Source organism: Streptococcus sp. oral taxon 431 (assembly GCF_023110115.1).
Classification (GTDB): Bacteria; Bacillota; Bacilli; order Lactobacillales; family Streptococcaceae; genus Streptococcus.
Genome location: NZ_JALDVP010000009.1, coordinates 1 through 48,325, shown reverse-complemented (window position 1 = coordinate 48,325; position 48,325 = coordinate 1). Strand labels below are relative to the sequence as shown.

The window sequence follows — 48,325 nt, the reverse complement described above, 5'->3', positions numbered from 1 at the left end:
ATGTCAGTCATGTGATTGATGATTGCTTTGGGGATGATTAATTAGTAAGATATACGAAAAAGTGTTCACTTCTACAATATTTGAATATCCGCCTGGATTAGTTTATAGAATGTTAAATTTTATGCTCTCAATATTTAAGCCATAAAAACTATATCGTTTCACGTTAGTCTTAGAGCCTATACAAGAATAAAAATTTTCAATTTCTAGTAGTTGATATTTTGTTTTTTGTATTTCCCCTATTTCAATCAAACTCATTCAGTTTTTTTGACATAAAAAAGCAGATAGAATTTAGTGAGCGCTTGATATTACGCTGTTTTTAATTCAACTGAAATCCAGACTTTTCCAACCAGGTCTTAAAAAAACTCTAGCTATCAGGTAGTTGATAGTTAGAGTTTTTTCTATTCATATGATTTAATGAGATGAAATAAGGCTTCTGCTTCTGATGACAGTGTAGCTGATTTGAGATAAGCATAATAAACTGTAAATGTGATCTGGTCCTCCGGTATTAGAGGGATTTTTATTAAATCATCATCTTCATCAGAAAGTGCGATATCAGCCAGTAAACTAAGGCCAATCCCTTTCTTTAAAAGTTCTTTAATGATGACAATGTCGTCACTCTTAAAGAATATTTCTGCCTTGTTTTGATACTTTTGATTAAGTAGTTCAAAAGCTTTCAGGTGAACAAAGTGTTCGTCTAAAAGTATAAAGGATTGATCTACTAAATCTTCAAAAGTGAGGGAAGGAGCAGTAGCAAGAGGGTGGTTCTTAGATAAAACGACATACAGTTCTTTATGAAAGAGTTCATGTGTCTCTATTGAAGGATGATTGAGTGGTTCAATCAAGCCGAGTAGGCTTGCATCAAGGTCTCCCTTGAGGAGAAGATTTAATAACTCTACGGAGCCACCGCGGATAGGGCGTACCTTTTTTAAAAAATCGAATTTATCTTTTTCGTTTAAGGCAGCAAAGAGATACTGAATGATAATAGGAGGAAATCCTACAGTAGAGTATTGGGCCAAGGAACGATTGATTTCTTTGCGAGTAGAAATGACCTCAGGTAAGATCTTTTCTGTATGCTTTAGAAGGATTTGCCCTTGAGGAGTTAGTTTGAAGGAACGATGCGAGGGATCGTGGTGAATCAATTTGCAATTAAAAGATTCCTCTAAGCGCTTGATGGCATAAGAAATAGATGGTTGGCTGACTTTGTGTTGTTTTGCTACTTCCGTATAGGATTGAAGCTGGCAGAGGTCATAAAAATATTGTAGATCCTTTAAATTCATATGGGCTCACTTTCATTAGTTGGAGAAGGAAAATAAGTGGAAATCACCAGATAAATAATTTTTATCCGTATCCTACAATTTGACTATACGAGTATTCGCCGGTTAAAATGTAAGTGAGTCAGGGATATCAAAGGTTATCTAAGATACTTTCAAAAATGACCAACATCTTTTCTCGTTTATCAATAGGGAGCTGTTTAATCTTCATGTTGATTCTTTTGAGTGAAAGATTGTCGGTCTTATCAGAGGTTGATTCAAGGCTATCAAAATTGAAAAATTCCTCTGGGGTCATCTTTAGGGCGACAATCACTTTTTCAAGACTGTGAATGGTCAGATTCACATTTTGGTTTTCAAGTTGATTGATATACTTAAGCCCGAGACCCGCTTGTTCCGAAAGTTCTTCCTGGCTCATTTTTTTCTGTGTTCGAAAATATTTCACTTTTTGGGAAATATATTGTTGTAAATAGTTTTTATTCGTCATATAAATAGAATACAAGTTTTGCATGACAAAAAAACATCTTAAAAAATACAAAGTATTGTATAACAAACTTATATAATATTTATTTTAATTCGGATTGCCAATTTGTATGATTAGTTTCTTTCACTCGAAACTTTTAGTAAAGAGTGATCATCGAGAGTTTCATGAGTTCAGGACTTTATAAAATTTAACAACTTGAAATATCATCAATAAAAGTGTTTTAAGTAAAAAAGAGCTTATTAGAAAATTGTTCTCGTAGACTCATTATAACATATACGTACATAATCGTATTTTTTAAACGACAAAGTTTTCCAAACAATTCATTTAAGTAGTATAATAGAAGTAAAAAGGAGGTTGCACTATGACTGCACATGATATTTTAAACAATCCTTTCCTTAATAAGGGAACTGCCTTTACCTTAGAGGAGCGAAAGGAACTAGGCCTTATTGGTTTACTTCCACCGTATGTTCAAACGATTGAAGAACAAGCGGCGCAAACTTATGCACAAATGCAAACAAAAGCCAATGATTTGGAAAAGCGTCTTTTCCTAATGGAAATTTTTAACACCAACCGAACTCTTTTCTATTACCTCTTTTCTCAACATTTGGAGGAATTCAATCCAATTGTATACGATCCAACCATTGCAGATACCATTGAAGGCTATAGTGACCTCTTTGTAGATCCCCAATATGCTGGATATCTTGATATTAATCATCCTGAAAATATTGAAGCCACTTTGAAAAATGCTGCTGGGGAACGCGAGATTCGTCTCATTGTTGTAACAGATGCTGAAGGAATTCTTGGAATCGGTGACTGGGGAACAAATGGTGTCGATATTTCTGTTGGGAAATTGATGGTCTACACGGGTGCTGCTGGAATCGATCCTTCTATGGTTCTTCCTTTAGTTATTGATGCAGGGACTAACCGTGAAGAACTTCGTAACAACCCTAATTACTTAGGGAATCGTCACGAACGGGTTCGCGGAGATCGTTACTACGACTTCATTGATCAATTTGTTCAAACAGCAGAACGTCTCTTTCCTAAACTCTACCTTCACTGGGAAGATTTCGGTCGCTCGAATGCTGCCAATATTCTTGAAAAATATCGGAAACAAATTCCAACTTTTAATGATGATATTCAAGGTACAGGAATCGTTACCTTAGGTGGTATCTTTGGTTCACTGGATATTAGTGGTGAAAAATTAACAGATCAAGTTTATCTCTGCTATGGTGGTGGTACTGCGGGCGCAGGAATTGCCGCTCGTGTTCTTCGTGAAATGGTGAGTGAAGGTCTTTCTGAAGAAGAAGCCTATAAACGTTTCTTTATGGTTGATAAACAAGGTCTTCTCTTTGATGACATGGATGACCTAACCCCTCAACAAAAACCATTTGCTAAGAAACGTGCTGACTTTAGTAATGCAGACAAATTGACTGACCTGCTTGAAGTAGTGAAGACTGTGAAGCCAACCATTCTTGTAGGAACTTCGACTCAACCTAATACCTTCACTAAAGAAATAGTAGAGGCTATGTGTGAAAATACAGAACGTCCAATGATTTTCCCTTTGTCAAATCCAACCAAACTGGCTGAAGCTAGTGCCAAAGATTTGATTGAATGGTCAGATGGCAAAGCTTTTGTCGCAACAGGAATTCCTGCTGATACAGTTTCTTATAAAGGTGTCGACTATGTGATTGGTCAAGCCAATAATGCCTTGATTTACCCAGGTCTTGGTCTAGGTATGCTGGCTTCTGAAGCAAGTCTTTTGACTGATGAAATGATTGGAGCAGCGGCTCATTCATTGAGTGGTATTGTCAATCCAGGCCAACCAGGAGCTCCTGTCTTGCCACCATTCAAGTATGTAGCAGATGTTTCTATTAAAGTAGCAGAAGCAGTCGCTAAAAAAGCACAAGAGCAAGGTCTTGCGCATGCTAAGGAAACAGATATGGCTAAAGCAGTTCGTGATTTGAAGTGGTATCCAGAGTATAAATAATTCACTGCTGCTGCCTATCCTTCACTAGCGACAGATTTGTATGGGCTGTGGACTTAAGTAATTTAGAAAGGATGCCTATGTCACTCTTTTTAACCTCGATTACGAGTATCATTCCGATTATCGCTATTATTGTTTTGGGGTATATTCTTCAGGTGAAGGGATGGTTTGGAGATGCCTTTGGACCTAACCTATCTCGTTTGATCATGAATGTAGCCTTGCCAGCGTCAATCTTTGTGTCGGTAATGAAATACCTGACACTAGATAAACTAATCAGTCTTTCTGGAGGTCTCCTTTATACATTTGTGGCCTTTATCTTGGGTTATATCGTAGCTTATATTGCAGTTGTGGTTTTCAAGGTTCGTCCAGGACGGCGAGGAACCATGATGAATACCTTTGTGAATGCTAATACTATTTTTATTGGTTTACCTTTAAACGTTGCTCTTTTTGGGGATCAGGCTCTTCCTTATTTCTTAATTTACTATATCACCAACACGATTTCCACCTGGACATTGGGCGTGTATTTGATGACGAGCGACAGTAAATCGGGTCAAAGTAAGGAGACAAGTAAATTTGACTGGAAGAAATTGCTACCAGCTCCGCTTGTAGGTTTTCTTGTAGCTCTGCTATTTTTGATTCTCCGAATCTCTATTCCAGATTTCGCAACGAATACCTTAACCTATGTTGGAAATATCGTTACTCCCCTATCTCTGATTTATATTGGTATCGTTCTTGCAAAGGCAGGCTTGAATACTATTACTTTTGATAAAGATACAATTGTCACTTTAGTTGGACGCTTTATCCTAGCTCCTCTAATCATGCTTCTTGTATTGAAGTTCTTTGCACCAAATATGGAGACAGTAGAATTTAAGACCTTTATGATTCAGTCCGCGACACCAGCTCTAGCTGTTCTCCCGATCCTTGCTAATCAGGGCAAAGGAGATGTGGAATTCTCTACGAATGTGGTGACTCTAAGTACGGTTCTATTTATCGTTGTTATTCCAATATTACAAACTTTGTTAGGATAAGAAGAAAGAGGATAGGATTGAAGAAAGCTCGTAAAGCATTACAGTTTAGTAAACGTTCTTCGAAAGAATGACTATACTTACAAAGAGCACCTTTCGGGGTGTTCTTTTTTAATCCTCAATAAGAGAGTTCACCCCCAAAATTCTCACCACTAGTCTTTGTCTTATACAATTTCTTCCTAGTATCAGTTTAGTATGATATAATTAAATACGAATAATTTAAAGGAGTTATAAATGAAAATAGGAAAAGGTATCAATTGGATTTTGATTCTGTTAAGTTGCTTAATTGCTATAGTACTGATAAGTTTTATGTTCTTCTTTAATCATAAGAAGCAAGATGCAGAAGCAGTAAGTACTCCAACAGAACAAGTTTCTACTACTAGTACGACATCAACTAGTACAACAAGTGCAACAACGACCACTAGTTTAACAACTACTCAAGATAGTATTACGACTACGGAGGAAAAACCTTCGATACAAGAAGAGCAAACGAATGCTAAATCACAAAAAATAGATGAGCAAGCTATTCTCAATGGAGATTTCTCGACTCTAGTTGGAACTTGGAGAAATGGACTCGGGCAAGAGTTTACATTCGATAAAAATGGACTAGTAAACAGTGGGAATATTGAAAAAGTGCGCATGGGTAGCCATGGAACGATTGAATTCAGCATTAGAGATGGTATCTCAGGCTATGGAATGAGTATTTACCCTGCTGGACTTATTATGGATGGGTTAGATACTGATTTAACTCAAAATAGGCTGATTGCTGGTCAAGCTGCTCCAACTAGTTCAGAACAAGTTTTTTATAAAGTAGACTAAATGATAAGAGGTTGGGACAAAAGATCCCGACCTCACTTTTTATTAGCAATCAAACTTTGACGCGGTAGCTGATTGAACTTTTTGTTCGTCTTTTAGACTCCAAAAAGCTCCTAATCATCCTCGCGGGGCTGGGACTACGAAATCGAGACTTTGTCTATCGATTTCTGTCCCACCGCCTTTCTTCTTTATTTGTGAGTCATGATCATTTTATGAAGATGAAGGAAGTAGGGTTTAAAGTTGGATTTTTCCACTAGACATTCATCTACTTTTTTTATATAATAAAACTAAACCAAAATGGTTGAGTTTCAGAAATAGAGTCAACCGATGATGAAAACATCAAACTAGGAGGTAAATCATGTACCAACCAGAAAAACTTAAGGCTCGGAGAAAAGAGCTAAAGCTAACACAAAAAGAGATTGCAGAGCAGCTTGGTATTAGTTTTCAGGCCTATTCAGCTTGGGAACGTGGAGTTAAAGAGCCTTCTGAAGAAAAGGTTCGTCAGCTAGAGAAAATCTTAAAAGTACCAAAAGGCTATTTTACTCAAATCGAAATTGTCCGCCTCTATAATAGCCTTTCCAATAAAGGAAAAGAGAAGGTGGTAGTCTATGCTCGCAACTTGGCTCAAGAAGAACAAGCCAAGAAGGTGACGCTTATTTCGGAAAAACTCTACGAGTATCATGTCTATGAACGCATGTCGGCTGGTATTGGTGCTTCAGTTTATGATGATCGTAACTTTGATACGGTTTACTTTAATGAGGAACTGGCTCACGATTTTGCTTCATGGGTGTCTGGAGATTCCATGGAACCCAAATATCAAAATGGTTCAGTGGCTCTGATTCGAGAGACCGGATTTGATTATGACGGAGCGGTCTATGCAGTGGTTTGCAATAACCAGACCTATATCAAACGGGTCTATCGAGAAGAAGATGGTCTGCGTTTGGTCTCCATCAATCCTAAATATAAGGATATTCACATTTCTTACGAAGAAGATCCGCGGATTGTGGGAATTATCGTAGGTAACTTTGTGCCAATGGAGGGATAGTCTATGGGCTACTTTGATTATTCCAGAGAGCCCCAAAGTGATATTGCCTTTGTCGATATGAAGTCCTTTTATGCTAGCGTTGAGTGTGTAGAAAGAGGACTCCATCCCCTCAAAACCTCCCTTTGTGTCATGAGTCGGGCGGATAATTCTGTTGGGCTTATTCTTGCCTCCTCGCCTATGTTTAAAAAGGTTTTTGGGAAAGCAAATGTAGGCCGTGCCTATGACCTCCCCTTTGATATCAAAACGCGTAAATTTTCCTACTATAATGCCAAAAAACAAGGCTTACGGACAGACCCGGACTATGTGAAATTTATCGAAGATTGGGCTCGGGTGACTGTCATTGTCCCTCCTCGGATGGATAAGTATATCGCGGTCAATATGGAAATTCAGCGCATTTTCCAGAATTATGGCAGTCCAGATGATATTTATCCTTATTCAATTGATGAAGGCTTTATTGATCTAACCAGTTCGCTCAATTATTTTGTCCCAGATCAGCAGATTTCTCGCAAAGATAAGCTAGATATGCTTTCGGCTCGGATCCAGAGAGATATCTGGCGGCAGACGGGGATTTACTCGACGGTCGGCATGTCTAACGCTAATCCTCTGCTTGCTAAGTTGGCCTTGGATAATGAAGCCAAGCACACACCGACCATGCGAGCCAATTGGTCTTACCAGGATGTGGAAGACAAGGTCTGGTCCATTCCAAAGATGACCGACTTTTGGGGGATTGGGCATCGGATGGAGAAACGCTTGAATAGCCTGGAAATCTATTCGATTAAGGAATTAGCCAATAGCAATCCTGATGTCCTGAAGAAGGAACTTGGCCAAGCTGGACTACGCTTGTGGTTTCATGCCAATGGGATTGACGAGAGTAATGTTCACAAGCCCTATAAAGCCAAATCTCACGGCTTGGGCAATTCGCAAATTTTACCGAGAGACTATGTCAAACAGCGAGATATCGAAATTATCCTTCGAGAGATGGCTGAGCAGGTGGCTATCAGGCTTCGACGGGCCAGAAAGAAGACGACAGTGGTGTCTATTCATCTTGGATTTTCTAAGCAGGAACAAAAACGCTCCATCCATACCCAGATGAAGGTGGAGCCGACCAACAGTACGAGTCTTTTGGTCAGTTATGTACTGAAATTATTCCATAGCAAATATACTTCTGGGGCTGTCAGGAGTGTTGCCGTTAGTTATTCAGGATTTGTGGATGAATCCTTTGCGATGATTTCCCTTTTTGATGATGTTGATAAAGTAGAAAAAGAAGAAAGGCTCCAGACTGCCATTGATTCTATTCGAGAGCAATTCGGCTTTACTTCCCTTTTGAAGGCGACTTCCTTAGAGGATGCATCGAGAAGTATTGCCAGAAGTAAGCTGATCGGAGGACACTCTGCTGGAGGATTAGATGGACTAAAATGATTGATCGCTCTTATTTGCCCTTCCAATCCGCGAGGGATTATCAGGATCCAGGCATGCAGAAGTGGATGGGCTTTTTTCTATCGGAGCATACCAGTTCACTCAGTGCAGAAAAAAATCGTGTTGATTTATCGACAGATTTGAATCCAGTCGAGAAGTTGTTGCTACTTTCTCAGCTCTACGTTGGACGACTAAAAGGCTCTTTTATGGTCAAGGAGAAAAATCATAAAAGCACCATATTGGGTGAAGTAAGAGAATTATCTCCTCAAGAAATCTCTATTAGAACGGATGAAGGTTATCGATTAATAAGGGTTGATGATATTCTCACAATCCAACTGTGTCAGGAGGAAGTTGATGACTAGAAAAGAGTTATATGAAAACAGATTGCAGATGGATTACTTCTCAGATGATTACATCCGCTTTGAAGAAGATTTCCAAAAATACTCTGCCATGAATGTACCTCTGACTTTCTTGATTGATGATATTCTACGAACCATGGCCATTAACCAAAAGGACTACTTTGTCTTGAATAAGGAAAATGCCACGGACGGAAGGGAACATCGGTTTTATTTTAGAGTGAAGATGGAAAAAGATTGTCCACGTACTCGAACCTATACCTATCTCGGACTGAAACAAAAGTGCCCGTAGATTGCATAGGAAATACCGAAACATTAGTAAACATGGTATAATGAAGAAAATTCATGAAGTATTACCTGGGAACAGGAGAAAAACTTCTAGGAGGTAGCTTATGCTAGGAGCAGTTATTGGAGATATTATTGGTTCCCGATTTGAGGCGGATAATCATAAGAGTAAAGAGTTTGATTTGTTCACCCAGGATTCTTGTCCGACCGACGATAGTATCATGACGTTGGCGGTTGCTAAAGCCTTATTGGCTAGTAGGGAAGACTGGAGTCAACTCTCGAAAAATGCAGTGAAATACATGCAAGAGATAGGGAGACAATATCCAAATTGTGGCTATGGCGGTCATTTTTTCTACTGGATCTTTTCAGAGGATCCTCAACACTATTGTAGTTATGGCAATGGCTCTGCCATGAGAATCAGCCCTGTTGGTTTTGCGGCAGATAGCATAGAGCAGGCAAAGGCTTTGTCCCAAGCAGTGACAGAAGTCAGCCACGACCATCCTGAGGGGCTAAAAGGTGCAGAAGCAGTTGCAGTAGCTATCTTCTTGGCTAGAACTGGTTCTAACCGCCATGAAATCAGAGACTACATCGATAAAAATTATTATCCCATGGACTTTACCTTGGACCAAATCCGTGAGGACTATAGCTTTGATGTGACTTGTCAAGGGTCAGTTCCTCAGGCCTTCCAAGCCTTTTTCGAGTCACAAGATTTTGAAGATGCTATCAGAAATGCTATTTCCATCGGAGGAGATAGCGACACCATCGCTGCCATCTGTGGAGGTCTTGCGCAAGCCTACTATGGAATTCCTGCTCCAATCAGAAATCAAGCTATGGCCTATTTGGATGATCATTTAGTAGAGATAGTGGATACTTTTGAAAGTACTTATCCCATCCACCCTAATAAATAATTGGCTACGAGGGGTGAGAAAAGATAAACTATGATATCTAGTGTTAGATAGGGTATGGATATCAGTTGATTAGCTATATTTCTAAGCCGTTCAAGAGCTATTTCTTGAATGGTTTTTTTGTTTGCTGTTTAAAAACAATTGAGCTATACCAATTTTTATTCTTGACAAGTGAAAGAAACAAGTATATACTGTTTTCACTGATTCTAAAAACAGAAAATCAGACTATACCAATTTCGATAAGGAGAAAGCGCAGCCTGCCTGTGTCGTATATACTATGTGTGGAATTGTTGGTGTTGTTGGAAACACAAATGCAACTGATATTTTGATTCAAGGGCTTGAAAAGCTCGAATACCGTGGCTATGATTCTGCGGGGATTTTTGTTCTAGGTGGTGCTGAAAGCTATTTGGTGAAAGCAGTTGGCCGTATCGCAGAATTGTCTGCTAAGACAGCTGACGTTGAGGGGACAACTGGTATTGGACATACTCGTTGGGCCACTCACGGTAAACCAACAGAAGACAACGCTCACCCACATCGCTCTGAGACAGGACGTTTTGTCTTGGTCCACAATGGGGTGATCGAAAACTATCTTGAAATTAAGGAAGAATACCTTGCAGGGCACAACTTCAAGGGACAAACAGATACAGAAATCGCCGTTCACTTGATTGGAAAATTTGCGGAAGAAGACGGCTTGTCAGTACTTGAAGCCTTCAAAAAAGCTCTTCACATCATTCGTGGTTCTTATGCTTTTGCCTTGATTGACTCTGAAAATCCAGATGTCATCTATGTAGCCAAGAATAAATCACCACTCTTGATTGGTCTTGGAGAAGGCTATAACATGGTCTGCTCAGATGCTATGGCTATGATTCGTGAAACCAACCAATACATGGAAATCCATGATCAAGAGTTAGTAATCGTGAAAGCTGATAGCGTTGAAGTTCAAGACTATGATGGCAATCGTCGTGAGCGTGCTAGCTACACTGCTGAACTTGATTTGTCTGATATCGGTAAGGGAACTTACCCTTACTACATGCTCAAGGAAATCGATGAGCAACCAACGGTGATGCGTAAGTTGATCCAAGCTTACACAGATGAGGCTGGTCAAGTAGTGGTAGACCCAGCTATCATCAAGGCTGTTCAAGAGGCAGACCGCATCTACATTCTTGCAGCTGGAACATCTTACCACGCAGGGTTTGCTTCTAAGAAGATGTTGGAAGAATTGACAGATACACCAGTTGAACTCGGTATCTCTTCTGAGTGGGGTTACGGTATGCCACTTCTTAGCCAGAAACCCCTTTTCATCTTTATCAGCCAATCTGGTGAAACAGCTGATAGCCGTCAGGTTTTGGTTAAGGCCAATGAAATGGGAATCCCAAGCTTGACAGTGACAAACGTGCCTGGTTCAACTCTGTCACGTGAAGCCAACCATACTATGTTGCTTCATGCAGGTCCTGAAATTGCCGTAGCATCAACTAAGGCTTATACTGCGCAAATCGCAGCCCTTGCCTTCCTTGCAAAAGCAGTTGGTGAAGCAAATGGCAACGAAAAAGCTCAAGACTTTGACTTGGTTCACGAGTTGTCTATCGTGGCTCAGTCTATCGAGTCAACACTTTCAGAGAAAGAATTGATTGATGCTAAGGTTCGTGACCTTCTTGAAACAACACGGAATGCCTTTTACATTGGACGTGGTCAAGACTACTATGTGGCTATGGAAGCTAGTCTCAAACTCAAAGAGATTTCTTACATCCAATGTGAAGGCTTTGCGGCTGGAGAACTCAAACATGGAACGATTGCTTTGATTGAAGATGGAACACCAGTTTTAGCTCTCTTGTCAGACCCAGTCCTTGCCAACCACACTCGTGGAAATATCCAAGAAGTGGCAGCGCGTGGCGCTAAGGTCCTCACCATCGCAGAAGAAAATGTTGCTAAAGATACAGACGACATCGTTCTTACGACCGTACACCCTTACCTCTCACCAATCTCAATGGTCGTACCAACGCAACTAGTCGCTTACTTTGCAACCCTTCACCGTGGCCTTGATGTGGATAAACCACGGAACCTTGCTAAGTCTGTAACGGTGGAATAAGGAAGTCCTGTTACTGAATTCCAACATTTCTTGTCAACCTATAAAAATCTTGTTATACTATAGAAAAGTAGTTAATAGTGAAGTATAAGGAGATTGGGGCGGAAATGAAAAAGGGGAAAATTTCATCTATCATAGGACTCTTGTTTGCAAGTTCGTTTTTGATTCGGACTGTAGTGATTCATCAAATGAGAGCTTCAAAGAAACAAGAGAGTGAAAAGATTGCTGCAGTTCAGGAATTTATCAAATCCCAAGAACAGGCTGAGGCAGAAAAGCAAAAGGATACTTTTAAGGATATCCTTGGAAACGGATCAGGAACTTCTGAACCAAGACCTAGCTACGACAAAACCATATTTGTTAATAATCAATACAATATTGGTGTTCGAGACGGAGCCTATTATCTACTGACACTCAGTAGCAACAAAGAACTCTTGCTAGAAGGGGTCGATGACGCCTATGCCTTGGCTGTTAAGAATGAAGATAAAAACAAACAAGAAGTTGCTATGGTGGTTCATAAAGATGGAGCTTGGCATATTATAAATGGTGAAGGGGAAATTACAACAACCCTTGACCGACAATATATAACAGCTCATACCAAGCTTGTGATTAAGAATAATACTGTTGATTTTGAATAATGTGATTGGTTCATGATTCTTTAGAGAAAACATAGATTATTAAAAACCTCCTAGATATTTTCTAGGAGGTTTTTAAATTTATAAATCTTGCATAGAAATCTTATTGAGTTCGTTGACAACTTGCAGGATAGATAGTCGACTGATATTAATGACGAGCATGTCTTCGAGGCCTTTGATATCAAAATTAGTGACAATAGCATCGTAGTCACTATCCATGATTTCTTCGATGTTAAGGGTTTCTTTATCCCAAGTTTCATACTGGATATTATTTGAAGTATGGAATTCGTAGAGAGAAATCAAGAATTCTGGGTGGGCAAAGTCATACTCACTCAGAACTAATACCTTGACTTTCTTTTTATGTTCAAATAATTGATCTGTAAGCCCTTCAGCGTGAGTGAACAGCGTGTAGATCAGGTGAGAAAGGGCAGGAGTTTTCTCATTTTGTCCCATAATGTTTTTGTATCGCATCATTTCAAAGACGGTTGCTTCATAAAATTTAGGGAAGAATTTTTTAATTTTTCCAAGCGTATAATCCTTGTTTTGTGAAATGATCGATTCGGAGTTGATTTCTCTTCGCTCAAGCAAGGCAGTGTTGTGCAGGTTCCAAATCAAGGTATCCGTATTTGAAAATTGAACACCAAATCTTCGAGTTAAGTTGTCTAGGATGTCTCGCGCAGCATGATAAGAACGATCGACTTGTTCGTAAGACTGACGAGCCTCTAGGAAATCTTCGACTGTAAAGAAAAGACCAGGTTCAGCAAAGGGACTGAAAATCTGATTAAGGTTTTCAGGGGTGACTTCAACATTGAGCCCTTGGGCCAAGTTTTGTAACTGATGCTGAAAATTAGAGAGTTGGTCGTAGATAGGGCTCAACCAGGAAGTGGTTTGTTTTGGGAAACGAACAAAATAACCTCTCTTCATTCGGTGCAAATCGACTGTAGCCTGAGTTCTGATTTGGTAGAGGTTTTGATATTTTGCAGGGAATTTTGCCAAATTGATAAAGAAGGAAACAAAGCTATCAATGTCTGCTTCTTTGATTTCTGTGAAGGGCCATTCTAAAAAGCTATATGCTTCATGGAAATATTGGGAGAAGAAAAATCGAATATCTTTTTCATCACCAATAATAGAGATAGGGGTTACCTTGAGCTTGAAGCGGTAGGTTCCGTCAAGAATCTTATTGATATCTGCAACCTTCTTACGCAAAGAAGGAAGGGAAATATCCAAAGATTCGGCAAGATGTTCATAGGTAAAGGGGCTGTTCAAGAGGAAGAAAGCTTTTAAAATTTGGAAATAATCGGATGTCTGTAAGAAATATTGGTAGATTCGCTCAATACCATTATTTTGTACATTCACCATCATAATCCCTGCAGTTGAATGTCTGATATCAAAGTCTGGGAAGACTTCGCGTAAATCCTTGATATCACTCTTGATGATACGAGCATTGTAGCCAATGGTCTTAGATAAATCATCTAGGTAAATCCAGTCAGGATTTTCAAACAAATATTCTAAAATCTTTAATTGCCTTTGCTCTTTTTGGCTGAGTAATTCTCTCATTATAAATAAACTCCCGAAGTAATGTTAGAATAATTAGAAAAGAAGATAACCGAAGATTATCATAATTCTAGCATAAAAGAAAGTCACCCCTTAAGAGAGATTCGAAATCTATCGAAGAGGGGTGATGCTTGATAAGAAGTTCCTACGAGTCTTCAATCTACTTACGATATAAACGATCGTATTGGTAGTAGGGATCAAAGGTTACGTTAATTCCCAATTTACGGAGAACGTTCTTGTCTTCATCTGTTAAGATAATCGTAGAATGAGCTTCGCTACCTTTGAGATTTCCGAGTTCTTTCATAGCGCGGTCTGCATCAGGATTCTGCATAGCTGTGATTGCCAGAGCGATAAGAATCTCATTAGAATGAAGACGTGGATTGCGACTACCTAAGTGATTGATTTTCAAACCTTGGATTGGTTTCACCACTTCTGGTTCAATTAACTTGGTTTCAGCATCGATATTCGCTGACTTCTTGATAGCATTGATCACGGCAGCAGCTGTCGGACCAAAGAATTCTGAATTCTTACCAGTGACGATTTCACCAGAAGGTAACTCAAGTGCTAGAGCAGGTCCATCTGTTTCTTCAGCTTTTTGTCGAGCAGCAACAGCAACCTTACGGTCAGCTGGCGTAATGCCGAGATCATTCATGAGAAGTTCGATTTTCTTGACAGCAGACTCAGCAACTTTTTCAGCCTTGAAGTCGAGAACTGTTTGGTAGTAGCGACGGATAATCTCTTGTTTCGATGCTTCAATTGCAGCATCGTTATCAGTGATTGCAAAACCAACCATATTTACACCCATGTCAGTTGGAGATGCATAAGGAGATTCGCCCAAGATACGTTCGAGCATACGCTTGAGAACAGGGAAAATCTCGATATCACGATTATAGTTGACGGTAGTTTCTCCGTAAGTTTGGAGATGGAACGGGTCAATCATATTGACATCATCAAGGTCTGCTGTGGCAGCCTCATAAGCCAAGTTAACTGGATGATGGAGAGGTAGATTCCAAACTGGGAAGGTTTCAAACTTAGCATAACCGGATTTGATACCATTCAGTTGGTCGTGGTACATGTTAGACATACAAGTTGCCAACTTACCTGATCCAGGTCCAGGAGCAGTCACGACAATTAAATTGCGACTCGTTTTGATATAGTCATTTTTCCCCATACCTTCAGGAGAGATGATATGGTCCATATCTGTCGGATAACCCTTGATTGGGTAGTGGAGATAAGAGTCAATCCCATTTTTTGCTAATTGATTACGGAAGGTATCTGCAGCTGGTTGACCGGCGTATTGAGTGATAACGACAGAGCCAACAAAGATACCAAGTTCGTTAAATTTGTCAATCAAACGAAGCACTTCTTGGTCGTAAGAAATACCCAAGTCACCACGAGCTTTTGAGTGCTCGATATTGCTAGCGTTAATGGCAATAACAACCTCGACTTGTTCTTTCAACTCTTGCAAAAGTTTGATTTTGTTATCTGGCTCATATCCAGGAAGTACACGGGCAGCGTGGAAATCTTCCAACATCTTGCCTCCAAACTCCAAGTATAGCTTGCCATCAAACTGGTTAATACGCTCCAAAATATGGTCGCGTTGTAAATTTAGATATTTTTCAGAACTAAAAGCTTGTTTTTTCATTTTTTTACCTCTATTTTCTATTATATAAAAAAAATAGAAGATAAGAAACTAGAGAGTAATAAAAGTAAGAAAAAAGATAACGCAAACGCTTGCACAAATGATAAAAAAAGTCTATGATGGAGTAAAGTGAATTTAAAAGAGGTGAAAATATGCAAGAAAAATGGTGGCATAATGCAGTTGTCTATCAAGTCTACCCTAAAAGCTTCAAGGATAGTAATGGAGATGGGATTGGTGATCTACCTGGAATTACTAGCAAGTTAGATTATCTAGTTAAGCTTGGAATTACAGCAATTTGGCTTTCGCCAGTTTATGATAGCCCTATGGATGACAATGGCTATGACATTGCCAATTATCAAGACATCGCTTCTATCTTTGGAACTATGGAAGATATGGACCAGCTCATTGCTGAAGCCAGAAAACGAGATATTCGAATCATTATGGACTTGGTTGTCAATCATACATCCGATGAGCATGCTTGGTTTATTGAAGCGCGTGAAAATCCTCAAAGCCCCGAACGTGGCTACTATATTTGGCGAGATAAACCCAATGATTTAACCTCTACTTTTAGTGGTTCTGCATGGGAATACGATGAAAAGTCTGGTCAATATTATCTGCACTTTTTCAGTAAGAAACAACCAGACCTTAACTGGGAAAACGAAGAGCTCCGTCATAAAATCTATGAGATGATGAATTTCTGGATCGATAAAGGGATTGGTGGATTCCGTATGGACGTTATTGACATGATTGGGAAGATACCTGACCAGAAGGTTGTCAACAATGGTCCCATGCTTCATCCCTACCTTAAGGAAATGAATCAGGCTACTTTCGGCGGCAAAGACCTTTTGACAGTAGGGGAGACTTGGGGAGCAAATCCAGAAGAGGCCAAGAAATATTCGAATCCTGAAGGTCAAGAGTTGTCTATGGTCTTCCAGTTTGAACATATCTGTCTTCAGTATCAGGAAGGACAACCGAAGTGGCACTACCAAAAAGAGCTAAATGTAGGGAAATTAAAAGAGATTTTCAACAAGTGGCAGACAGAATTAGGAGTTGAGGATGGCTGGAATTCCCTTTTCTGGAATAACCATGACCTTCCGCGCATCGTCTCTATCTGGGGAAATGACCGAGAATACCGTGAAAAATCCGCCAAAGCCTTTGCAATCTTGCTTCATCTCATGAGAGGAACACCTTATATTTACCAAGGTGAGGAGATTGGGATGACCAACTATCCATTTGAAACACTGGATCAAGTAGAAGATATTGAATCTATCAATTATGCCAAAGAAGCGCTAGAACAAGGTGTACCGCTAGAGCAAATTATGGATAGCATTCGTGTGATTGGACGCGATAATGCGCGTACCCCAATGCAGTGGGATACTACAGACTACGCTGGCTTTTCAAGTGCGAAACCATGGTTAGGAGTCAATCCAAACTATGCAAAGATTAATGTAGAAGAGGCTTTAGCAAACCCAGATTCCATCTTCTATACTTATCAAAAATTAGTTCAGATTCGCAAAGAAAACAGCTGGCTGGTTCAAGCTGACTTTGAATTATTAGAAACGGCTGAGAAAGTCTTTGCTTACATCCGTAAAGATGGCGACCGTCGATTCCTAGTTGTGGCTAACTTGTCCAACCAAAAGCAAGAGTTTGCAGTTGAAGAATCAATCAAATCTGTCTTGATTGAAAATACCTCAGTAGAAGCAGCTTTAGCTACACAGACCTTGGCTCCTTGGGATGCATTCTGTGTCGAATTAGCCAAATAAACCTAGAAACTCAAGTATCCAAAGATGCTTGAGTTTTTTCTAAAATAAGTGTAGAAATTTCTTAAAAAAATATTAGTTTGAATTTTCTAAAAAATTGCATGAAAACCCTTGCTTTTATAAAAAAATAGGGTATAATGGTGAAAAATAGTATTTTAAAGGAGAATACCGATGAAATCGAAAAAGTTGCTCGCAGTAGCAGGGATAACGATGAGTGCAGCTCTTCTTTTAGCGGCTTGTGGAAAGACAGAGAAAAAAGCAGATGCTCCTACAACATTTTCATACGTATATGCCATCGATCCATCAACATTGGACTATAGCGTTACTAGTAAAAGTTCAACATCGGACGTCATTGCTAACTTGGTCGACGGACTCTTGGAAAATGACAAATACGGAAACTTGATTCCATCTCTTGCTGAAGACTGGTCGGTTTCACAAGACGGTTTGACCTATACTTACAAACTACGTAAAGGTGTCAAATGGTATACTTCTGAAGGTGAGGAGTACGCCGAGGTCAAGGCTCAAGACTTTGTGACTGGTTTGAAGCATGCTGCTGATGGTAAGTCAGATGGCTTAAGTCTGATCCAAGATTCTATCAAAGGTTTGGCAGAATATGTCAGTGGTGAAAGCAATGACTTCTCAACAGTTGGAGTTAAAGCAATTGATGACTACACTGTTCAATACACCTTGAACCAACCAGAAAGCTTTTGGAATTCTAAGGTAACAACAGCGACTATGCTCCCAGTTAATGAAGAATTCCTGAATTCTCAAGGTAAAGATTATGGTGCAGCAACACCTTCAGGTATTCTCTATAATGGACCATATATTTTGAAGAACTTCACTTCAAAATCAGTGATCGAGTACGAAAAAAATCCAAATTATTGGGATAAAGACAATGTTAAGATTGACCACGTTAAACTTACTTTCTACGATGGATCTGACCAAGAATCATTGATTCGTAGTTTCTCATCAGGAGCCTATACAACAGCTCGTCTCTTCCCAACAAGTTCAAACTTTGATTCAACTAAGCAAGAATACGGGGATAAGATTGTCTATAGTCCGCAAGAAGCGACCAGCTATTACTTTACTTTCAACGTGAATCGTCAGTCTTACAATAAAACAGCAAAAACAGATGAAGCACAAAAGACTTCTACAAAAGAAGCGCTTCTCAACAAAAACTTCCGCCAGGCAATCAACTTTGCTCTTGACCGTCATGCTTACTCTGCTCAGATGAATGGTGAAGAAGGAGCAGACAAGATTATCCGTACCAGTCTTGTACCTTATGACTATGTTCAGGTCGGTGAAAAGACCTTCGGTGAATTGGCTCAAGAACAATTGGTAACATACGGAGACCAGTGGAAAGATGTAGCTTTGACAGATGGTAAAGATACCCTTTACAATCCAACAAAAGCAAAAGCTGCCTTTGAAAAAGCCAAGTCGGAATTGCAAGCTAAAGGTGTAACCTTCCCAATCCATTTGGATATTCCAGTTGAACAGACAGATGTCATTGCTGTTCAACAAACCAACTCCCTCAAACAATCTGTCGAAGCAGCGCTTGGAACTGAAAATGTTGTCATCGATGTGCTTCAAATGACAGATAATGAGAAAATGAGCATTACATCTCAAGCTAAAGTTCCTTCTCAAAAAGACTATGACTTGAATGGAACTGGTTGGGGACCAGACTATCAAGATCCAGCTACCTATCTAAACATCTTGGATGCTAAGAAGGGTTCTGCCCTTAAACACTTGGGTATCACAAAAGGTAAAGATCCAGAAGTCATGGCACAAGTTGGTCTTGATGAGTACAAGAAACTCTTGGATGATGCAGCATCAGAAACAACTGATCTTAACAAACGCTATGAAAAATATGCTAAAGCACAGGCTTGGGTATCTGATAGTTCGCTTCTCATTCCTGTAGCATCTTCAGGAGGTTCTCCTACAGTTAGTCGTACAGTACCATTTTCGAAAGCCTACTCTCAAGTTGGTATCAAGGGAGATCCGTTTGTATTTAAAGGTTTAGAGTTGCAAAATGATATTGTAACCACTAAAGAATACGAAGAAGCTCTCAAGAAATGGCAAAAAGAGAAACTTGAAACAAACGCTAAATATCAAAAAGAGTTAGCGAACCACGTTAAATAATCTTAAACAACGATGAAAGAAATCCTGATTTTATGCGGGATTTCTTTCTTTTTTCGTCTTAGTGACGGTGTGCAAATAATTAAATAACTTTACTTTTGGGGCGAAATTTGATAAAATAGACATATGTCATAAAACCTAACATTTAAGGAGAAAATGAATCATGAAACTCAAAAAACGACTGATTGGAGCGGGGTTGACGCTTGCCGCGGCGGTCTTATTGACAGCGTGTGGGAAGTCAGCATCAGATGTTAAAACCTACTCGTCAACATTTGGTGCCGACCCGACAACCTTCAACTACCTGTTGGACTACTCTGGTGATAATACCGCTGTTGTAACCAACTTGGTAGATGGTTTGCTTGAAAATGACAATTATGGGAATCTCATTCCTGCTCTTGCAGAAGATTGGAGTGTTTCAAAGGATGGTTTGACTTACACTTATAAACTTCGTCAAGATGCAAAATGGTTCACTGCTGACGGGGAAGAATACGCCCCAATTAAAGCACAAGATTTCGTCACAGGTATCAAGTATGCAGCTGATAACAAGAGTCAAGCTCTCGATTTGATTCAGAACTCAATCAAGGGATTAGATGATTATGTGACAGGCACAAATACTGACTTTTCAAATGTTGGTGTGAAAGCTGTAGATGATTACACTGTCCAATATACTTTGACGCGTCCAGAACCATTCTGGAACTCTAAAACAACCAATAGTATCCTCTTTCCAGTCAATGAAGAGTTCTTGACTTCTAAAGGTAAAGAATTTGGAGAATTGAAACCAGACAGCATTCTCTACAGTGGTCCTTATTTGTTAAAAGATTTCACATCAAAATCATCACTTGAGTACATGAAGAACCCTCATTACTACGACCAAGAAAAAGTGACCATTGAAAGAGTTAAGTTGGCTTATGTTGATGGTTCTGACCAAGATATGACGATCCGTAATTTCGAAAGCGGAGCCTACTCGTCTGCGGGTGTTTACCCAAATAGTTCAAACTTTGCTAAGACTAAGGAAAAATACAAGGACAACATCGTCTATAGCTTGCAGGATGCGACTTCTTGGTACTATAATTTTAACGTTAATCGCCAAACATACAATCATACAGCTAAGACTGGCGATGAGCAAAAACAAGCTACCCAAGCTGCTGTTTTAAATAAAAATTTCCGTCAAGCGATCAACTTTGCAATTGACCGTACAGCCTATTCGGCTCAGTCTAATGGAGAAGAAGCAGCTAAAAACACTCTTCGTAACACACTTGTGCCACCAACTTTCGTGCAAGTAGGTGACAAGACTTTTGGTGAGACAGTTTCATCTAAGTTGGTAAACTATGGTACGCAGTGGTCAAATATGAATCTTGAAGACGCTCAAGACGGATACTTCAATAAAGAAAAAGCACAAGCTCAGTTTGCAGAGGCTAAAAAAGAACTAGAAGCACAAGGTGTGACCTTCCCGATTCATTTGGACTTGCCTGTAGACCAAGTTAATAAAACCTTGCTTCCAAAGATTCATTCGCTTAAACAATCTGTCGAATCAACTCTTGGGTCAGAAAATGTAGTGATTGATGTCGTTCAAATTTCAACAGAAGACTATGCCAATGCGACATTTCAAGCGCCAACCACAGCTGATCATGATTATGACTTGAACTTGGATGGTTGGTCTGCGGACTACCAAGATCCATCGACTTATCTTAATCCTTTCAATGCTGAGGATGGATTCTATCTCAAGATTTTAGGACTTGATCCAAGCAAGGATACTGATAAGATTACAAGTATCGGATTGGACCAATATACTCAAAAATTGAAAGCGGCAGATGCAGAAAATACAGACGTATCCAAACGTTATGAAAATTATGCAGATGCACAAGCTTGGCTGATTGATAGTTCGCTATTGCTCCCTGTGAATTCAAACGGTGGTGGAGCTTCAGTAACACGTGTGACACCATTTACACGAGCTTACTCACTTGTCGGAATCAAAGGTACTGGAAGTAACTATAAGTACATGAAATTGCAAACCGAAGTCGTAACAACTGCTCAATTTGACGAAGCTAAAGCCAAATGGGAACTAGAACGTAAAAATTCAGTCGAAAAGAATCAAAAAGAGTTCGAAAGTCACGTTAAATAATTAAAAATAGAGCTTTTTAAGAGCTCTATTTTTTTATTTCAGCTGTTTTTTAAAAACATAAAATGTAGTAAAAATTCTAATAAATATACACTCATTAAAAACATTTTCAAAATTAAACGCTTCCTTGACTAATGTAGATAGCCTTTAGAGATACTTTGTGATATAATTAAATTAAAATGTTTTGAAGAGGTGTTCCATGAAAAGTAGACGCATAAAAAAAAGTAAATCTAGTAAATTTCAGCAGAGTTTAAACATAGGTTTGTTGCTAATCTATGCTATTCTAGCTTCTTTTTTATTGTTTTTGATTTTTAAATATCAGATTTTAGCGGTCAGCTATTTTAATATTATCCTGGCAGTAGTTTTAGTGCTCATAGCATTATTATCCCTCTTGTTGATCGTTAAGCGCAAAGCCAAGGTGTTCACCTTGATAGTCCTATTGCTCTCAGTTTTATTTAGCTCTGTAGCTTTGGTAGCTGTAAATCGATTTATAGGGCTCGCCAATCAATTCAATGCAACTTCAAATTATTCAAGCTACTCTATGAGTGTGGCAGTGCTAGCAGACAGTGAGATTAATAACGTTTCTCAACTTTCTAATGTAACTGCTCCAACAGGAACAGATGCTGAGAATATTCAAAAATTGATAGATGACATTAAAACAACTCAAAGCAAGGAATTGACAGTTGAGGAAGCTTCTTCTTATCTAGCAGCCTATAAGAGTTTGTTAGATGGAGAAACCAAAGCAATCGTCTTAAACGGTGTTTTTGAAAATCTGATTGAGCAGGAATATCCCGACCACGCTAAAAAGATCAAGAAAATATATACCAAGGACTTGACCAAGAAAGTGGAAGCGCCTAAGGTAGCTACAGGAAATTCTTTCAATGTCTACATCAGCGGGATTGATACCTATGGTCCTATCAGTTCTGTTTCGCGCTCAGATGTCAATATCATCATGACAGTGAATCAAGATACCAAGAAGATTCTCTTGACGACAACTCCTCGAGATGCCTATGTCCCTATTGCAGATGGTGGAAACAACCAAAACGATAAGTTGACGCATGCGGGTATCTATGGCGTAGATGCTTCTATCCATACCTTAGAAAATCTTTATGGTATCGAATTGAACTACTATGCTCGCCTTAATTTCACCTCTTTCTTGAAGTTGATTGACCTTCTCGGAGGCGTGGATGTATACAATGATCAAGAGTTCACATCGCGTCATGGGCAATACCACTTCCCAGTCGGTAATGTCCATCTGAATTCTGAACAAGCTTTGGGATTTGTACGTGAACGTTATTCGCTTGCGGATGGTGATGGGGATCGCGGCCGTAACCAACAAAAAGTCATTGCGGCGATTATCCAGAAATTAACCTCGGCAGAATCCCTGAAAAACTATGACAGTATTATTCAGAGTTTGCAGGATTCAATTCAGACCAATATGCCACCAGAAACAATGGTTGGCCTTGTCAACACTCAGTTGGCAAGCGGAGGAAAATATACCGTTACCAATCAAGATTTGAAAGGAACTGGTCGTATGGGTCTCCCGTCTTATGCTATGCCAGATAGCAATCTTTACATGTTAGAAATCGACCCAACCAGCTTGGAAGCTGTTAAAACGGCTATTAAAGATACCATGGAAGGAAAATAAGATGATTGATATTCATTCACATATTGTTTTCGATGTTGACGATGGACCTAAAAATAGAGCTGAGAGCAAGGCTCTCCTAGAGGAAGCTTACGCACAAGGTGTTCGAACCATTGTTTCCACCTCTCATCGTAGAAAAGGAATGTTTGAAACACCAGAAGACAAAATTGCAGCTAATTTTAGCGAAGTTAAACAGTTAGCTCAAGAAATTGCACCGGATTTGAACATCGTGTACGGAGCTGAGATTTATTTTTCAAGTGATGTTTTAGAAAAACTTGAACAAAACATCATTCCAAAACTCAATGGCACTCGTTATGCTTTGATCGAGTTTAGCATGAATACACCCTACAGAGATATTCATAGCGCCTTGACCAAAGTTCTCATGTTAGGGATTACACCAGTGGTTGCTCATATTGAGCGCTATCACACTTTGGAAAATGATGAGAAAAAAGTTAGAGAGCTCATCAATATGGGCTGCTATATGCAGATTAATAGCTCGAGTGTCTTAAAACCGCGACTTTTCGGAGACACCTACAAGTTTATGAAAAAGCGTGCTAGGTATTTCTTGGACAAGGACTTAGTACATGTAGTGGCTAGCGATATGCATAATTTAGATAATCGCCCGCCGTATATGAGAGAAGCTTATGAGCTCATTGCTAAAAAATACGGATCAGGAAAAGCTCGTGAACTTTTTGAAACAAATCCATCAAAAATAATAAATGACAAACTAATTTAGGAGAAATGATGAAAGAACAAGATAAATTTGAAATTGATGTATTTCAATTGGTAAAAGTGCTATGGAAACGAAAATTCCTCATTGTCTTAGCTGCACTAGTAGCAGGTCTAGGGGCTTTTGCTTATAGCTCATTTGTGATTAAGCCTCAGTATGCTAGTACCACCCGTATCTATGTTGTCAATCGTAACCAAGCAGATAAGCCTGGTTTGACCAACCAAGATTTGCAGGCGGGTGCTTACTTGGTAAAAGACTACCGTGAAATCATCCTCTCTCAGGATGTTCTTGAAAAAGTAGTGGCCGACCAAAAATTAACTATGGATGCAAAAACTCTTGGAAGAAAAGTTTCAGTAACAGTTCCAGCAGACACTCGTATTGTATCTATCTCGGTTCGAGATGGAAATCCTGAGGAAGCAAGTCGTATTGCCAATGCACTCAGAGAAGTAGCCGCTCAGAAAATTATTTCTGTAACACGGGTGTCAGATGTAACGACACTTGAAGAAGCAAGGCCGGCAACATCACCATCTTCTCCAAATATTCGTCGCAATACAATGATAGCCACTATAGCAGGTGTAGGATTCGTCACGATTATCGTGCTTTTAGTTGAATTGTTGGATGATCGAGTGAAGCGTCCAGAAGATATCGAAGAAGTGATGCACATCTCACTTTTAGGTGTTATTCCAAATCTTGAGAAATTAAAGTAAAGAGGGAAATATGGCAAAGTTAGAATTATCAGAACAACGATTACACTCTGTAAAAAAAGCTGAGGAGTATTATAACGCACTACGGACCAATATCCAGTTGAGTGGAGATGGTCTCAAAGTGATTGCCCTTTCTTCAGTTAGACCTGGAGAAGGGAAGTCGACTACTTCAACCAACATAGCTTGGGCATTCGCGCGTGCAGGCTATAAGACACTCCTTATCGATGCCGATATTCGTAATTCGGTCATGTCAGGTGTCTTTAAATCTCGAGAAAAAATTACAGGTTTGACAGACTACTTATCAGGAACCAAAGATTTATCTCATGGTTTGTGTGAAACAAACGTAGAAAACTTGTTTGTCATTCAATCAGGAGCTGTTTCACCAAACCCGACTGCTCTTCTTCAAAGTGACAAATTTGAAGCAATGATTGAGACTTTACGCAAATACTTTGACTATATCATTGTGGATACAGCCCCTATCGGTGTTGTCATTGATGCGGCTATTATCGTACAAAAATGTGATGCCTCTATCCTGGTAACTGAAGCTTCTGCAACAAAACGGAGAGAAGTTCAAAAAGCTAAAGACCAGTTAGAGCAAACAGGAACACCATTCTTAGGAGTTATTCTGAATAAATTTAATATTCAGCTTGAAAAATATGGATCATATGGTTCATACGGGAACTACGGTTCCTACGGGAAGAAATAAGTAGGAAAAAAAGGGAGTAAAAAATGGAAGGAAGGGGTTTCTACAACGTAACTCTAGCGTTTTTGCAGAGTATACTGGTCAGCATATTGGCTTATATACTAATCTCTGTATCTGAAACAGAAATTGTTGCAAAAACGGTTTTTGTTCTGTATTTTCTTCATTTTGCAGCCTTCTATATCAGTGGCTACGGAAAGGATTTTTTCAAACGCAGTCAATCCGTCGAATTGATAGAGATAGTAAAATACATCATCTTTTTTGCATTGCTGATTAGTTTTTCTAGTTTTTTTCTGAAGGATCAATTTGTAATTTCTAGACGGGGTATGATTTACTTCCTATCTTTGTACGGAGTGTTTAATTATTTCCTGAGTTTTGTTATCAAAAAATATTGGGTCCATTTTAACCATAATTTAAAGGGGAGTCGTAAAATCATTTTGATCACTGCGACATCCCGAATTGAGAAGGTTATTGACCGTTTGTTAAATGCAACTGATGTCGGTGGGAAACTTGTCGCTGTGAGTGTACTAGATAAACCAGATTTTAAACACAATAAAGTAACGGTTATTCCTCGAGAGAACCTCATTAATTATGCAACTCATGAGGTTGTGGACGAAGTTTTTGTGAACCTGCCTAGTGAGGATTATGATATCGGTAGCATTATTTCACAATTTGAAACAATGGGAATTGATGTTACAGTCAATCTAAATGCTTTTGATAAAAATTTAGGTCGCAACAAACAAATTCATGAGATGGCTGGTTTGAATGTAGTAACTTTTTCTACAAATTTATATAAACCTAGTCATATCATTGCTAAACGAATCATTGATATTTTAGGGGCAATTGTTGGGCTAGTCATCTGTGGACTGGTAAGCATAATCCTTGTTCCAATGATTCGAAAAGATGGAGGGCCGGCAATCTTTTCTCAAACCCGAATAGGAAAAAATGGTCGTCATTTCACTTTTTATAAATTCCGGTCTATGCGAGTGGATGCGGAAGAATTCAAGCAGCAATTGATGAACAAAAATACCATGCAGGGTGGGATGTTTAAAATGGACAACGACCCTCGTGTTACAAGGATTGGACATTTTATTCGAAAGACAAGTTTGGATGAATTACCCCAATTTTGGAATGTGTTGATTGGTGATATGAGCTTAGTAGGAACTCGGCCTCCAACGGTTGATGAATACGAAAAATACACACCTGAACAAAAACGTCGATTGAGTTTTAAACCAGGTATTACTGGTCTGTGGCAAATTAGCGGTCGAAGCAGCATTACTAATTTTGATGATGTTGTCAAACTAGATGTGGCCTATATCGATGATTGGACAATCTGGAAAGATTTTGAAATTTTATTAAAAACAATAAAAGTAGTTGTGATGAGAGATGGAGCAAAATGATTCTATGAATAAAGTGAGAGAAATTCAATTAGGAGAGTTAACACTTTTAGAAAGTTATATCGATCTTTGTAAAAGACATGATTTGCGGTATTATGCATTGGGTGGGACTTTACTCGGTGCTATTCGTCATAAAGGATTTATCCCATGGGATGACGATATGGATTTAGGAATGCCTAGAAAAGATTATGAAAAATTCTTGTCAATCTGTGAGAAAGAGCTTCCTGAAAGTGTTATTTTAAGACTTCACGACGATAATCTTGGTAATACTTCGATTATGGATACTTCAATTCAAATTCAATTTGGTAATGAATGGTGTAGTCCTTTTATTGATATCTTTCCTTTAGATGGTTATCCAGAAGATGGAATCCATTACTGGTTGCATACGAATAAAATAAAATTGTATCGTGCCTTGTCTAAAATTTCTGTCATCGATCGCATACATGAGAGAGATAGAGGTTCGTTCGAAAATGCGATTGTGAAAGTTTCAAGAGCCTTAAAACTAAATAAACTCTTAAACACTTCAAAAATTAACAAAAAATTACAAAGTGTCATTAAACAATATGATTACGAGACTAGTAACATGGTCGGAAATGTCTTGGGTTCCTACCGCGAACGAGAACTAGCAAGAAAAGAAGTGTTCGGGGAACCACAACTACTAGAGTTTGAAAACTTAAAAATTAGTTGTCATGCAAATCCCGATGAATATTTGACAAAAATATACGGTGATTACATGCAACTGCCAAAAGAAGCTGAGCGTAAGGGTCATTTTGAGTCTACGTGGGGAGATTAAATTGAATAGTTTTAATTTAATGGGGGTCAGAATTGACCCCTTAACAATGGACGAAACTGTCCAAACTGTTGAAAAATTTGTTCTTGACCAACGTCCACTCCACTTAATGGGAGTGAATGCAGACAAAATTAATCAATGTCAAACAGATGAATCTATTAAAAAGATTGTTAACGATTCTGAAATTATTAATGCAGATGGGGCTTCAGTTGTTCTTGCTTCCCGTTTTTTGGGTTATCAAGTTCCTGAGAGAGTCGCTGGAATTGATTTGATGCAAAAATTGCTTCATTTAGCTAATGAAAAATCTTATTCGGTTTATTTTTTTGGTGCCAAAGAAGAAGTTTTAGTAGATATGTTGGAAATCTTTAAGAAAGATTATCCAAATTTACGAGTCCTTGGGCATCGCAATGGTTATTTTTCTGAAGAAGATGAAAATGGCATTCAAGAAGACATTCGTGAGAAAAATCCTGATTTTGTTTTTGTTGGGATCACCTCTCCTAAGAAAGAATATATCATTCAAAAATTTATGGACCAAGGTGTTAATTCTGTCTTTATGGGAGTTGGAGGTAGTTTTGACGTTTTATCTGGCCATATTAAACGAGCTCCTCTCTGGATGCAAAATGCACATCTTGAGTGGCTGTTCCGAGTGGCAAATGAACCTAAACGTCTCTTTAAACGTTATTTCGTAGGAAATGTCACGTTTATTAAGCGAGTATTAGATGAAAAACGAAAATCAAAAAAATAATATTTTACATATTTCACGTACCATGGATATTGGTGGTGCAGAGAGAATTGTCTACCAATTGAGCTCAGATTTGAAAGATGAGTTTGATAGTGTCCATGTGGCGTCTACTGGTGGGCTTTGGGAGAGCGAACTGGCTGCTCAAGGGATTCAACATCATAAAATTTTAGATATTGATAGTAAAAATCCCGTGACGGTATTAAAGCTTCTATATTCTATTCGCCAGATTATCAAAAATAATGAGATTACTATAGTTCATACTCATCATCGAATGGCTGCTTTTTATATTCGATTATTAAAATTTGTTTGTCCAAAATTGACACATGTTTATACAGCTCACAATGTCTTTAAAGATAAATTGCCCTTATATAGATTTGCTTTAGGAAATGCTAAAAGTGTAGCAGTAGGAGAAGCAGTAAATAAAAACCTAAAAGAAGACGTAGGAATTACTGATAGTAAGGTTATCTACAATGGAGTTATCTTAAAGAAAACGGATAATCAAGTCGATGATATTGTCGGTTATGATGGGACTAAGCTTGGCTGTATAGCTAGATTGTCTGAACAAAAAGGTTTGACTTATCTTATTGAAGCTATGTCTTTACTTACAACGAAGGATATTCGGTTGTTTATCGTTGGTGATGGTGAGCTTAGAAATGAACTTGAGAATAAGGTTGAAGAGCTACATCTTCAAGATTCGGTAACATTTTTAGGATATCGCCAGGATATAGTAGAATGTATCAATAGTTTTGATTTTCTGGTTTCATCGTCTTTATTTGAAGGTCTAGCTCTAAACATCATTGAAACTTTTATGAATGGGAAAACGATGGTTGCTACGGATATTCCAGGCATAAATGAAGTAGTTAATGATGAAAATGGAATTCTTGTTCCTGCCAAAAATCCAGGTGCATTAGCTGGTGCCATAGACAAATTAGCAACAGATGTACTGCTAAGAAATCGTCTTGCTTTTCATGCCCAAAAAACTTATGAAGAAAAATATAGTTATCCAATGTTTTTGGAAAACTATCGAGCATTGTATAGAGAAATACAGGGAGAACCAAAATGAAAAAAGTAATGCTAGTATTTGGGACGCGCCCAGAAGCAATCAAAATGTGTCCTCTAGTAAATGAATTGAAGAGTAATGATTCAATCAAGACCATCGTCTGCGTGACTGGACAACATAAGGAGATGCTTGAGCAAGTTTTGGATGTCTTTAAGGTCGTTCCAGATTATGATTTGGGGATTATGAAGGCCAATCAAACTCTCTTTACAATTACGACTAGTATTCTAGATAAGATTCAAGCTGTGCTTGAACAAGAAAATCCTGATATTGTTTTGGTCCATGGGGATACAAGTACGACATTTGCTACAGCTTTAGCTGCCTTTTATATGGGCATCAAAGTTGGGCATGTGGAAGCAGGTTTAAGAACCTACAATCTTCAAAGTCCATTCCCTGAGGAGTTCAACCGTCAGACTACTTCTATTATTGCAGATTATCATTTTGCGCCAACAGAAGTGGCTAAAGACAATCTTCTAAAAGAGGGAAGAGAGAATATTTTTGTAACAGGTAATACGGTTATTGATGCTTTAAAGACAACTGTTCAGGATGATTACAATCACCCAATTTTAGAGTGGGCTAAGGATAGTAAGTTGATTATGTTGACAGCTCACAGACGTGAAAATCTTGGGGAACCAATGGAAAATATGTTTAATGCTGTTAATCGTATTTTAAATGAATTTGAAGATGTAAAAGTTGTTTACCCAATTCATAAAAACCCTAAAGTTCGTGAATTGGCAAGTAAAGTCTTTGGGGATAATGAACGCATGAAAATCATTGAACCTTTAGAAGTTATTGATTTCCATAATTTCATGAATCAAAGCTACATGATTTTAACAGATTCTGGTGGAGTTCAAGAAGAAGCTCCATCGTTAGGGAAGCCTGTTTTAGTCATGCGTGATACAACAGAGCGTCCAGAGGGGATTGCGGCTGGAACATTAAAATTAGTGGGTACGGAAGAAGAAAATATTTACTCTAATTTTAAACTTCTTTTAGAAAACCAAATAGAATATAACAAGATGAGTAAGGCTAGCAACCCTTATGGAGATGGAAAAGCTTGTGAAAGAATCGTCAATATCATTTTGGAAGGATAGGGATAATGGATAAGGTTTCTATTATTGTACCAGTATACAATGTCGAAGATTGCTTAAGCTATTGTGTAGACAGTCTAAGACAACAGACCTATAAAAATATAGAAATTATACTGGTAGACGATGGTTCTACAGATTCTTCAGGAGAAATTTGTGACCAATATGCTCAAGAAGATGACAGAATAAAAGTTCTGCATATTGAAAATGGGGGATTATCCAATGCCCGCAATACTGGGGTAAAAGAATCTTCAACAGATTGGATTGTTTTCATTGATTCAGATGATTATTATGACCATAGAGCCATTGAATATTTAGTAGAACTTAGAGATAAGTATAGAGTTGATCTTGTAGCAACTCCAGTGATTGAAGTTAGAAACTATGAAAATAGCGATTTCCTAGGAGATTTCAGAGAGAAATATTCTGGAAAATTAGATCGTCGAACAGCTTTAGAACAAATGTTTTATGGAAATTATGTTGGGACACATTCAGGTGGTAAACTATATAAGAAAGAAATTTTATTAAGGTTTCCATATCCTAATGGGATGTTGTATGAAGATTTAGCTCTTGCTTATGAGCATATTGCTTCCTGTGAAAATATTGCTGTTAGTGATCTAAATCTTTATAAATACTATCGAAGACCAGGAAGTATTGTAAATTCTAAGTATAGTGATCGTCTCTTAGATTTTTACAAGGCAATGGAATGGAATATAAGTTATGTTGAACGAGACTATTCAGGTGATAGGGATATGAGAAGAGCCTTGAATGTTCGCTATGTTTTTAATGGTCTGCATATTGTACATGCTATGCTTAGTTCAGATATGTATGCTGAAGTTAATAAAATTAGAAAAGAATACATTCAATATTTCAAAGATGTTATTCTGAATTCAAATGTTACAAGGAAAAATAAAGTGAAATACTTGATGCTTTTGGTTTCTCCAAAACTGTATGAAAAAATTAGAGAGAAGATGAGTTAGGTAAGAATGAAGGTTTTAAAAAATTATGCATATAATCTCTCTTACCAGCTACTAGTGATAATTCTTCCTATTATAACAACACCTTATGTAACTAGGGTATTTAGTTCAACTGATTTAGGTACTTATGGTTATTTCAATTCAATTGTTACCTACTTTATTTTATTGGCGACATTGGGCGTGGCCAATTATGGTACAAAAGAAATTTCAGGCCATCGTAAAGATATCAGAAAAAACTTTTGGGGCATATACACCTTACAGTTTGGTGCGACCATTCTGTCGATATGCTTATACATTCTCTTATGTCTGTCCTTGTCATTTATGCAAAATCCCGTTGCATATATTTTGGGCTTGAGTCTGGTATCTAAAGGGATGGATATCTCCTGGTTGTTTCAAGGGTTAGAGGATTTTCGCAAGATAACAGTTAGAAATATTACTGTTAAACTGGTCGGTGTCATTTCAATCTTCTTATTTGTAAAATCAGCAAATGATTTATATCTTTATGTGTTTTTGCTAACAATATTTGAATTATTGGGGCAGTTTAGTATGTGGTTGCCAGCTAGAGAATTTATCGGAAAACCACATTTTGATTGGTCCTATGCTAAACAACACTTGAAACCAGTTGTTCTCTTGTTTTTGCCACAAATAGCTATTTCGCTATATGTTACTTTGGATCGTACTATGCTAGGGGCATTATCCTCAACTAAAGACGTCGGAATTTATGACCAAGCCTTAAAATTGGTCAATATTTTGCTTACACTAGTGACTTCGTTAGGAAGCGTAATGCTTCCTCGTGTTGCCAATCTCCTATCAACTGGAGATCACAAGGCTGTAAACAAAATGCATCAGATGTCTTTCTTAATATACAATTTAGTCATTTTTCCTATAATAGCAGGAATGTTAATTGTTAATGATGATTTCGTGCAATTTTTCTTAGGACAGGATTTCCAAGATGCTAAATATGCGATAGCAATTATGATTTTTAGAATGTTCTTTATTGGCTGGACAAATATTATGGGTATTCAAATCTTGATTCCACATAATAAAAATAAAGAATTTATGATTTCGACTACTATTCCAGCTGTTGTGAGTGTCGGTTTAAATTTATTATTACTACCTAAATTAGGTTATATCGGAGCAGCCATTGTTTCTGTATTAACAGAAGCCTTAGTATGGGCTATTCAACTGTATTTTACAAGAAACTATTTAAAGGAAGTGCCTCTTCTAGCTTCGACAGTTAAAATTATAGGAGCATCAGCTCTCATGTACGGTGTACTATTCGTTGTAAAAATTACAGTGAATTTTACGCCTGTTATAAATGTTATGGTATTTGCTACAATAGGAGCGATACTTTACATTTTTCAAATACTATTCTTAAAGGTAATTAGTCCAAAAGAGTTGAAACAGCAGTTATTGAATAAGTGAAATTGAATGGAATAAATAGAAATTTCAGTAGCTTATAGTCTTATTGTAAAATGAACTCTTGTATAGATTAAATTCGCTTTGGTTGATTAAATAGTTAGGAAAGGGAGGATAGAAGAGTATAAGTGAACTAGAAGATTAAAGAAATATTATTTTTTCTCATTCAATTCCATATTTCTTTTTCTTATAAATCACTCTGTATGATTCTTTTTCAAAAAATATGATAAAAATTAAATTTGAAAACCTACTAGTCAGCATTGTTGTATCTGTAGTGGTATTTTTTAATACCATATCAACTACGATGCTGGATAGGACTTTTTTTCAAGTCAAAGTAAATTTCCTATTTTTTGTTGTATTGCTTTTAGGTCTTCGTTTTTTGTATAAAATGCGGGTCTCATACAAATATCTAATACTTTCTATTCTATTGTTGCTTTCGGGGGTTTTAGTGTATTTTCAAACGAATAGGCTTAATTTTCTAGTCTATTCGATGCTACTAATCCTCTTGGTTAATGTAGATATGAAAGTAGTTTTGAGGAACTATGTAATTGTAGCTGGCATCCTCGTCGTCGGAGTTTTTCTTCTATCACTTGTTGGTATGGTTCCTAATCTACAATATAATCGTGCGGGTGTTATTCGAAATTCGTTTGGGTTTATTTATCCTACGGACTTTGCATCACATTGCTTTTATCTATTTTTAGCAATTTCCTATCTTCTAAAAGATAAATTTATATGGACCAGATCCCTGTTTGGTGTCTTGCTATCAGCTTTCATTATAAAATACTGTGATGCACGTTTAAATGCTTTGTCAATCTTGTTAGCGACAGTTATTTTCATTTATTTTTATTACAGTAAAGAGAAAAAACTAAAGATATTTGCCTTGTTCCCATATTCGGCTGTTGTATTCGCATCAATTGTTACCTATTTGTCATACAAGTTTTCTTGGTCTAATCCATTTTTGGTATCGGTAAACAAATTAATCACGGGAAGGCTAGCTCTAGGTAGGAATGCATTTGATACATTTGGAGTTCATCTATTTGGGACGAGAAACGTTCAATTTATAGGATCAGGTGGAAAAACAGAATCTGTAATAGGGTATAACTATGTAGATTCCTCTTATGTGCAGATGTTATTTACATATGGAATAGTGCCTGTAGTTCTATTGATAATAATTTATGTTGTCGCCTCAAGGAAACAGTATAAGGATGGTCAATATTTATTAGTTGCGATTTTATCATTGATTGCTTTTAACTGTATGATTGAAGCCTTCTGGTTTGTTCCTACATATAATATATTCATGTTTTTACTATTTACAACAAATACTTTTAGCAAAAAAGAATCAAATGATATTGTTGCAATAAATGAGACCTAGCTCTAGTACTAGATTTTAGGTGGGTCTAATATATGATATGATACCTTTCTAAAAAACAACTAACTTTTGCTGATCCTGAGTCGGCAATAATAAGAAATATAAAGTTCATTAACGGAGTTTTAATTTAATATGTATGACTATTTAATTGTAGGTGCAGGTTTGTCTGGAGCAATCTTTGCACATGAAGCTACAAAACGTGGAAAAAAAGTAAAAGTGATTGACAAACGTAATCACATCGGTGGAAATATCTACTGTGAAAATGTTGAAGACATCAATGTCCACAAGTATGGTGCCCACATTTTCCATACTTCTAACAAAAAAGTGTGGGACTATGTGAACCAGTTCGCTGAATTCAATAACTATATCAACTCACCAGTAGCTAACTACAAGGGCAGCCTCTACAATCTTCCATTCAACATGAATACCTTCTACGCTATGTGGGGAACTAAGACACCACAAGAAGTCAAGGATAAGATTGCCGAGCAAACGGCTGACATGAAGGATGTTGAGCCTAAGAACTTGGAAGAACAAGCTATCAAGTTGATTGGCCCAGATATCTATGAAAAGTTGATTAAGGGCTATACCGAAAAACAATGGGGCCGTTCTGCTACAGATCTTCCACCATTTATCATCAAACGTCTACCAGTTCGTTTGACCTTTGATAACAACTACTTTAATGACCGTTACCAAGGAATTCCAATCGGTGGATACAACGTCATCATTGAAAATATGCTTGGTGATGTGGAAGTAGAGCTTGGCGTTGATTTCTTTGCTAATCGTGAAGAGCTTGAAGCATCAGCTGATAAAGTTGTCTTTACAGGGATGATTGACCAGTACTTTGACTACAAACACGGTGAGTTGGAGTATCGCAGTCTTCGTTTTGAACACGAAGTCTTGGATGAGGAAAATCATCAAGGAAATGCCGTGGTCAACTACACCGAGCGTGAGATTCCTTATACTCGTATCATTGAGCATAAGCACTTCGAATATGGTACACAACCTAAGACAGTTATCACACGTGAATACCCAGCTGATTGGAAACGTGGAGATGAACCATATTACCCAATCAACGATGAAAAGAACAACGCTATGTTTGCTAAGTACCAAGAAGAAGCAACCAAAAATGATAAGGTTATCTTCTGTGGACGTTTGGCAGACTATAAATACTACGACATGCACGTGGTTATTGAGCGTGCTTTGGAAGTCGTAGCAAATGAATTTGATTGAAAGAAATAGTGATTCATGAAGTATTTTCTAAAAGAAGAGTTTTTAAAAGATTCTGGTGCTCGAAACGCTGGAAATAAGGCCAGAAATGATGTCGAGGAAATTGTCAAACGAGAAGGCTATCAACCCTTGTTGTTAACAGTTGAGGATTGGTATCAAATGGGAACCGTTAAAGCCCAACGACACAAGGCAAAAGCTCTAGCTCAAGCTTTTTCTCAGTTGAAATCAGGGGATCAATTATTGATTCAATTCCCCATGCTCCATCATAGTTTTTTCACCACTCGCTTGGTAAGAAAAATCCAGCGAAGAGGGGTACAAGTCTATTTTATTATCCATGATTTGGAAGCTTTGCGCTATGCCAATCTGGATACAGTACCTTTGAAGCATAAGATTCGAGTCCATCTTCAAGAATCAAGTTTGTTGAAGATAGCTGATGGAGTGATTGCCCATAATCCAATCATGAAATCTGTTTTAGTGGACAAAGGGATTGCAGAAGATAAGATTGTTAGTCTTGGAATTTTCGACTATTTGATTCCAGATTTTCAAGAAAAGAGTGGCCAAACAAAAGATCAGCCCATTATTGTCGCAGGTAATTTGGCTCAGGAAAAAGCGGGTTATCTTTATAAACTTCCTGCAGAACCTTCTTATAATCTCTATGGTGTCGGCTTTGATGAGAATAGAGCTCTTTTAAACGAAACCTACTTTGGTTCCTTCCTGCCTGATGAGTTACCTTCAGTTCTTGAGGGAGGCTTTGGACTTGTCTGGGACGGTGATAGTGCTGACACGTGCAGTGGTGTCTTTGGTGAGTACCTTCGCTTCAACAATTCTCACAAGGCATCCCTTTATTTGGCATCTGGATTCCCACTTGTAGTGTGGGAACAGTCTGCCTTGTCTCATTTTGTGCTTGAGAATGGCTGTGGGATTGCAGTAGAATCGCTTCATGATTTAAAAAACACGATCGAAAATCTATCAGATGCCGATTATCAAGAATTGGTTGCAAATGCAAAAAGAATTGGTAAAAAAATACGAGATGGTTTTTATCTAACCAGTGCTCTTGAACAATTAACAAAATAAGAAGTCTATTTGGACTTCTTATTTTTGTTACAAAGTTAATCATTCTAGTATATAAGTTAGTGAAGAAGTGATTTATTTTTAGGGACAATTTAAGTATTTCATCTTAACGTAAAATTGAAATAAACTTGGCATGAAAATACTTGAAAAAATACAATAAACTACACCGCATTTTTCAGCTTTTCTGACATTTTTACACTGTTTTTCATAGAAAAAATAAAAAAGAGGGACTTGTAATGGAATATTAAAATAAATTTAATGAAAAACCTTCGATAAAATCACAAAAAATTAGGCACGAATCGGATTTTTGTGATATAATATTCTGTGAATAGCTATGCCTTCTTGTAGCTGTTAAAAAAATCAAAGTGTGAAACTTGGAAGATAGAGAGGACGCAATGTAATGACTAGAAATGGTTTCTTTACAGGCTTAGATATTGGAACAAGCTCAATTAAAGTGTTAGTTGCTGAGCTTGTAGATGGTGAAGTAAATGTAATCGGTGTTAGCAACGCCAAAAGTAAAGGTGTCAAGGATGGGATTATCGTTGACATCGAAGCCGCGACAACGGCTATCAAATCTGCTATTTCTCAAGCAGAAGAAAAAGCAGGGATTTCAATCAAATCAGTAAATGTTGGACTTCCAGCAAACTTGTTGCAAGTGGAACCAACTCAAGGAATGATTCCTGTAACATCAGATACAAAAGAAATTACAGATCAAGATGTTGAAAATGTTGTCAAATCCGCTTTGACTAAGAGCATGACACCTGATCGTGAAGTGATTACGTTTGTACCAGAAGAATTTGTAGTAGACGGTTTCCAAGGTATTCGTGACCCTCGTGGTATGATGGGTGTTCGTTTGGAAATGCGTGGACTTCTCTATACAGGTCCAAGAACCATTCTTCACAACCTTCGTAAAACTGTAGAACGTGTTGGAGTTCAAGTCGATAACGTGATTATTTCACCGCTTGCAATTGTAAATTCTGTTCTTAACGAAGGCGAACGTGAGTTTGGAGCGACTGTTATTGATATGGGTGGTGGCCAAACAAGTGTTGCTACTATCCGTAATCAAGAACTTCAATACACAAATGTATACCAAGAAGGTGGCGATTACGTCACTAAAGATATTTCAAAAGTTCTTAAAACTTCTAAGAAGATTGCAGAAGGTTTGAAGCTTAACTACGGTGAAGCTTATCCGCAACTTGCAAGCAAAGAAACTTTCCAAGTTGAAGTGATTGGTGAAGTAGAACCTGTAGAAGTTACAGAAGAATACTTGGCTCAAATTATTTCAGCTAGATTGAAACACATCTTTGAACAAATCAAACAAGATTTGGAAAGAAGACATTTGTTGGACTTGCCAGGAGGTATTGCTCTGATTGGTGGGAATGCTATTCTACCAGGTATTGTTGAGCTTGCCCAAGAAGTACTTGGAGTTCGTGTGAAACTTTATGTTCCAAACCAAGTAGGTATCCGCAATCCTGCATTTGCTCATGTGATTAGTTTGTCAGAATTTGCTGGAAGTCTTACAGAAGTGAATGTTTTAGCTCAAAGAGCTATCGGAGGAGATCAAGTTCTACGTCAACAACCAATTGATTTCAGAACTTCAAGTCAGGAAAAACCTGCAGCTTCTCAACGTTCAGTCTTTGGTACAACTTCAACTGAATCAGCAGAACCAACTTATACTGCTGAATCAGCAACTCCAAATCAATCAGAAGAAAAACCAAAATTGACTGAACGATTCCGTAGCTTAATCGGAAGCATGTTTGATGAATAGGATAGAGGAATAAAATATGACATTTTCATTTGATACAGCAGCAGCACAAGGTGCAGTAATTAAAGTAATTGGTGTCGGTGGTGGCGGTGGAAACGCCATTAACCGCATGGTTGACGAAGGCGTTTCAGGTGTTGAGTTCATCGCAGCCAACACAGATGTACAAGCCTTGAGCAGTACAAAAGCTGAAACAGTTATCCAACTTGGTCCAAAATTAACTCGTGGACTTGGTGCTGGAGGACAGCCTGAAGTTGGTCGTAAGGCTGCTGAAGAAAGCGAAGAAGTAATTACTGAAGCTATCAGTGGTGCAGATATGGTCTTCATCACTGCTGGTATGGGTGGTGGTTCTGGTACAGGTGCTGCACCAGTTATCGCTCGTATCGCTAAAGGTTTAGGTGCTTTGACTGTCGGTGTTGTGACACGTCCATTCGGTTTCGAAGGAAGCAAACGTGGCCAATTCGCAGTCCAAGGGATCAACGAACTTCGCGAACATGTTGATACTCTCTTGATTATCTCAAACAACAACTTATTAGAAATTGTTGACAAGAAAACGCCACTTCTTGAAGCTTTGTCTGAAGCAGATAACGTTCTTCGTCAAGGTGTTCAAGGGATTACAGATTTGATTACAAATCCTGGTTTGATCAACTTGGACTTCGCAGACGTGAAGACAGTAATGGCAAACAAAGGAAATGCCCTTATGGGTATCGGTATCGGTAGCGGAGAAGAGCGTGTTATCGAAGCGGCTCGTAAAGCTATCTACTCACCACTTCTTGAAACAACTATTGATGGAGCAGAAGATGTTATCGTTAACGTAACTGGTGGTTTGGATATGACATTGATTGAAGCAGAAGAAGCTTCTGAAATCGTCAATCAAGCTGCTGGACATGGCGTAAATATCTGGCTCGGTACTTCTATTGATGAATCAATGAAAGATGAAATCCGTGTAACTGTTGTTGCTACTGGAGTTCGTCAAGATGCAGTCGAAAAAGTTGTAGCGCCACAACCAAGACAAGCTTCATTCCGTGAACCAGTAAAATCTGGACATACACACACTTATGACCGTCATTTTGATTTGGCAGAAACAGCTGAACTTCCAACTCCTTCACAACGTCACACTGAAGCGCCTAAAGCATCAGCTTTTGGTGACTGGGACTTGAGACGTGATTCAATTGTTCGTCAAGGTGAATCAGTCGTATCTCCAGTTGAGCGTTTTGAAGCACCAGCTTCTGACGAAGATGAGTTGGAAACACCACCATTCTTTAAAAACCGTTAATAGAGATGGATTTAAAAGAAAATACAAATCAGGTATTTCAACAGGTTACAAAAGCAATTCAAGAAACCGGCCGTGAAGACGGTTCGGTTTCTGTAATTGCCGTAACAAAATATGTTGATATTGCAACTGCAGCAAATTTGATTGACCAAGGAATCAAACACATCGGTGAAAACCGTGTTGACAAATTTCTTGAAAAGTATCATGCCTTAAGTGATAAAGATGTTACTTGGCACTTGATTGGTAGCTTACAAAGAAGAAAAGTCAAGGATGTTATTCCTTATGTTGATTATTTTCACGCTTTAGATTCTTTGAAATTAGCCCAAGAGATTCAAAAACGTGCCGATCGAACAGTTAAATGTTTTTTGCAGGTCAATATTTCTGGAGAGGAAAGCAAGCATGGTTTTTCAAAAGAAGAACTATTGACAGTCTTGCCAGACTTGTCTAGCTTGGATCAAATCGAGTATGTTGGTCTCATGACCATGGCTCCCTTTGAGGCCCAAACAGAAGAGTTGCAAAAAATCTTTAAAGAAACGCAAGAGTTGCAACAATACATTCGTGAACAACAATTCCCCAATATGCCAATGACAGAACTAAGTATGGGAATGAGTCGTGACTACAAAGAAGCGATTCAGTGTGGCTCAACTTTTGTTCGAATTGGTACAGCATTTTTTAAATAGGAAATAATCATGTCATTAAAAGATAAATTTGATAAATTTATAGATTACTTTACAGAAGATGGAGATGAAGTTGCTTCAGAAGTTGTAGCTGCACAACCTGAACGTTCACTAGCTTCGGTTCCTCAAAAAAGAGAATTGCCACAGCAAGCTGCTGCTCAAGAATCTTCTCCAGTTGAGGCAAAAGAGAAAAACATTACAAAACTTCATGCACGTCAGCAACAACTAGCAATTGAAAGCCATCGCTCTACTGAAAAAGTAACCATCGATGTTCGTTACCCACGCCGTTACGAAGATGCAACAGATATTGTTGATTTGTTGGCTGGAAATGAAAGTATCTTGATCGACTTCCAATATATGACAGAAGTTCAAGCTCGTCGTTGTTTGGATTACTTGGATGGAGCACGTCATGTCCTTGCTGGTGAGTTAAGAAAAGTAGCGAACACAATGTATCTTTTGACACCTGTTGGTGTTGTTGTAAACATTGAAGATATTCGTTTACCTGAAGAAGCTCAAAGCGAAGAATACGACTTTGACATGAAGAGAAATAGAGTACGTTAATGTTTCTAATAATTCGTTTTATCCAAAATGCTACAGATATCTATTCACTGATACTTGTAGCTTTTGCTCTATTATCATGGTTTCCAAATGCCTATGACACACAGTTGGGAAAATTTTTAGAGACTTTGTGTAAACCAATTCTTGAGCCTCTAAAACGTCTACCTCTTCAAATCGCAGGTTTGGATTTCTCTGTTTGGATAGCCCTAATTCTCTTGCGGATGATTAGTCGCTATCTCATCAATTTGCTGGTCATATTATGAACAAGGAACTTTACCAACATTTCGCAACGGAGGATATTCCATTCATCGATAAGGGGTTGGAATGGTTGAGTCAAGTCGAGGAGCACTATGCACCGATTTTATCTCCTTTTATAAATCCTCACCAAGTATTTATCTTGGGAACTTTGGGAAATAATAGAGGGATAAAAGTCTTCTCTAGTACGAGTTATATCTCTTCGGAGTATGCTAGGGTTATTTTAGCGCCCGATTACTTCACGCCAAGTTTGGGAGATTTTGAAATGACCTTGCTTGAGATCGTGTATCCCAGCAAGTTTCAGCAACTGACCCATTCAAAGATATTGGGTACAGTTCTCAATCGACTAGGTATTGACCGTAAGTTATTCGGAGACATTCTGGTGACAGAAGATAAAGCCCAAATTATTGTCGATCGAAGATTTACCACTCTTTTCCAAGATGGAATTCAAAAGATTTCCAAGTTGCCTGTAAATTTAGTAGAACGTCCTTTTTCAGATATGATAGAATCCAAAGATGACTATCAAGAAAGAGAAGTCTTGGTTTCAAGTCTTCGTCTGGATACCTTCTTATCTAGCATATTGAAATTATCTCGTTCCCAAACTTCGGCTCTGGTTGAAAAAAAGTTGGTTCAAGTCAACTATCATATAGTTGAAAAGTCGGACTATCCGGTAAAAATTGGTGATTTAATCAGCGTCAGACGCTTTGGTCGAATTATCTTACTTAAAGAAAACGGTCAAACCAAAAAGGATAAGAAAAAATTAACAGTCCAGCTACTATTAAGCAAGTGAGAAAAATATGTCAATTACACCACAAGAAATTAGTGATAAAGAATTCTCAAGAACATTCAGAGGCTACAATCAGGAAGAAGTCGATTTATTTCTAGATAAGATTTATTTTGAATTAGAGGAATTCATCCGAAACAAAGAGGAAACTGAACTCTACATCAAAAAACTAGAAGAACGTCTTTCCGACTATACGACTGATATTCCTAAGAGAACAGTAACAAACGAGCAAGAACCAGAAGCAATTAATGATTCTATTTTTTATTAAATAAGTGAGGAAAAATATGCCAATTACATCGTTAGAAATTAAGGATAAAACCTTTGGTGTTCAGTTTAGAGGTTTTAACCGTGAAGAAGTTGATGAATTTTTAGATATTGTTGTTCGTGACTATGAAGATTTAGTTCGTAGTAATCATGAAAAAGATCAGCACATTAAAAATTTAGAAGACCGTCTATCGTATTTTGATGAGATTAAGGATTCATTGAGTCAGTCAGTATTGATTGCTCAAGACACAGCTGAACGTGTGAAACAAGCTGCGAATGACCGTTCTAATAACATCATTAAGCAGGCTGAGCAAGATGCTCAACGCTTGCTTGATGAAGCAAAATACAAAGCCAATGAAATTTTGCGACAAGCAACAGATAATGCTAAAAAAGTTGCTGTGGAAACTGAAGAGTTGAAGAATAAGAGCCGTGTCTTCCACCAACGTTTGAAATCAACTATCGAAAGTCAGTTGGCTATTGTTGATTCATCAGATTGGGAAGAAATTTTGCGTCCGACTGCAACTTATCTTCAAACTAGCGACGAAGCATTCAAGGAAGTCGTCCAAGAGGTTCTAGGTGAAGATGTATCTTCATATCATGATGAAGAACCAATTGACATGACTCGTCAATTTTCTCCAGAAGAAGTTGCAGAACTTCAAGCGCGTATTGAAGCAGCTAACAAAGAATTGTTAGAGGTTGAACAAGCTGCTGAAGAGTCAACTGAAGTTGAACTTCAGCCAGTTGCTGAAACTCCTGTTGAGCCAGCACATGAGGAAGGACCTCAAGATGATGCTGACACTCAACAAGAGTCAGTTCTAATTTTATAAGAATCTCATTAGAGAACAAGAATTTATCAAACACATTTCTAGCGAGTAGGAGATGGTGGAAGTCCTACAATCCCTGTTGGTAAATTTATCCTCTCTTAGTATCAAATCTGAAAATAGTAAGATTTGACGTTGCCCACGTTACGGGAAAAGAGGGAAAGAGACTAGGTCTTTTTCCGAACAAAGGTGGTACCACGATTTTCGTCCTTTTTGCGAGTCGTGGTTTTTATATTGTCAATTTACATTAAAGGAGTAAACATGAAACTTAAAGAAACCCTCAATCTTGGGAAAACAGAATTTCCAATGCGTGCCGGTCTTCCGACCAAAGAGCCAGTTTGGCAAAAGGAATGGGATGAAGCTAAACTTTATCAACGTCGTCAAGAATTAAATGAAGGAAAACCGCATTTTACGCTTCATGATGGCCCTCCATACGCTAACGGGAACATCCACGTTGGACATGCCATGAACAAGATTTCTAAAGATATCATTGTTCGTTCTAAGTCTATGTCAGGATTTTATGCACCTTACATCCCAGGTTGGGATACTCATGGTTTGCCAATCGAGCAAGTTTTGGCAAAACAAGGTGTTAAACGCAAAGAGATGGACTTGGTTGAGTACTTGAAACTTTGCCGTGAATACGCTCTGTCTCAAGTAGATAAACAACGCGAAGACTTTAAACGTTTGGGTGTTTCTGGTGACTGGGAAAATCCATATGTAACCTTGACGCCTGACTATGAAGCAGCGCAAATCCGTGTCTTCGGTGAAATGGCTAATAAAGGTTATATCTACCGTGGAGCGAAGCCTGTTTACTGGTCTTGGTCATCTGAGTCAGCTCTAGCTGAAGCGGAAATTGAATACCATGACTTGGTTTCAACATCACTTTACTATGCCAACAAAGTCAAAGATGGCAAAGGTGTTCTAGATACTGATACTTATATCGTCGTTTGGACAACAACTCCATTCACCATCACGGCTTCACGTGGTTTGACTGTTGGTGCGGAAATTGATTACGTCTTGGTGCAACCAGCTGGCGAATCTCGTAAGTTTGTGGTTGCTTCAGAATTGTTGAACAGTTTATCTGAGAAATTCGGTTGGTCTGATGTTCAGGTTTTAGCTACTTACCGTGGTTCAGAATTGAACCAAATTGTGACAGAGCACCCATGGGATACAGCAGTAGATGAACTCGTTATCCTTGGTGACCACGTTACAACTGATTCTGGTACTGGTATCGTCCATACAGCTCCTGGTTTTGGTGAGGATGACTACAATGTCGGTGTTGCCAATGGGCTTGAAGTTGCTGTGACTGTTAACGAACGAGGGATTATGATGGCCAATGCAGGTGCAGAGTTCGAAGGTCAATTCTACGACAAGGTTGTGCCAACGGTTATTGAAAAACTTGGTGATTTACTTCTTGCTCAAGAAAAAATCTCTCACTCTTACCCATTTGACTGGCGTACGAAAAAACCAATTATCTGGCGTGCAGTGCCTCAATGGTTTGCTTCTGTATCTAAATTCCGCCAAGAAATCTTGGACGAAATTGAAAAAGTGAAGTTCCACTCAGAATGGGGTAAGGTCCGTCTTTACAACATGATCCGTGACCGTGGTGACTGGGTTATCTCTCGTCAACGTGCTTGGGGAGTTCCTCTTCCAATCTTCTACGCAGAAGATGGCACACCAATCATGACAGCTGAAACCATCGAGCATGTAGCCCAACTCTTCGAAGAACATGGTTCCATCATCTGGTGGGAACGTGATGCCAAAGACCTCTTGCCAGAAGGATTTACCCATCCAGGTTCACCAAATGGCGAGTTCAAGAAAGAAACAGACATCATGGACGTTTGGTTCGACTCTGGTTCATCATGGAATGGTGTCGTGGTTAATCGCCCCGAACTTAAATATCCAGCAGACCTCTACCTAGAAGGTTCAGACCAATACCGTGGTTGGTTCAACTCATCTCTCATCACATCTGTGGCTAATCATGGTGTTGCACCATACAAACAAATCTTGTCGCAAGGTTTTGCTTTGGACGGTAAAGGTGAGAAGATGTCTAAATCTCTTGGAAATACCATTGCCCCAAGCGACGTTGAAAAACAATTTGGTGCAGAAATCTTGCGTCTCTGGGTAACCAGTGTAGACTCAAGTAACGACGTACGTATCTCTATGGATATCTTGAGCCAAGTCTCTGAAACTTACCGTAAGATCCGTAACACCCTTCGTTTCTTGATTGCCAACACATCTGACTTTAACCCAGCTGAGGATTCAGTCGCTTACGAAGAACTTCGTTCTGTTGATAAGTACATGACTATCCGCTTTAACCAACTTGTTAAGACTATTCGTGACGCTTATGCTAACTTCGAATTCTTGACAATCTATAAAGCCCTAGTGAACTTTATCAACGTTGATTTGTCTGCTTTCTACCTTGACTTTGCCAAAGATGTTGTCTACATCGAAGGTGCAAAATCTCTTGAACGCCGTCAGATGCAAACAGTCTTCTATGACATCCTTGTGAAAATTACCAAACTCTTGACACCGATTCTTCCTCACACTGCTGAAGAAATCTGGTCATATCTCGAGTTTGAAACAGAAGACTTTGTTCAATTGTCAGAATTACCTGAAGCTCAAACTTTTGCCAACCAAGAGGAAATCTTGGATGCTTGGGCAGCCTTTATGGACTTCCGTGGACAAGCTCAAAAAGCCTTGGAAGAAGCACGTAATGAAAAAGTGATTGGTAAATCACTTGAAGCTCACCTGACAGTTTATCCAAATGAAGTGGTGAAAACTCTTCTTGGAGCTGTTGATAGCAATGTAGCCCAACTCTTGATCGTCTCTAAATTGACAATCGCTGAAGGTCCAGCTCCAGAAGGTGCAGTTAACTTTGAAGATGTAGCCTTCACGGTTGAGCGTGCGGCTGGTGAAGTTTGTGATCGTTGCCGTCGTATCGATCCAAGTACAGCAGAATGTAGCTATAATGCAACCATCTGTGATCACTGTGCAAGCATCGTTGAAGAAAACTTTGCGGATGCAGTAGCAGAAGGATTTGAAGCTAAATAGTCTAACAAAAATACAGGAGAAATTCCTGTATTTTTTTTAAAAAAATAAAAACTTTAATAAAAATATGGTATAATAAACCTTATTAAAATAAAAGGAGATATTTATGAAGACAAAAACACTAGCACAAGTAGATGGCTTTATTGGTATTATTGCAGGGGCAATTTTAGCTTTCTTACCAGTTTTTATTGTTTTTCTTGCAGCCATTTCCGAAGATGAAGATTTTGCAGGAGTAGTATTGGGAATTATTTTCGTTGTATTTTCTTTAGTGAAAATTGCAACCCTCATTCTTGGAATCCTCTCACTTGTCTACTATAAGGATGACAATCGTATTTCACTAGCACCATCGATTCTATTTATCGTTGGTTCTGTAGTTGCCTTGATTCCTTTCTTTGGATGGATTGGTGGAATTGTCCTTGTGATTGGTGGGGCTCTTTACCTAGCAAGTTTGAAACAATTCAAAATTGAAGGATAAGTTATTCTAGGAGAAGAGTCAAAGAGCTCTTCTCTTTTTCGTTGATTTTAACTAGCTTTTTTGTGAAAAATCGTGTAAAATAGAATAGATAAACGAGGGCAACCTCGAAAAATAAAAGGAGAATCCAACTAATGGTAAAATTGGTTTTCGCTCGCCACGGTGAGTCTGAATGGAACAAAGCTAACCTTTTCACAGGATGGGCTGACGTAGATCTTTCTGAAAAAGGTACTCAACAAGCTATCGATGCTGGTAAATTGATCAAAGAAGCTGGTATTGAATTTGACCAAGCTTACACTTCAGTATTGAAACGTGCAATCAAAACAACTAACCTTGCACTTGAAGCATCTGACCAACTTTGGGTTCCAGTTGAAAAATCATGGCGCTTGAACGAACGTCACTACGGTGGTTTGACTGGTAAAAACAAAGCTGAAGCTGCTGAACAATTTGGTGATGAGCAAGTTCACATCTGGCGTCGTTCATACGATGTATTGCCTCCAGCAATGGATCGTGATGATGAGCACTCAGCTCACACTGACCGTCGTTACGCTTCACTTGATGACTCAGTAATTCCAGATGCTGAAAACTTGAAAGTGACTTTGGAACGCGCTCTTCCATTCTGGGAAGATAAAATCGCTCCAGCACTTAAAGATGGTAAAAACGTATTCGTAGGTGCACACGGTAACTCAATCCGCGCCCTTGTAAAACACATCAAACAATTGTCAGACGACGAAATCATGGATGTGGAAATCCCTAACTTCCCACCATTGGTATTCGAATTTGACGAAAAATTGAACGTTGTAAAAGAATACTATCTTGGTAAATAATGTAAAATAGAGTCTAGGATTATTCCTAGGCTTTTTTATTTTGAAAATAGGAAAATGTAGAGTGCAATTTAACTTGTCAAAGACAAGGATTCTTGTTATAATAGATGGGATGGAGGCGCTATGGCACTTAAAAAAGCAAGTTTAGCCTGTGCGGTTTGTGGTTCAAGAAACTACTCAATTAAAATTAGTGGGAATCCAAAACCGACTCGCTTAGAAGTAAATAAATTTTGTAAACATTGTGGTAAATACACAACACATCGAGAAACGAGATAGGAGATAAGAATGGGTTTTATTAAGGATATCTTTACACTTCTTAAAGATACAACTTGGCCAACTCGAAAACAAAGTTGGGTAGATTTCAAATCTATCATGGAATACACTGCCTTCTTTGTTGTCATCATTTATATTTTTGACCAGTTAATCGTTAGCGGATTAATCCGATTCATTAACATTTTTTAAGATAGTATAAATAGGCTGAAAGAAGTTTACCATTAAGAAAGGAAAAAAGATGGATAGTTTTGATAAAGGATGGTTTGTCTTACAAACATATTCTGGTTATGAAAATAAAGTAAAAGAAAATCTCTTGCAACGTGCACAAACATACAATATGTTGGATAATATCCTACGTGTGGAAATTCCAACTCAAACTGTGCAAGTTGAAAAAAATGGGAAGAAAAAAGAAGTTGAAGAAAATCGCTTCCCAGGATATGTCCTTGTGGAAATGGTTATGACTGATGAAGCTTGGTTTGTAGTTCGTAATACACCAAACGTTACGGGATTTGTCGGCTCACACGGGAACAGATCTAAACCAACTCCGCTTTTGGAACAAGAAATCAGAGATATCTTGGTATCAATGGGACAAACGGTTCAAGAATTCGATATCAATGTTGAAGTTGGTCAAACAGTTCGAATCATTGATGGTGCCTTTGCTGATTACACAGGAAAAATTACTGAAATTGATAATAACAAAGTGAAAATGATTATTTCAATGTTTGGTAATGATACAGTAGCAGAAGTAAACTTGAATCAAATTGCTGAATTGTAATCTCAGTTACTCATCTACTTGTGAATCTAGAATACTGTCAACTAATTTTTAAAAAAACTAGTTGACAAGATTCTAAAAGTGGGTATAATAGAAAGAGTTGAAAAAGCTCAGGTCCG

At 38.3% G+C, this 48,325-nt stretch carries 45 protein-coding genes; 41 read left to right on the top strand and 4 right to left on the bottom strand.

The window, feature by feature from the left end:
• Window positions 1-398: 398 nt before the first annotated feature.
• The gene (locus M1F91_RS08810) at window positions 399-1,277 is read right to left on the bottom strand and encodes a LysR family transcriptional regulator (protein WP_247913413.1); all 879 of its coding nucleotides are present in this window, start codon (window positions 1,275-1,277) and stop codon (window positions 399-401) included.
• Between the two features lie 127 nt (window positions 1,278-1,404).
• Complete coding sequence (locus tag M1F91_RS08805; protein ID WP_004250856.1) at window positions 1,405-1,755, bottom strand: helix-turn-helix transcriptional regulator; 351 nt, start codon at window positions 1,753-1,755, stop codon at window positions 1,405-1,407.
• 358 nt (window positions 1,756-2,113) lie between these two features.
• On the opposite strand from M1F91_RS08805, the gene M1F91_RS08800 reads away from it, so the two are divergent.
• From M1F91_RS08800 to M1F91_RS08755, 10 genes are all read left to right on the top strand, one after another.
• Complete coding sequence (locus tag M1F91_RS08800) at window positions 2,114-3,739, top strand: malolactic enzyme (RefSeq protein ID WP_247913412.1); 1,626 nt, start codon at window positions 2,114-2,116, stop codon at window positions 3,737-3,739.
• Window positions 3,740-3,816: 77 nt separating this feature from the next.
• Entirely contained in the window at window positions 3,817-4,764 is a 948-nt protein-coding gene (locus tag M1F91_RS08795; RefSeq protein ID WP_247913411.1) for an AEC family transporter, read from the top strand.
• A 306-nt stretch (window positions 4,765-5,070) separates the two neighbouring features.
• Window positions 5,071-5,580, top strand: a complete 510-nt coding sequence (locus tag M1F91_RS08790; protein WP_247913410.1) for a DUF6287 domain-containing protein — start codon at window positions 5,071-5,073, stop codon at window positions 5,578-5,580.
• Between the two features lie 355 nt (window positions 5,581-5,935).
• A complete protein-coding gene (locus M1F91_RS08785; protein ID WP_247913409.1) occupies window positions 5,936-6,622 on the top strand; it encodes an XRE family transcriptional regulator in 687 nt (228 codons plus the stop codon).
• 3 nt (window positions 6,623-6,625) lie between these two features.
• Entirely contained in the window at window positions 6,626-8,041 is a 1,416-nt protein-coding gene (locus M1F91_RS08780; RefSeq protein ID WP_247913408.1) for a Y-family DNA polymerase, read from the top strand.
• Window positions 8,038-8,400, top strand: a complete 363-nt coding sequence (locus tag M1F91_RS08775; protein WP_247913407.1) for a hypothetical protein — start codon at window positions 8,038-8,040, stop codon at window positions 8,398-8,400. Before M1F91_RS08780 ends, M1F91_RS08775 begins: the two co-directional genes overlap by 4 nt.
• On the top strand, window positions 8,393-8,686 hold the full coding sequence (locus M1F91_RS08770; RefSeq protein WP_247913406.1) for a DUF5960 family protein: 294 nt from the start codon (window positions 8,393-8,395) through the stop codon (window positions 8,684-8,686). The genes M1F91_RS08775 and M1F91_RS08770 overlap by 8 nt, the downstream gene beginning before the upstream one ends.
• Before the next feature lie 100 nt (window positions 8,687-8,786).
• Window positions 8,787-9,587: an ADP-ribosylglycohydrolase family protein gene (locus M1F91_RS08765; RefSeq protein WP_247913405.1), complete on the top strand. Its 801-nt coding sequence runs from the start codon at window positions 8,787-8,789 to the stop codon at window positions 9,585-9,587.
• 274 nt (window positions 9,588-9,861) lie between these two features.
• On the top strand, window positions 9,862-11,670 hold the full coding sequence (gene glmS, locus M1F91_RS08760) for a glutamine--fructose-6-phosphate transaminase (isomerizing) (RefSeq protein ID WP_247913404.1): 1,809 nt from the start codon (window positions 9,862-9,864) through the stop codon (window positions 11,668-11,670).
• A 104-nt stretch (window positions 11,671-11,774) separates the two neighbouring features.
• Window positions 11,775-12,302, top strand: a complete 528-nt coding sequence (locus tag M1F91_RS08755) for a hypothetical protein (RefSeq protein ID WP_247913403.1) — start codon at window positions 11,775-11,777, stop codon at window positions 12,300-12,302.
• Window positions 12,303-12,380: 78 nt separating this feature from the next.
• Here M1F91_RS08755 and M1F91_RS08750 read toward each other — a convergent pair whose 3' ends face one another.
• Together M1F91_RS08750 and M1F91_RS08745 are read right to left on the bottom strand one after the other, a co-directional pair.
• Window positions 12,381-13,856, bottom strand: coding sequence for a M protein trans-acting positive regulator PRD domain-containing protein (locus M1F91_RS08750; RefSeq protein WP_247913402.1), 1,476 nt, complete (start codon window positions 13,854-13,856; stop codon window positions 12,381-12,383).
• A 157-nt stretch (window positions 13,857-14,013) separates the two neighbouring features.
• Window positions 14,014-15,498, bottom strand: a complete 1,485-nt coding sequence (locus M1F91_RS08745; protein ID WP_247913401.1) for a DUF1846 domain-containing protein — start codon at window positions 15,496-15,498, stop codon at window positions 14,014-14,016.
• A 149-nt stretch (window positions 15,499-15,647) separates the two neighbouring features.
• Between M1F91_RS08745 and M1F91_RS08740 the strand changes: the two genes are divergently transcribed.
• From M1F91_RS08740 to nusG, 31 genes are all read left to right on the top strand, one after another.
• Entirely contained in the window at window positions 15,648-17,258 is a 1,611-nt protein-coding gene (locus tag M1F91_RS08740; protein ID WP_247913400.1) for an alpha-glucosidase, read from the top strand.
• A 168-nt stretch (window positions 17,259-17,426) separates the two neighbouring features.
• Entirely contained in the window at window positions 17,427-19,394 is a 1,968-nt protein-coding gene (locus M1F91_RS08735) for a peptide ABC transporter substrate-binding protein (RefSeq protein WP_247913399.1), read from the top strand.
• Window positions 19,395-19,554: 160 nt separating this feature from the next.
• Complete coding sequence (locus tag M1F91_RS08730; RefSeq protein WP_247913398.1) at window positions 19,555-21,513, top strand: peptide ABC transporter substrate-binding protein; 1,959 nt, start codon at window positions 19,555-19,557, stop codon at window positions 21,511-21,513.
• Window positions 21,514-21,709: 196 nt separating this feature from the next.
• Window positions 21,710-23,158 carry an LCP family protein gene (locus M1F91_RS08725; protein ID WP_247913397.1) on the top strand — a complete coding sequence of 483 codons (1,449 nt, stop codon included), beginning with the start codon at window positions 21,710-21,712 and terminating at the stop codon, window positions 23,156-23,158.
• A 1-nt stretch (window position 23,159) separates the two neighbouring features.
• Entirely contained in the window at window positions 23,160-23,891 is a 732-nt protein-coding gene (cps4B, locus tag M1F91_RS08720; RefSeq protein ID WP_247913396.1) for a capsular polysaccharide biosynthesis protein Cps4B, read from the top strand.
• Between the two features lie 8 nt (window positions 23,892-23,899).
• On the top strand, window positions 23,900-24,592 hold the full coding sequence (locus M1F91_RS08715; RefSeq protein WP_247913395.1) for a capsular polysaccharide biosynthesis protein: 693 nt from the start codon (window positions 23,900-23,902) through the stop codon (window positions 24,590-24,592).
• 10 nt (window positions 24,593-24,602) lie between these two features.
• Complete coding sequence (locus M1F91_RS08710; protein ID WP_006149526.1) at window positions 24,603-25,295, top strand: tyrosine-protein kinase; 693 nt, start codon at window positions 24,603-24,605, stop codon at window positions 25,293-25,295.
• A gap of 23 nt (window positions 25,296-25,318) precedes the next feature.
• Window positions 25,319-26,689 carry a sugar transferase gene (locus M1F91_RS08705; RefSeq protein WP_247913394.1) on the top strand — a complete coding sequence of 457 codons (1,371 nt, stop codon included), beginning with the start codon at window positions 25,319-25,321 and terminating at the stop codon, window positions 26,687-26,689.
• Window positions 26,690-26,693: 4 nt separating this feature from the next.
• Window positions 26,694-27,479, top strand: a complete 786-nt coding sequence (locus tag M1F91_RS08700; RefSeq protein WP_348982811.1) for a LicD family protein — start codon at window positions 26,694-26,696, stop codon at window positions 27,477-27,479.
• A 19-nt stretch (window positions 27,480-27,498) separates the two neighbouring features.
• The gene (locus M1F91_RS08695; RefSeq protein WP_247913414.1) at window positions 27,499-28,221 is read left to right on the top strand and encodes a WecB/TagA/CpsF family glycosyltransferase; all 723 of its coding nucleotides are present in this window, start codon (window positions 27,499-27,501) and stop codon (window positions 28,219-28,221) included.
• Window positions 28,196-29,281 carry a glycosyltransferase family 4 protein gene (locus tag M1F91_RS08690; protein WP_247913392.1) on the top strand — a complete coding sequence of 362 codons (1,086 nt, stop codon included), beginning with the start codon at window positions 28,196-28,198 and terminating at the stop codon, window positions 29,279-29,281. Before M1F91_RS08695 ends, M1F91_RS08690 begins: the two co-directional genes overlap by 26 nt.
• Complete coding sequence (gene wecB, locus M1F91_RS08685) at window positions 29,278-30,366, top strand: UDP-N-acetylglucosamine 2-epimerase (non-hydrolyzing) (RefSeq protein ID WP_247913391.1); 1,089 nt, start codon at window positions 29,278-29,280, stop codon at window positions 30,364-30,366. Before M1F91_RS08690 ends, wecB begins: the two co-directional genes overlap by 4 nt.
• A gap of 5 nt (window positions 30,367-30,371) precedes the next feature.
• Window positions 30,372-31,337 carry a glycosyltransferase family 2 protein gene (locus M1F91_RS08680; RefSeq protein ID WP_223334535.1) on the top strand — a complete coding sequence of 322 codons (966 nt, stop codon included), beginning with the start codon at window positions 30,372-30,374 and terminating at the stop codon, window positions 31,335-31,337.
• Window positions 31,338-31,343: 6 nt separating this feature from the next.
• On the top strand, window positions 31,344-32,759 hold the full coding sequence (locus tag M1F91_RS08675; protein WP_247913390.1) for a flippase: 1,416 nt from the start codon (window positions 31,344-31,346) through the stop codon (window positions 32,757-32,759).
• Between the two features lie 217 nt (window positions 32,760-32,976).
• A complete protein-coding gene (locus M1F91_RS08670) occupies window positions 32,977-34,125 on the top strand; it encodes a polysaccharide polymerase (RefSeq protein WP_247913389.1) in 1,149 nt (382 codons plus the stop codon).
• Window positions 34,126-34,254: 129 nt separating this feature from the next.
• The gene (glf, locus tag M1F91_RS08665) at window positions 34,255-35,352 is read left to right on the top strand and encodes a UDP-galactopyranose mutase (RefSeq protein ID WP_247913388.1); all 1,098 of its coding nucleotides are present in this window, start codon (window positions 34,255-34,257) and stop codon (window positions 35,350-35,352) included.
• 15 nt (window positions 35,353-35,367) lie between these two features.
• Complete coding sequence (locus M1F91_RS08660; protein ID WP_247913387.1) at window positions 35,368-36,423, top strand: galactofuranosyltransferase; 1,056 nt, start codon at window positions 35,368-35,370, stop codon at window positions 36,421-36,423.
• Window positions 36,424-36,820: 397 nt separating this feature from the next.
• Entirely contained in the window at window positions 36,821-38,188 is a 1,368-nt protein-coding gene (gene ftsA, locus M1F91_RS08655) for a cell division protein FtsA (RefSeq protein WP_247913386.1), read from the top strand.
• Between the two features lie 16 nt (window positions 38,189-38,204).
• Window positions 38,205-39,458: a cell division protein FtsZ gene (ftsZ, locus tag M1F91_RS08650; protein ID WP_223334523.1), complete on the top strand. Its 1,254-nt coding sequence runs from the start codon at window positions 38,205-38,207 to the stop codon at window positions 39,456-39,458.
• Between the two features lie 5 nt (window positions 39,459-39,463).
• The gene (locus M1F91_RS08645; RefSeq protein ID WP_247913385.1) at window positions 39,464-40,135 is read left to right on the top strand and encodes a YggS family pyridoxal phosphate-dependent enzyme; all 672 of its coding nucleotides are present in this window, start codon (window positions 39,464-39,466) and stop codon (window positions 40,133-40,135) included.
• 9 nt (window positions 40,136-40,144) lie between these two features.
• Window positions 40,145-40,693, top strand: a complete 549-nt coding sequence (locus M1F91_RS08640; protein ID WP_247913384.1) for a cell division protein SepF — start codon at window positions 40,145-40,147, stop codon at window positions 40,691-40,693.
• A complete protein-coding gene (locus tag M1F91_RS08635; RefSeq protein WP_247913383.1) occupies window positions 40,693-40,953 on the top strand; it encodes a YggT family protein in 261 nt (86 codons plus the stop codon). Before M1F91_RS08640 ends, M1F91_RS08635 begins: the two co-directional genes overlap by 1 nt.
• Window positions 40,950-41,735, top strand: coding sequence for an RNA-binding protein (locus tag M1F91_RS08630; protein ID WP_247913382.1), 786 nt, complete (start codon window positions 40,950-40,952; stop codon window positions 41,733-41,735). The genes M1F91_RS08635 and M1F91_RS08630 overlap by 4 nt, the downstream gene beginning before the upstream one ends.
• 7 nt (window positions 41,736-41,742) lie before the next feature.
• Window positions 41,743-41,997, top strand: coding sequence for a DivIVA domain-containing protein (locus tag M1F91_RS08625; RefSeq protein WP_247913381.1), 255 nt, complete (start codon window positions 41,743-41,745; stop codon window positions 41,995-41,997).
• A 16-nt stretch (window positions 41,998-42,013) separates the two neighbouring features.
• Complete coding sequence (locus M1F91_RS08620) at window positions 42,014-42,820, top strand: DivIVA domain-containing protein (protein WP_247913380.1); 807 nt, start codon at window positions 42,014-42,016, stop codon at window positions 42,818-42,820.
• A 255-nt stretch (window positions 42,821-43,075) separates the two neighbouring features.
• Window positions 43,076-45,868 (top strand): isoleucine--tRNA ligase, encoded by a 2,793-nt coding sequence (gene ileS / locus M1F91_RS08615; protein WP_247913379.1) that lies wholly within the window; start codon window positions 43,076-43,078, stop codon window positions 45,866-45,868.
• Between the two features lie 103 nt (window positions 45,869-45,971).
• Entirely contained in the window at window positions 45,972-46,340 is a 369-nt protein-coding gene (locus M1F91_RS08610; protein ID WP_247913378.1) for a hypothetical protein, read from the top strand.
• Between the two features lie 131 nt (window positions 46,341-46,471).
• Window positions 46,472-47,164 carry a phosphoglycerate mutase gene (locus M1F91_RS08605; RefSeq protein ID WP_003012031.1) on the top strand — a complete coding sequence of 231 codons (693 nt, stop codon included), beginning with the start codon at window positions 46,472-46,474 and terminating at the stop codon, window positions 47,162-47,164.
• Window positions 47,165-47,284: 120 nt separating this feature from the next.
• The gene (gene rpmG / locus M1F91_RS08600) at window positions 47,285-47,437 is read left to right on the top strand and encodes a 50S ribosomal protein L33 (protein ID WP_001809375.1); all 153 of its coding nucleotides are present in this window, start codon (window positions 47,285-47,287) and stop codon (window positions 47,435-47,437) included.
• 9 nt (window positions 47,438-47,446) lie between these two features.
• Window positions 47,447-47,623: a preprotein translocase subunit SecE gene (gene secE, locus M1F91_RS08595; protein ID WP_004254104.1), complete on the top strand. Its 177-nt coding sequence runs from the start codon at window positions 47,447-47,449 to the stop codon at window positions 47,621-47,623.
• Window positions 47,624-47,672: 49 nt separating this feature from the next.
• Window positions 47,673-48,209, top strand: coding sequence for a transcription termination/antitermination protein NusG (gene nusG, locus M1F91_RS08590; protein ID WP_004254102.1), 537 nt, complete (start codon window positions 47,673-47,675; stop codon window positions 48,207-48,209).
• The last annotated feature ends 116 nt before the right edge of the window (window positions 48,210-48,325 follow it).

Excerpts from the sequence above, each read along its gene's own strand:
- M1F91_RS08810 (WP_247913413.1), bottom strand. The coding sequence starts at position 1,277 with ATGAATTTAAAGGATCTACAATATTTTTATGACCTCTGCCAGCTTCAA.
- M1F91_RS08805 (WP_004250856.1), bottom strand. The coding sequence starts at position 1,755 with ATGACGAATAAAAACTATTTACAACAATATATTTCCCAAAAAGTGAAA.
- M1F91_RS08800 (WP_247913412.1), top strand. The coding sequence starts at position 2,114 with ATGACTGCACATGATATTTTAAACAATCCTTTCCTTAATAAGGGAACT.
- M1F91_RS08795 (WP_247913411.1), top strand. The coding sequence starts at position 3,817 with ATGTCACTCTTTTTAACCTCGATTACGAGTATCATTCCGATTATCGCT.
- M1F91_RS08790 (WP_247913410.1), top strand. The coding sequence starts at position 5,071 with ATGTTCTTCTTTAATCATAAGAAGCAAGATGCAGAAGCAGTAAGTACT.
- M1F91_RS08785 (WP_247913409.1), top strand. The coding sequence starts at position 5,936 with ATGTACCAACCAGAAAAACTTAAGGCTCGGAGAAAAGAGCTAAAGCTA.
- M1F91_RS08780 (WP_247913408.1), top strand. The coding sequence starts at position 6,626 with ATGGGCTACTTTGATTATTCCAGAGAGCCCCAAAGTGATATTGCCTTT.
- M1F91_RS08775 (WP_247913407.1), top strand. The coding sequence starts at position 8,038 with ATGATTGATCGCTCTTATTTGCCCTTCCAATCCGCGAGGGATTATCAG.
- M1F91_RS08770 (WP_247913406.1), top strand. The coding sequence starts at position 8,393 with ATGACTAGAAAAGAGTTATATGAAAACAGATTGCAGATGGATTACTTC.
- M1F91_RS08765 (WP_247913405.1), top strand. The coding sequence starts at position 8,787 with ATGCTAGGAGCAGTTATTGGAGATATTATTGGTTCCCGATTTGAGGCG.
- glmS (WP_247913404.1), top strand. The coding sequence starts at position 9,862 with ATGTGTGGAATTGTTGGTGTTGTTGGAAACACAAATGCAACTGATATT.
- M1F91_RS08755 (WP_247913403.1), top strand. The coding sequence starts at position 11,775 with ATGAAAAAGGGGAAAATTTCATCTATCATAGGACTCTTGTTTGCAAGT.
- M1F91_RS08750 (WP_247913402.1), bottom strand. The coding sequence starts at position 13,856 with ATGAGAGAATTACTCAGCCAAAAAGAGCAAAGGCAATTAAAGATTTTA.
- M1F91_RS08745 (WP_247913401.1), bottom strand. The coding sequence starts at position 15,498 with ATGAAAAAACAAGCTTTTAGTTCTGAAAAATATCTAAATTTACAACGC.
- M1F91_RS08740 (WP_247913400.1), top strand. The coding sequence starts at position 15,648 with ATGCAAGAAAAATGGTGGCATAATGCAGTTGTCTATCAAGTCTACCCT.
- M1F91_RS08735 (WP_247913399.1), top strand. The coding sequence starts at position 17,427 with ATGAAATCGAAAAAGTTGCTCGCAGTAGCAGGGATAACGATGAGTGCA.
- M1F91_RS08730 (WP_247913398.1), top strand. The coding sequence starts at position 19,555 with ATGAAACTCAAAAAACGACTGATTGGAGCGGGGTTGACGCTTGCCGCG.
- M1F91_RS08725 (WP_247913397.1), top strand. The coding sequence starts at position 21,710 with ATGAAAAGTAGACGCATAAAAAAAAGTAAATCTAGTAAATTTCAGCAG.
- cps4B (WP_247913396.1), top strand. The coding sequence starts at position 23,160 with ATGATTGATATTCATTCACATATTGTTTTCGATGTTGACGATGGACCT.
- M1F91_RS08715 (WP_247913395.1), top strand. The coding sequence starts at position 23,900 with ATGAAAGAACAAGATAAATTTGAAATTGATGTATTTCAATTGGTAAAA.
- M1F91_RS08710 (WP_006149526.1), top strand. The coding sequence starts at position 24,603 with ATGGCAAAGTTAGAATTATCAGAACAACGATTACACTCTGTAAAAAAA.
- M1F91_RS08705 (WP_247913394.1), top strand. The coding sequence starts at position 25,319 with ATGGAAGGAAGGGGTTTCTACAACGTAACTCTAGCGTTTTTGCAGAGT.
- M1F91_RS08700 (WP_348982811.1), top strand. The coding sequence starts at position 26,694 with ATGAATAAAGTGAGAGAAATTCAATTAGGAGAGTTAACACTTTTAGAA.
- M1F91_RS08695 (WP_247913414.1), top strand. The coding sequence starts at position 27,499 with ATGGGGGTCAGAATTGACCCCTTAACAATGGACGAAACTGTCCAAACT.
- M1F91_RS08690 (WP_247913392.1), top strand. The coding sequence starts at position 28,196 with ATGAAAAACGAAAATCAAAAAAATAATATTTTACATATTTCACGTACC.
- wecB (WP_247913391.1), top strand. The coding sequence starts at position 29,278 with ATGAAAAAAGTAATGCTAGTATTTGGGACGCGCCCAGAAGCAATCAAA.
- M1F91_RS08680 (WP_223334535.1), top strand. The coding sequence starts at position 30,372 with ATGGATAAGGTTTCTATTATTGTACCAGTATACAATGTCGAAGATTGC.
- M1F91_RS08675 (WP_247913390.1), top strand. The coding sequence starts at position 31,344 with ATGAAGGTTTTAAAAAATTATGCATATAATCTCTCTTACCAGCTACTA.
- M1F91_RS08670 (WP_247913389.1), top strand. The coding sequence starts at position 32,977 with ATGATAAAAATTAAATTTGAAAACCTACTAGTCAGCATTGTTGTATCT.
- glf (WP_247913388.1), top strand. The coding sequence starts at position 34,255 with ATGTATGACTATTTAATTGTAGGTGCAGGTTTGTCTGGAGCAATCTTT.
- M1F91_RS08660 (WP_247913387.1), top strand. The coding sequence starts at position 35,368 with ATGAAGTATTTTCTAAAAGAAGAGTTTTTAAAAGATTCTGGTGCTCGA.
- ftsA (WP_247913386.1), top strand. The coding sequence starts at position 36,821 with ATGACTAGAAATGGTTTCTTTACAGGCTTAGATATTGGAACAAGCTCA.
- ftsZ (WP_223334523.1), top strand. The coding sequence starts at position 38,205 with ATGACATTTTCATTTGATACAGCAGCAGCACAAGGTGCAGTAATTAAA.
- M1F91_RS08645 (WP_247913385.1), top strand. The coding sequence starts at position 39,464 with ATGGATTTAAAAGAAAATACAAATCAGGTATTTCAACAGGTTACAAAA.
- M1F91_RS08640 (WP_247913384.1), top strand. The coding sequence starts at position 40,145 with ATGTCATTAAAAGATAAATTTGATAAATTTATAGATTACTTTACAGAA.
- M1F91_RS08635 (WP_247913383.1), top strand. The coding sequence starts at position 40,693 with ATGTTTCTAATAATTCGTTTTATCCAAAATGCTACAGATATCTATTCA.
- M1F91_RS08630 (WP_247913382.1), top strand. The coding sequence starts at position 40,950 with ATGAACAAGGAACTTTACCAACATTTCGCAACGGAGGATATTCCATTC.
- M1F91_RS08625 (WP_247913381.1), top strand. The coding sequence starts at position 41,743 with ATGTCAATTACACCACAAGAAATTAGTGATAAAGAATTCTCAAGAACA.
- M1F91_RS08620 (WP_247913380.1), top strand. The coding sequence starts at position 42,014 with ATGCCAATTACATCGTTAGAAATTAAGGATAAAACCTTTGGTGTTCAG.
- ileS (WP_247913379.1), top strand. The coding sequence starts at position 43,076 with ATGAAACTTAAAGAAACCCTCAATCTTGGGAAAACAGAATTTCCAATG.
- M1F91_RS08610 (WP_247913378.1), top strand. The coding sequence starts at position 45,972 with ATGAAGACAAAAACACTAGCACAAGTAGATGGCTTTATTGGTATTATT.
- M1F91_RS08605 (WP_003012031.1), top strand. The coding sequence starts at position 46,472 with ATGGTAAAATTGGTTTTCGCTCGCCACGGTGAGTCTGAATGGAACAAA.
- rpmG (WP_001809375.1), top strand. The coding sequence starts at position 47,285 with ATGGCACTTAAAAAAGCAAGTTTAGCCTGTGCGGTTTGTGGTTCAAGA.
- secE (WP_004254104.1), top strand. The coding sequence starts at position 47,447 with ATGGGTTTTATTAAGGATATCTTTACACTTCTTAAAGATACAACTTGG.
- nusG (WP_004254102.1), top strand. The coding sequence starts at position 47,673 with ATGGATAGTTTTGATAAAGGATGGTTTGTCTTACAAACATATTCTGGT.